The organism is Allobosea rubneri, from assembly GCF_032464875.1.
Taxonomy (GTDB): Bacteria; Pseudomonadota; Alphaproteobacteria; order Rhizobiales; family Beijerinckiaceae; genus Allobosea; species Allobosea rubneri.
In genome coordinates this window covers 1-54231 of sequence record NZ_JAWDID010000019.1, presented here as the reverse complement: position 1 = coordinate 54231, position 54231 = coordinate 1, and the positions used below count along the sequence as shown (strand labels likewise).

Below are 54231 nucleotides of genomic sequence, written 5' to 3'. Positions count from 1 at the left end.
ATGCCGTCGGGAAAGCGCATGCCGTAGATCTCGCGCCTGCCCTCCTTGTAGAGCGTCAGCACCGAGGTGCCGGTGGTGCCGGCGAGATAGCCGCGCACGATCACCTCGACCGGCAGGATATCCAGCCGCTTGCCGACCACGACATTGGGATCGGGGTATTCGAGCACATGGTTGGGGCAGATGTCGGCGGTGTTCTCGAACCAGAAGCGCGCGACCTGCGTCAGCACCTGGCCCTTCAGCGGGATCGTGGCGATGGCGCGGTCGAAGGCGCTGAGCCGGTCGGTCGAGATCAGGATGCGGCGCCCGTCCGGCAGGTCGTAGTTCTCGCGGACCTTGCCGCGATAGTAGTTCGGCAGTTCCGGGATGAACGCCTCGTCGAGCGCTTGATGGAGGGGCATGGTTCGCTTCGCCTGATCGAGGAATGGGCGGGTCTTCTGGTCCGCGCTGCCTTCGCTTCTAATCACATGGCCGCTCGGACACCACCATGCCCTTGCGTCCGGCGGAGCGTTGCATTGAGCCGCGCCTCAAGGAGAACCGGCAGGACGGACGATTGTCGGCATCCCGCAAATGTGCCATCTCGGCCCTTGTCTGGCATACAGATGCGAATCTGCGTGGCTAAGGCTCCATAGTTCCGTCGCCTTTGTGACATGTGCTCAGCGAATGCGCGCCGCCGGCTGCGGCGTCCGATGGCTAACAAGGGTTCAGACGCGTCCTCCGATGATCTTCGCTACGCTCCGACGTCTCCTCGCCCCGGCACTGGCGCTCGCCGCGCTGACCGGTGCAGCCGTCGCGCAATCGCCCGCCTGCAACAACTGGCGCGCGGAACTGGCGAGCCTGCAGGGGCAGCGGGGCGGCGATCCCCGCGCCGCGCAGGCAGCGCAGCGCGTCGCGGGGCAGATCGCCCGGCTCTCCGGACAATATCGTTCGATGGGCTGCGACCGGGGCGGCTTCCTGTTCTTCGGCGAGCAGGCGCCGCCGCAATGCGGCGGCATCCGGGCGCAGCTCAGCCAGCTCGAGGCCCAGTACGGCGCCTTGCAGCGGCAGGCGGGCGGCGGCATCGAGCAGCGCCGGGCCCAGCTCGCCGCCCTGATCGACAATAACTGCCGCGAGCAGCGCCGCGGCTTCTTCGAGACCATCTTCGGCATCGAGCCCCGCCGCGGCGAGATCGATTCGACCCTGCCCGAGCTCGACCCGGAGCCGCTCGAGCCCGGCGAGAGCCAGCCGCGCCAGGGCGGCCCCTACAGCGTCTGCGTGCGCACCTGCGACGGCTTCTTCTTCCCGCTCTCCAACAGCCCGGGCGGCCGCGAGAGCCAGGACGAGATGTGCCAGGCGCTCTGCCCGGGCACCGAGACTCTCGCCTTCGGCATGAGCAATGGCGGCGATGTCCAGAACGCGGTCTCGCGCAGCACCGGCACGCCCTATGCGTCGCTGCCGAACGCGCTGAAATATACCCGCAGCTTCGATGCCGCCTGCACCTGCCGGGCGCCGGGCCAGAGCTGGGCCCAGGCCCTGCAGAATGCCGAGAACCTGATCGAGCAGCGCAAGGGCGACATCATCGTCACCGAGCAGCGTTCGCTGGAGATGTCGCGTCCGAAGCCGGAGGCACCGGCCCGCGGCAAGAAGGGCGCCGCCAACGCGCCGGAGGCCAAGCCCGCCCCCGCAGCGCCGGCCCCCACCGTGCTCCAGGCCGCCCCCGGCGACGAGCCGACAGCCGACGCCAATGTGCCGACCGCGAGCACCGAATCCGCCGGCGTCGGGCCGCAGAGGATCGACAGCGAGAAGACGCTGCAGCAGGGCGACGGCGTGAAGCGCGAGAGCAAGAGCGTCACCGGCGAGCGCCGCACGGTGCGGATCGTCGCGCCAAATCTCGCCCCCAATCTCGGCGTCGGCGCGACCGCCCGGCCCTGATCAGGCCGTGAGCTTCGCCAGCAGCTCGCCATAGGCGTCGAAGATCAGGTCAGGCCCGCGCGCCCGGAGCGAGGCGGCGCTGTTGTAGCCGAAGGTCACCGCGCCGGCCGCAATGCCGGCGCGCCTTGCCGCCTCGATGTCGCGGATCTCGTCGCCGATGGCGATGGTCCGTTCCCTCGAAGCCCCTGCCCGGCCGATCACCGCCTTGAACTTGGCGCTCTTGCCCCAGAGCGAGGCGCCACAGCTGAAATGGCTGACATGGCCGGCAGCCTGCCCCAGCGTGCGGCGTATCGCGTCCTCGCCATTGGAGCTGACGATCGCGACCGTAACATCGCTTGCAACCAGGCGCGCCAGCATGCTCTCGGCGCCGGGAAAGAGCCTGACCGCATCGCCGGCCTCGGCGCTCAGCCTGCGCATATGCATCGCGATCGCCGGCAGCTTCCATAAGGGCACGCCCAGGCGCGCCATGATCTCGCGCGACTCAAGCGCGCGAAGCTCCTCGGCCTCGCCTTCCGCGACCTCGCGAAAGCCGAACTGGCGCGCCGTCTGGTTGAGCACCGAGCAGAACCACGGAAAGCTGTCGGCCAGCGTCCCGTCATAGTCGAAGATCGCAAGGGAGAAGGCGGGCATCGCGGTGATCGGTCTTGGAGCTCGTCAACTGGCCCCGGTCATTGGGGCTGGGTGCTTTGCCGCAAGGTCATGCAGGCGTCAATGCGACGGGCCGAAAGCCTCGTCCGCGACATGCTGCGAGGGCAGATCTGTCCTGCACAATCTTCATCGCGCGGGCGGAACGTCTGGCGAGCTTGCGCGTTTATGTTCCACGCCTGAGCGATCCGCTCGCTCGGACTGGACTGAGCGCGGAGCAAGGCCATGTCGGAACCGGCAATCACCGCTGATGGCGGCATGGATCTCGCGGACACCGGCAGGCGCCTCAAGGCGATCTTCATCGGCTCCGTCGGCAATCTCGTCGAATGGTACGATTTCTACGCCTACACCGCCTTCGCGCTGTACTTCGCGCCACATTTCTTCCCCTCCAGCGATCCCGTGGTGCAGCAGCTCAATGCCGCCACGCTCTTCGCCGCCGGCTTCATCGTGCGCCCGCTCGGTGGCTGGCTTTTCGGGCATCTGGCCGACCGCTATGGCCGCCGGCTCTCGCTGACGCTCTCGGTCGTGATGATGTGCTTCGGCTCGCTGATCATCGCGGTGACGCCGACCTATGCCAGCATCGGCTTCGCCGCGCCGGTGATGCTGGCGCTGGCGCGGGTGATCGAAGGCCTCAGCCTCGGCGGGGAGTACGGGGCGAGCGCCACCTATCTCACCGAGATCGCCCATCCCGACCACCGCGGCTTCTATTCGAGCTTCCAATACGTCACGCTGATCGGCGGCCAGCTCACCGCGATCCTGGTGCTGCTGCTCCTGCAGAACGTCTTCCTGACGCATGAGCAGCTGGTGGAATGGGGCTGGCGCATCCCCTTCGTGATCGGCGCCCTGCTCGCGATCACCGCGATGTTCATGCGCCGGCACATGCACGAGACCGAGGCCTTCGTCGAAGCCAAGAAGGCCGGGCCGAAGAAGGAAAGCTCGTTGCGCGGGCTCCTGCGCTACCCGCGCGAGGTCGCGATCGTGGTCGGCCTCACGGCCGGCGGCACCGCCGCCTTCTACACCTTCACCACCTATATGCAGACCTTCGTGAAGCAGACGGTCGGCCTCTCCGACATCACCACCACCTATGTGATCGCGGGATCGCTGATCTTCGCGCTGATCCTGCAGCCGATCTATGGCTGGATCTCCGACCGGATCGGCCGCAAGCCGCTGCTGATCTTCTTCGGCCTTGCCGGCGCGCTGCTGACCGTGCCGATCCTGACGACGCTCTCGCATACCAAATCGCCCTGGACCGCCTTCCTGCTGATCGCCGGGGCCTGGGTCTTCGTCGCCGGCTACACCTCGATCAATGCGGTGGTGAAGGCGGAACTGTTCCCGACCTCGATCAGGGCGACCGGCGTCGCCCTGCCCTATGCCGTGACCGTCTCGATCTTCGGCGGCACGGCCCCCGCGATCGCCTTGTTCTTCAAGCAGCAGGGCCATGAGCAATGGTTCTACTACTACCTCGCCGGTATGATCTTCATCTCGCTCCTGGTCTACGCCACGATGCGGGACACCAAGCATGAGTCGGCGATGCACCGTCATGATTGAGGGGACGCACGTATTGTCCTGCGCATGAATGGCCGGAGGGCCGCGACGTAGCAGCACTTATCGCCGATGCGGACGTGATGGCCGAACGACCGGCGAAGACCGAAGCGGCGTCAGCATTGGGCTGGCAAGCGGTCCTTAAGCACCTTCGCTCACGATCCGAGCCCATGGACAAGTTTTACGAGCCCGCCTCGGACTTTCTCCGCAGGGTCGCCAACGGCGAGATTCCGCTCGCCGGAAGCGAGTTCGGGCAAGAAAACCTACAGCTACTCGTTGCCTTTATGAACGATCAGGATACGTCGAATCGCGATTGGGCCACGCTCTTATTGCGGGGCAGGACATCGATACCGCTGAAGTTCGGGAAGCTCTTCTAGCGGCGACGCGGGACGAGAATGCGAGTGTTCGAGCTGAGGCACTCCTAGGCTTGGCAGAGCGTGATGCGGCTCTGGCTCTCCCACTTGTCGAGCGCGAGCTTGAAGGTGATGAAGTCGGCTATGGCACGTTTCAGGCAGCGCATGCGATTGCCAGCCCCGTGCTGCTGAACGGGCTGCGCAACTGGTCAGGACAGGGGCGAACCGATTGGATCAACGACGAGATTAAGGACGCCATTGCCGCTTGCGAAGCCGCTCTTGGCAAGAGCGAGTGATATGTCCGCAACGGGTCGGAACCGGACATCATCAGCGCCGCGAAGCGAACCATTCCATAGGATCGTCGCCCCGGATGTAGCTCAATCCAGCGTTCTCAAGCGTTTCAGCTAGATCGATAGGGCAGAGGCACAAATCCAAGTCCTTCCATTCTTTGCCATCGGGCCACGGCTGGAACGGGTTGCGGGCTTGCCAGATCAGCTTTTCTTCGCCCCCGAGCAGGACAGCCAAGTTACGGGGAGTATTATACTCGACCCCCTCAAAGATGACCGAATTGCACATGCCAAATTCCTTTGGTCAGCACTGATTCAATTTCGGCTGTTCATCAATCTCCGCAAGCAATCCCGCGCTCAGGCCGCCTCGCCCGCCAGCCGCTTCAGCGCCTTCTCGCGTCCGATCAGCGGCAGCAGGGCCGCGAGCTCGGGGCCGTGGTCGAGCCCGGTCAGCGCCTGGCGCAGCGGCATGAACAGCGCCTTGCCCTTGGCCCCTGTCGCTGCGGCGACCGCCTGCGTCCAGCTCTTCCAGGTCGTCTGATCGAAGGGTTCTTCCGGCAACAGCGCCCCGGCAGCTGCCGCGAAGGCGGGGTCGGCGATCCCTGGCGTGATCGGCCCTTCGACGACCCGCCACCACTGAGCGGCATCGCTCAACCGCGCGAGGTTGCCGCGCACCGCCAGCCAGAACGGCTCAGTCGCGGGAATGCCGAGCGCCGCCAGACGATCGGCGACTGCTGCGAACCCGAAATGATGCAGCGTCCTCGCCGAAAGCGCTTCGAGCTCATGCTCGTCGAACTTCGCCGGGGCGCGCGAGACATGGGCGAGCTCGACCAACCCGGCGAGTTCTTCGAGGCTGGCGACCGGGCGCACCGCATCGGAGGTGCCGGTCAGCACCGCCAGCGCCGCAACCGCGAGCGGCTCGACGCCGGCCTCGCGCAAGCCCCTGAGCGAGAGATGGCCAAGGCGTTTCGAAAGCCCCTCGCCGCTCGCCGTGGTCAAGAGATTGTGATGGCCGAAGGTCGGCAGCGCGCCGCCGAGCGCCTGGATGATCTGGATCTGCACCGCCGTGTTGGTGACGTGGTCCTCGCCGCGGATGACATGGGTGATGCCCATGTCGACATCGTCGACCACCGAAGGCAGCGTGTAGGGATAGGTGCCGTCCTCGCGAACCAGGACGGGGTCGGAGAGCGAGGCGCAGTCGACATGCGAGGGGCCGCGCACCAGATCGTTCCAGCCGATCTCCTCCCAATCGAGCAGGAAGCGCCAATGCGGCTTGCGGCCTTCGGCCTCCAGCGCCGCCCGCTCGGCCGCCGTCAGCTTCAGCGCGGCGCGGTCATAGATAGGGGGCAATCCGCGCGCGAGCTGGCGCTTGCGGCGGCGATCGAGCTCGTCGGCACTCTCATAGCAGGGGTAGAGCCGCCCGGCGGCACGCAGGCGCGCTGCCGCCTCGTCATAGAGGGCGAGCCGTTCCGACTGCTTGATGCTGGCATCGGGCCCGACGCCGAGCCAGGCGAGGTCCTCGGGAATCGCCGCCGCGAATTCGGGCTTCGAGCGCGCCTTGTCGGTATCGTCGTAGCGCAGCAGGAAACGCCCGCCATGCCGCATGGCGAAGAGCCAGTTGAACATGATCGAGCGGGCGTTGCCGATGTGGAGATAGCCGGTCGGCGACGGCGCGGTGCGGACGAAGGGTGCGGTCATGGCCGGCGCTTGTCGCGCGGGACGCGCGCAAGAGCAAGGGCATCGCCGTTTCGTGCTGTCGGAGCCGTCGACAGGCGCCCAGATTGACGCAAGGTTAGAAACGGAGGGTGACGGGCTGTCTGCGCGAGGAGGCGAGGATGAGCATCACGGCTTCGGTCGGGCTCGGCGGCAAGAACACGGTTCCCGATACGCGTCTGGTCCAGGCGATGATCAATCCGCATGCGGTGGCGCTCGGCATCGAGCTGCTCGAGGTCGACGGAGACTGTGGACCGCTGACCCGCGGCGGTATCAGGCGCTACCAGCAGGTCTTCCTCAAGATCGCGAACCCGGATTCGCGGGTCGATCCGGGCGGCAAGACCTTCCTGCACATGGCCAGCAATCCGGCTCCGGCAAGTGTCGTGGTCAGCGCCATGCGCCTGCCCGTGAAGCTCAAGCCGGGCGACTTCCTGCAGGTACCGGTGGTGATGGATCCGGCCGACGGCACGGTTCAAGACGCCTACACAGCCTTCGAATACGAGATCTTCGACAAGGGCGCCCGCATGATCGGGACGGATTATGCCTTCGGCGTGCCCAACGAGATCGAGGTATGGCCGAGTGCGCAGGTCAGGATCGGCGTGACGCTGACCGCGCCCCTGCTGGCTCACGAACAGTTCCACTACGATGTCGGCTATGTCGTCTGCCGGGCGCTGGCGCACCAGCTCACCATCGCCCGCGCGCCGACGATCGGCGGGCTGGTAACGCAGCTCAGCAGTCTCGTCGACCTGCACATCAAGCGCCGCGTCAAGCTGATCCAGCGCCGCTACGACATCGACACCCAGCACGGGCAGAACGCCAAGTACCAGCGCATCTGGCTCGACCGCATGACCGCCTGCATCGCCAACCCAGCAGCCAACCAGATCGGCGGATTCTGGCTGTAGCGGGCGCCTTCAGGCCGAGTGGATAAGCGCGCAGCGACACGCCGCCATTCCGGCTCCGCGGGGCGAGTTTTGTTGCATCGCAATGCGGCGGCGCGCTAGTTTGCGCCCATTCGATCGGACCCGGTGAAACTCCGGGTGGCTCTTCCGGCCGCCAATCCGCCGGACCACGCAAATGACTGACTGATCGGCTCGCCCTGCGGCGAGCATCGACGTCTCTTGCGGATTTTCCTCATGTCCAAACATTCCACCTATCGCAGGCAATGGTTTTCCAATGTCCGTGGCGACGTCCTGTCCGGCATCGTCGTCGCGCTCGCACTGATCCCCGAAGCGATCGGCTTTTCCGTCATCGCCGGCGTCGACCCCAAGGTCGGCCTCTATGCCTCCTTCGCCATCGCCTGCGTCTCTGCCTTCCTCGGCGGCCGGCCGGGCATGATCTCCGCTGCAACGGCCGCCACAGCCGTGCTGATGGTGACGCTCGTCAAGGAGCACGGGCTGCAATATCTGTTCGCCGCGACCGTGCTAATGGGCGTGCTGCAGCTCGCGGCTGGTGCATTGAAGCTCGGACGCCTGATGAACTTCGTCTCGCGCTCGGTGATCACGGGCTTCGTCAACGCCCTCGCGATCCTGATCTTCATGGCTCAGCTGCCCGAGCTGATCGGCGTGCCCTCGCTGACCTATGTAATGGTCGCTGCCGGTCTCGCGATCATCTATCTCTTCCCCTATCTGACCAAGGCGATCCCCTCGCCGCTGGTCGCGATCGGGGTGCTGACGCTGGTCGCGTGGTGGGGCGGACTCGATCTGCGCCGCGTCGGCGATCTCGGCGAACTGCCCTCGACGCTGCCGGTGCTGGCGCTGCCACAGGTGCCGCTGACCTTCGAGACGCTGCGGATCATCTTCCCCTATTCGCTCGCTCTTGCGGCCGTCGGCCTGCTGGAATCCCTCCTCACCGCCCAAATCGTCGACGACATGACGCAGACGCAGAGCAACAAGAACGTCGAATGCTACGGCCAGGGCGCGAGCAACATCGCTTCCGCCCTGATCGGTGGCATGGGCGGCTGCGCGATGATCGGCCAGTCGGTGATCAATGTGCGTTCGGGCGGGCGCGGCCGGCTCTCGACCTTCGTCGCCGGCGCCTTCCTGCTGTTCCTGATCCTCGTGCTCGACGATCTCGTCCGGATCATCCCGATGGCGGCGCTGGTCGCGGTGATGATCATGGTCTCGATCGGCACCTTCTCATGGCGCTCGATCCTCGACCTCGGGCGCAATCCGCTTCCGTCCTCCATCGTCATGCTCGCGACCGTCGCCACCACGGTGGCGACGCACGATCTCGCCAAGGGCGTGATCGTCGGCGTGCTGCTCTCGGGCGTGTTCTTCGCCGGCAAGGTCGCCCGGCTTGTCCAGGTCGAGAAACGCGGCGACGAGGCTGAGTCGACCTATCTGGTCCGCGGTCAGATCTTCTTCGCTTCGAGCGAGAGCTTCCTGCGCGGCTTCGCCTTCGACGACGCGCCCCGCCGCGTAACGATCGACGTCAGCCAGGCGCATTTCTGGGACATCACGGCGATCGGCGCGCTCGACAAGGCTGTGCTGCGGTTCCGCGGCGCCGGCGCCGAGGTCACCGTGATTGGCCTCAACGAAGCCAGCGCCACGCTGGTCGAGCGCTTCGGCGAGCACCACAAGAGCGATGGCGCTAAGCCTGCCCCGGCTCATTGAGGCGGCACAGCCTCGTTCGATCCTGCCAGTCTCCGGGGTAACGGCGCAGCGCTGCCGCTGCCCCGGAGGGATCAGAAATCGAAGCTCTCGCCGCCCGCCTTGCCGACGCCCTTGACCAGCGTCGGATCGGGCTTGTGCGCGCCGTTGCCGGGGTCGCGGAAGCCGTTGACGATCGGGTAGCGGCGGTCGCGTCCGAAATTCTTGCGGGTCACCTTGACGCCCGGGGCCGCCTGCCGCCGCTTGTACTCGGCGAGATAGAGCAGGCGTTCGACCTTCTTCACCGTCTCGAGATCGTGGCCGCGTGCGACGATGTCGGACAGCCGCATCTCATGCTCGATCAGGCATGCGAGGATGTCGTCGAGCACCTCATAGGGCGGCAGCGAATCCTGGTCCTTCTGGTTGTCGCGCAGTTCGGCCGAAGGCGGCTTGACGATGATGTTCTCCGGGATGACCTCGCCATCCGGCCCAAGCGCTCCGACCGGCTTCCAGCGGTTGCGCAGCGCGGATAGGCGAAAGACCTCGGTCTTGTAGAGATCCTTGATCGGGTTGTAGCCGCCGTTCATGTCGCCATAGAGCGTGGCGTAGCCGCAGGACATCTCGGACTTGTTGCCGGTCGTCACCACCATCGGCCCGAACTTGTTCGAGATCGACATCAGCAGCGTGCCGCGCACCCGGCTCTGCAGGTTCTCCTCGGTGATGCCGCGATTTGTGCCGGCGAAGAGTTCGGCCAGCGCACTCTCGAAACCCTCGACCGGCTCGGCGATCGGCACGATCTCATAACGCACGCCGAGCGCATCGGCGCAGGCCTTGGCGTCGTCGAGGCTCTCCTGCGAGGTGAAGCGATAGGGCATCATCACACAGCGCACGCGCTCCGCGCCGAGTGCATCGACCGCCATCGCCGCGCAGATCGCGGAATCGATACCGCCGGAGAGGCCAAGCACGACACCGGGGAAGCGGTTCTTCTCGACATAATCGCGCAAGCCGAGGACGCAGGCCGAATAGTCGGCCTCGTCGCCGCTCTCCACAGCGGCGACCTCGCCTTGCAGGCAGTGCCAGCCCTCAGCCCCCCGCTCCCAGTTCGTGACGACGAGCGCCTCGCGGAAGGCCGGCAACTGATGGGCGAAGCTGCGGTCGGCATTGAGAACGAAGGAGGCGCCTTCGAAGACGAGTTCGTCCTGGCCGCCGAGCTGATTGAGATAGACCATCGGCAGGCCGCTCTCGACGACGCGGGCGACAGCGACGTTGAGCCGCTCCTCGATGACGCCGCGGCGGAAGGGCGAGCCGTTCGGCACCAGCAGGATCTCACCGCCGGTTTCGGCGATGCACTCGACGACCTCGTCGCTCCAGATGTCCTCGCAGATCGGGATGCCCAGGCGGATATGGTTGCGAAAGACCACCGGCCCCGGCAACGGGCCGGGCTCGAACACCCGCTTCTCGTCGAAGACGCCGTAGTTCGGCAGGTCGACCTTGAAGCGGACCGACTGGATCAGGCCGCCGTCGAGCAGCGCATAGGCGTTGTAGAGCTTGCCGTCCTCGAGCCAGGGCAGGCCGAGGAGCAGGGCCGGGCCGCCATCGGCGGTCTCGCGCGCCAGCTCCTCGCAGGCCTTGCGGCAGGCGTCCTGGAAAGCCGGCTTCAGCACCAGATCCTCCGGCGGATAGGCCGACAGGAAGAGTTCCGAGAACATCACCAGATCGGCCCCGAGCGCCGCCGCGTCCCGCCTTGCGGCGCGGACCTTCTCGGCATTGCCGGCGACGTCGCCGACGGTCGGGTTGAGCTGGGCCAAGGCCAGGCGGAAGGAGGTCGCGGTCATGACCCGGATTTAGCCTGCGGACGATAGAGCGGCAACGGCAGCACGTGCGTGCGGGTCTGCGTTTGAGCGCTGCCTGCCCTCCCCTCCACCGGGGCTCGCCGGGCCGCAACTCAGCTCAATGTCGAACGGAAATCGGCCGAGTAGCGCAACTCGCGCATCGGACGGACCAACCGGGTGGTCTCGTCATAGATCGGATGCGCCTTGTAGGCCTGGAGTGCCGCCTCGTCGGCGAACTCGCCATAGACGACGATGTCGATGTCGTTGCCGTAAGGGTCGATCTTGCCGTTGGCGACGACCTCGAAGGCGAGGGAATGCGGGATCTCGCCGAGGCGGCGGAGCGCATGGAGGATCGTTTCGCGCTTCGCGGGGTCCTTTGCCGTGAAGAACACGATGTGACGTAGCATTGTCTCGTTCCCGAACTCACAAGGCCGGCCACGCCGGCTTTCCGGCGGTCTGGTTAGCGGCCAGCCTCCTGAGTCGTCGATGCGGCCTGAGAGCCCAGCTCGCGACGACGCGGCAATCCCGCAGCGTTAACCCGGTATTAGGGTTACCATTGGATGAATATCGCTCGGGCAATGCGAAATGGGCCATCTCGGCCGTGCCCGGGGGAGATCAAGATGCATATCCGTTCCGTTGCATCGGCGCTGGGTGTTGCGGCGCTCGGAATGTCGCTGACCGCCATGCAGGCCCATGCGGCGGACTATCCCGTGCTCCGCGGCTCTCAGATCTCGGACACGCCGCCGCCGCCGGATTTCCTTTCCGGAACGGCCAACTGGTCCGGCTTCTATGTCGGCGGCACTGCGGGCTATGTCAGCGGGCAGTTCGACGCCTTCAAGCAGTCGGACGCCCTGGCACATCAGGCTTTTGGAAACCTGCTCATCAAAGATGCTGCCGTGGACCTCCTGCGTTTCGGCAAGGCGAGCAACGACAAGGTGAACTTCGGCGGGTTCATTGGTTATAATTTTCAGTTCGGTGATACTGTCCTCGGCATCGAGGCCGAATACATCCGAACGAACATCCAGACGGACCAGCGCGGCAGCATCTCGCGCATCTACACGAACCTCTTCCCCACGACGATCCCTGCGGCGCCGAATGTCGAGCCGGTCAATACACAGACAGCCGTGACCGTAGACGGGCATTCGGCCACCAAGATCGACGACCTTGCAATCTTCAAGGCACGCGCGGGCTATGCCTTCGGCAACTTCATGCCCTTCGCGAACATCGGCCTTGCGGTCGGGCGCATCAGCACCAATGGCCGCATGCGCCAGAGCCACACGACCGGCGAGAACTTCGGATTCTTCAACACGGTAACCGGTCCCACGGGAACAGTGACGCGCACGACCTATGCCGGTCCCGGCCGGATCGCGCGCCCGGATGCTTCCGGCAGCTCGGAAGCGAGCGTCATTTCTTCCGGCTACGTGCCCGGCTTTGCCGTCGGCGGCGGCCTTGAAGCCCTGCTCGCCGAGAACCTGCTCCTGCGTGCGGAATTCACCCGCATCTACTTCGCGAGCTACAAGGGCGTGGATGCGATCGTCGACTCGGCGCGCGTCGGCGCCGGCCTGAAGTTCTGATCTTCAAGACACCTCTTGAAACAAGAAGGGCCGCAGCGACGCTGCGGCCCTGTTTCGTTGGCGAGGGCGTAGCGGAGACTACTCCGCCGCCTCGACCTCCGGCCGGGCCCGCCCTGCCCGCTCGCGCTTGACGAGCTCGGCGACCAGGAAGGCCATCTCCAGCGCCTGCTCGGCATTGAGACGCGGATCGCAGACCGTGTGGTAGCGGTCGTTGAGATCGGCGTCGGTCATGCCCCGCGCGCCGCCGGTGCATTCGGTGACGTTCTTGCCGGTCATCTCGAGATGGATGCCGCCGGCATGCGTGCCCTCGGCCTGATGGACAGCGAAGAAGTTCTTCACCTCGGTCAGGATCAGGTCGAAGGGCCGGGTCTTGTAGCCGCTCGCAGCCTTGACGGTGTTGCCGTGCATCGGATCGCACGACCAGACGACATTGCGGCCTTCCCGCTTGGTGGCGCGCACCAGGGCCGGCAGATGATCGAAGACCTTGTCGGCGCCGAAGCGGGCGATCAGCGTCAGGCGGCCCGGCTGGTTCTGCGGATCGAGCGCGTCGATCAGCTTGAGCAGCTCGTCCGGCTTCAGCGACGGGCCGCATTTCAGGCCGATCGGGTTACGGATACCGCGGAAGAACTCGACATGGGCGTGGTCGAGCTGGCGCGTGCGGTCGCCGATCCAGACCATATGGCCGGAGGTGTCGTACCACTCGCCGGTAGTCGAGTCCGTGCGCGTCATCGCCTGCTCGTAGCCGAGCAGCAGCGCCTCGTGGCTGGTGTAGAAATCCGTCGTGCGCATCTCGGGATGCGTCTCGGGATCGATGCCGATGGCGCGCATGAAGTCGAGCGCCTCGGTGATGCGCCCGGCGACCTCCTGGTAGCGGCCCGACTGCGGGCTATCCTTGACGAAGCCGAGCATCCAGCGATGCGCATTGTCGAGATTGGCGTAGCCGCCGGTCGCGAAGGCGCGGATCAGGTTGAGCGTCGCCGCCGACTGGCGATAGGCCTCGAGCTGACGGCGTGGGTCCGGGATCCGGGACTCGGCCGTGAACTCGTTGTCATTGATAATGTCGCCCTTGTAGCTCGGCAGCTCGACGCCCCCGATCGTCTCGGTCGGAGCCGAGCGCGGCTTGGCGAACTGGCCGGCAATGCGGCCGACCTTCACCACCGGCGAACCGCCGGCGAAGGTCAGGACCACCGCCATCTGCAGAAAGAGCCGGAAGAAGTCGCGGATGTTGTCGGCGGAATGTTCGCCGAAGCTCTCGGCGCAGTCGCCGCCCTGGAGGAGGAAGGCCTCACCGGCCGCGACCTTGCTCAACGCCCGTTTGAGCTTGCGCGCCTCGCCTGCAAAAACGAGCGGCGGAAAGCCGGCGAGCTGCTGCTCAACCGCCTTCAAGGCTGCCTGGTCCGGATAATCCGGCATCTGCTGGACGGGCTTTGCCCTCCAGCTCTCGGGCGTCCACCGCTCGGACATCATAGTGCTCCTGATTTCACAAATCGCGCCTGCGTTAACCTCTTCTGAAGCGCGAAGGGCGGCCTATACACCCGCAAGTGGCCGCTGACCACCGTTACGGCAAGCAACGCCCGGCGACATCTGCGCCGGGCGTGGGAAAGACCGAGATATGTCAGGCTCTTGGCGCCATCGGCTGAAATCGCGATTCAGGTGCCTGAAAGACTGATTCAACCCATTCAAGCATCGATCCAACCAGCTCCACGCCAGAACAGGACGACCGACCATGCCCAAGCGCAGCGTTTCCTCCGACCGCGTCTACAAGAGCCGGCTGCCCTTCGCCCAGGCGACGATCGCCGGCGACTTCATGTTCGTCTGCTGCGTCGGCGCGGACCTGCAGGGGAAATACGCGACCGGCGATGCCAGGCGGCAGACCCAGCAGTGCATCGACAACATCAAGGCCTTGCTCGAAGAGGCCGGGGCGAGCCTAAAGGACGTCGTCAAGTGCACGGTCTACGTCACCGACCGGGCCTATTGGGAGCCGATGAACGAGGTCTACTTTGCGAACTTCGCGGAGGAGCCACCGCACCGCGTCTCCTGCATCGTCAACGGCCTGGGTTCGCCCGACTGCCTCGTCGAGATCGACGCGACCGCCTATCTCGGCAAGGCGGTTTGAGCGGAAGGCCTGCGCGCGGCCGGCTCAGCCCTCGCGCGCTTCCTTGAGCACCCAGTCGCGGAACAGGCGGATCTTGCGGGAGTTGCGGCGCCTCGTCGGATAGGTCAGCCAGTAGTCCTGTCCATCGCGCAGCATCACGTCGAAGGGCTGGACCAGCACGCCCTGGTTCAGCTCTCGCCGGAAGAAGGCCGGCTGCGCCATCACCGCCCCGTTTCCGGCCAGCGCTGCGGTCACCTCGAACTGCTGCACGACGAGATCGATCCGCGCTTCGGAGACCGTATCAGCCGTCGGAGCCCCTGCCGCGGCAAACCAGCCGGTCCAGGCCTTCGGGCAACCGAAATGCGGCACCGCCACGAGATCTGCGGGCTGCGCGGCACGGCCTAGATGTCGGAACAGCCCCGGACCGCAGAGCGGGGTGTACTCATTGGTCATCAGCCAGTGCGCCTCCAGCCCCGGCCATTGCCCGCTACCGCGCCGGATGACGACGTCGCAATCGTCGACCTCCGGCTGGCGCTGGCTCACCTGAGGAACCAGCCGGATGGCGAGACTGGGATTGGCGCATTGGAATAGGCCGAGCCGCGGAGCCAGCCAGTTGGCCGCGAACGTCGGCAGCGCCTGTACCGAAAGCACTCCTTCGGCCGTCTCGGTGACGGCGGCGAAGGCGCCGCGCAGGCCATCGAACGCGTCGGTAACCGCATCTCCCAGCCTTTCGCCGATCTCGGTGAGGATGACGCCGCGCGGCCGGCGACGGAACAGGGGCGCACCGAGCCGCTCCTCCAGGAGCTTGATCTGATAGCTCACCGCGGCCTGCGTCATGCCGAGCTCGGCTGCGGCAAGGGTGAAACTGCCATGCCGCACCGCGGCCTCGAAGGCCCGCACGGCACTCAGCGGCGGCAAGCCGATCGCCAGATCAGACATCAGCTGTCCTTATGTGTCAGGCGTGAAATCCGGTTTGTCCGCGGCGCCCTCGATCGGCATTCCCTAGCGAAAGCACGACTTTGCCGGGAACGGAACGATGACGGCCGAGATTAGCAGAAAGAACGGATATGTCAGCCTTATGCCGGCCCTGCGGCTGCGCTGGGCCCGGCTCCTGGCGCGAGCACAGGGGCGCAAGGTCGCGCTCGACGAGCGTTTCGAGCCGGATGGGCTGAGCGCGCATATCAGCCGCGACATCGGCCTGAACGACGCAAGCCTGCTTTATGACAGCCGGCGCTCGGACCGCGAGCCGTAACGCCGCGCGTACCGCCGAGCGCTCGTCCCGCGGCAGGGAGCCGGCATCCCGAAGGATGAGGCTCCCGCTGGCTTCGAGCAGGCCCTTAGAGAGCGCTCTTGCGGGCCGTGCGCATGGTGACGAGCTCTTCAGCGGCACTCGGATGCAGGGCGATGGTGCGGTCGAAATCCGCCTTGGTCGCCCCCATGGTCACGGCGATGGCAACGGCCTGGATGATCTCGCCGGCATCATGACCGAGGATGTGGACGCCCAGCATCCTATCGGTCTTCGCATCGACTACGAGCTTCATGTAGATGCGCTCGTGACGGCCAGAGATCGTCGCCTTCATCGGCCGGAAGCCGGTTTCGAAGACGCGCAGCTCATAGCCGGCGGCGACAGCCTGCTGCTCGGTCAGCCCGACCGTGCCGATCTCCGGCGTGGTGAACACGGCCGAGGCGACGATGCTGTGGTCGGTCGTCCAGGGCTTGTTGCCGAAGGTCGAGTCGGCGAAGGCGTGGCCCTCGCGGATCGCGACCGGGGTCAGGTTGATCCGGTTGGTGACGTCGCCGACCGCATGGATCGACGGCACGCTCGAGGCCGAATTCTCGTCGACCATGACCTGGCCGACCGGTCCGAGCTTGACGCCGGCCGTTTCCAGCCCGAGCCCGGCCGTGTTGGGACGACGACCTGTGGCGACGAGGATGACGTCCGCATCGATCGGCTCGCCCTTGGCGCAATGGGCCCGGCGCGTGCCGTCGGGCAGCAGTTCGATCCGGTCGACCGTGCAGCCGAGGCGCAGCGCGATCCCGGCATGAGCGAGCGCCTCGCGCAGGCGCGTGCGAACATCTTCGTCGAAACCGCGCAGCACATTGTCGCCGCGATGCAGCACGGTGACGACAACGCCGAGCCGCGCGAACAGGCTGGCGAATTCGAGCGCAATATAGCCGCCGCCGACGACCAGCATGCGGCGCGGCAGCTCCGGCAGATGGAAGACCTCGTTCGAGGAAATGCCGTACTCGCCCCCCGGAATCGGCGGATCGAAGGCCGGATAGCCGCCGGTGGCGACGAGGATGTGGCGGGCACGGACCGGCTTGCCGCTGCGCTGCAGCCGCACGGTGTGCGCGTCCTCGATGACGGCGCGCTCCTCGTGGATCTGGACCAGCGCCGCCTCGAGCCCCTTGCGATAGAGCCCGGAGAGCCGGCCGACCTCGTTGGCGACGGCATCGCGCAGGGTCGGCCAGTCGAATTCCGGCTTGCCGAGCTTCCAGCCGAAGCCGGCAGCATCCTCGAACTCGTCAGCGAAGCGGCTGGCATAGACGAAAAGCTTCTTGGGCACGCAGCCGCGAATCACGCAGGTTCCGCCGATCCGATCCTCTTCCGCGATCGCGACGCTGGCGCCATGGCCGGCCGAAATGCGGGCCGCGCGGGTGCCGCCGGAGCCGGCGCCGATGACGAAAAGGTCGACGTCGAACTCGCTCATGACCTGTCCTCGAGATTTTGCGCGTCCCCAGGAGGGGCACAGAACAGTAGCGCCGCCACGGTCAGAATGGCGATCCACCAACCTTGCCAGGCGCCATGCGCAACCACGACGATCGCGAAGCAGCCGGCGAAGAAGGCCGTTGGCAACGCGGCCCGCGCCGGTGGCAGGGGCCTTAGCCGAGCAAGCAACAGCAGCCCGGCTGCGGCGAGCAGGGCCGCTCCGACCAGGCCGGTATCAACCCAGGTCTGCAGTGGCGCGCTGTGGGGGTGGCCAACCGGGAGCAGCGCCCGGCGCGGCTCGGAGATGCCCTGCGCCACCGGATTTCGGTCGAGCGTCGCGGCAGCGTTGAAACCGTAACCGAGAATCGGCCGCAGCATCGCCGCCTCGCCGAAAGTCTCCCAGATATCGATGCGGACCTCATGCGACGGATGGAGCTTGCTGCGCAGCGCGGTTGGCATCTGCGCCTCGAGCACTGGCCCGATCGCTGGAGCGAGCGCCATGGTCGCGAGAAAGGCGGCCCCGGTCGCCGCGAGGATCAGGCGCGGCGCAGCGGCGAAGGCGAGCCGCGCGACGAGCATCACGACGAGCCCGAGCTTGGCCGCTTCACTGTCCGACCCGAAGACCAGGATCGTCACGACGAGCCCGACCAGGCCGGCGAGCGCGCGATCGAACCCACCCCCTTCACGCCAGAGCCGGTAGATCACCGGCACCGCAAGGATCAGGGGCGTGAGTGCGGCGCGGTTGAAATAGAAGCTCTCCTGGCGCCGGTCGAGGGCGAGCCATTTGCGCACCGCGAACTCGGTGAGGAACTCGTAGAAGAGCAGGCAGCTTGCCAGGATCACCGTGATGGCGAGCACGCGCAGGAACTGCCGGGACGGCGCGAAGGCGCCGCTCGCGGCGATCACCAGCCCGGCAGCCGGCGGCAGCATGAACTCACCCCACATCCGCAGGCCGCCCAGGGGCTGGTGGCTCCAACTCGTGCTGACCAAAGCCCAGAGGGCGAACACCAACAGCAGAATGGCGAGCGGCGACGACAAGAGTTTCCGCGCGCGCGCGCGCATCTGCACACCGCCATCCGCTGCGAGGCCGGCGACCATGAAAGCGAGTGCGGCCAGGCACAGGAACAGCGGCGCGGAACGCGTCGCAGCCCACATTGCGAGGGGAATGGCGGCCAGCAGCCCGTGGCCGATAGCGGCGGCGGCGGCAGCCATGCGGCTGTCCATCGCAGGGGAAGAAGCAGGTGCGAACATCGGCCTGCTCTTACGCGATCGCCGGAGCCGGCAACAGGGGGAAGTCTGGCAGCAGCGAAAGACCTTGACTTAAGATTGATCAATCAGGCGCAATTGACCGGGCGGGCGGCGCAATGTCACAGGCAGGCGCCTACAACATATTGCGCGGAACGGCCGCGCGCGGGAGGTAGAACATGCTGACAACCATTCTCAAGCGCGGCGCCGTCACGGCGGTCGCGCTCGCAGGCCTGACGACGGCAGCCTTCGCCCAGCTCGAGCTGAAGATCATGGCTCCGGCCGCCCCCGGCGGCGGCTGGGACGGGACGGCCCGCTCCATGCAGCAGGCCCTGACCGCGTCGGGCATCGCCAAGAGCGTCCAGGTGACCAATGTCACCGGCGCGGGCGGCACGATCGGCCTCGCCCAGCTGATCGGCGCCAAGGGCGACGGCCACCAGCTGATGGTCAACGGCTTCGTGATGGTCGGCGCGATCCTGCTCAACAAGTCGCCGGTCAACCTCTCGCAGGCGACCCCGATCGCGCGCCTGACCGCCGAGGCGCTGGTCATCGTCGTTCCCGCCGACTCGCCGATCAAGACCGCCAAGGACCTCGCCGAGCGCGTCAAGGCCGATCCGGCGAAGGTAACCTGGGCCGGCGGCTCGGCCGGCGGCGCCGACCACATCCTCGCCGCGCTGTTCACCGACGCGGCCGGCGGCGACGCCAAGAAGATCAATTACATCCCGTTCTCGGGTGGCGGCGAGGCGCTGGCCGCCATGCTCGGCGGCCGGGTCACCGCCGGCATCTCCGGCTATGGCGAGTTCGAGGGCCAGATCAAGGCAGGCAAGCTGCGTGTCGTCGGCGTCAGCTCCAGCAAGCGCCTGGAGAACGCGCCGGACGCGCCGACCCTGAAGGAGGGCGGCGTCGATGTCGAGCTGCTCAACTGGCGTTCGGTCGTCGCGCCTCCGGGCCTGACGGACGCGCAGAAGACCACGCTTTCCGGCGCCATCGACAAGATGGTGAAGTCGAAGGAGTGGGCCGAGATTCTGAAGGCTCGCGGCTGGGACGACGCCTATCTCGCCAGCGCCGAGTTCGACGCCTTCCTGAAGGCCGAGACCGTGCGCGTCGAGAAGGTCATGCGCGATGTCGGCCTGGTGAAATAAGGCCATCTGATACAAGCGGGCGGCCCAGTGGCCGCCCGTACTCTTCCCTTTTCGCACACGCTCGACGGCAAAGCCCATGTCCCGAACCATCGACCGCCCTGCCCTCGTCGTCGGGCTCCTCCTCCTGGCCGCGGCGGCGATCGTTGCCTTCGACGCCTCGCGCCAGACGATCACCTCCAATTATGGCGTCGGCCCGACCGCGATGCCCTATGTCGTCTGCGCCGGGCTCGTCGTGCTCGGCCTCGCGCATCTCGTCGTCGCCTTCAAGGAAGGCCTGCCGAAGCCTGAGCCGGCCGATGTGCGGGCGTTGCTCTGGATCGGCGGCGGGCTCGTCGGTCTGATCGCCTGCATCGCGCTCGGCGGCGGCTTCATCATCGCGACCGCGATCCTGTTCGCCTGCACGGCGCGGGGCTTTGGCCGCGATGCGCTGCCGGCCGACATCGCCATCGGTTTCGTCATGGGCAGCGCGATCTACCTGCTCTTCCTCAAGCTCCTGACCTTGGCACTGCCGGCAGGCCCGCTCGAACGTCTCCTCGGCTGAAAGGCGCGCCATAATGGAAACCCTGCTCGCGCTCGCCAACGGCTTCTCCGTCGCCTTCGAGCCCTCCAAGCTGCTGTTCTGCCTGATCGGCGTCTTCCTCGGCACGGCCGTGGGCGTGCTGCCCGGCATCGGCCCGGCGCTGACGGTGGCCCTGCTGCTGCCGGTGACCTTCAAGCTCGATCCGGCCGGCTCGCTGATCATGTTCGCCGGCATCTACTATGGCGGCATGTATGGCGGCTCGACCACCGCGATCCTGCTCAATGCACCCGGCGAGAGCGCCTCGCTGGCGACAGCGCTGGAAGGCTCCAAAATGGCCAAGGCCGGGCGCGGCGGGCCGGCGCTGGCGACGGCGGCGATCGGCTCCTTCGTCGCCGGGCTAATCGCGACGATCGGCCTCGCCTTCCTGGCGCCTTGGCTGGTCGAGCTCGCGATCAAGTTCGGGCCCTGGGACTATTTCGCCCTGATGATCGTCGCCTTCGTCACCGTCTCGGCGACCTTCGGCGACTCGCCGCTGCGCGGCCTGACGAGTCTCTTCCTCGGCATGCTGCTCGGGCTGATCGGCATCGACAAGCTGACCGGACAGGCCCGCCTGACCTTCGGCGTGCCGGAACTGCTCAATGGCGTTGAAGTGACGACGCTGGCGGTCGGCCTGTTCGCGGTCGGCGAGGCCTTCTACGTCGCCTCCAAGCGCTGGCGTGAGCCCGAAGAGATCATTCCGATCAAGGGCTCGCTGTGGATGAACAAGCAGGACTGGAAGCGCTCCTGGGCGCCCTGGCTGCGCGGCACGGCCTATGGCTTCCCGATCGGCGCCCTGCCGGCGGGCGGCGCCGAGGTACCGACCTTCCTGAGCTACTCGACCGAGAAGAAGCTCTGCAAATACCCGGAGGAGTTCGGCAAGGGCGCGATCGAAGGCGTCGCCGGGCCGGAAGCCGCCAACAACGCCTCCGCCGCCGGCACCCTCGTGCCGCTGCTGACGCTCGGCCTGCCGACCTCGGCAACGGCGGCGATCATGCTCGCCGGCTTCCAGCAATATGGGCTCAACCCCGGCCCGCTGCTCTTCGCCGAGAAGCCGGACCTCGTCTGGGGCCTGATCGCCTCGCTCTTCATCGCCAACGTCATGCTGGTGATCCTGAACCTGCCGCTGATCGGGCTCTGGGTCCGGCTTCTGGCGGTGCCGCAGCCCTGGCTCTATGCCGGCATCCTGGTCTTCGCGACCATGGGCACGCTCGCCGTCAATCCTTCCCCGGTCGAACTCGGCATGCTCTTCCTCTTCGGCTATCTCGGCTATCTGATGCGCCGGTACGACTATCCGGTGGCGCCGATGGTGGTCGGGCTGATCCTAGGGCCGATGGCCGAGGCGCAGCTGCGCCGCGCTTTGCAGATCAGCCTCGGCGATCCGATGATCCTGCTCGAGAACCCCGGCTCCGCGACGCTGCTCGGCATCGCCTTCATCGCCCTGGTCGCGCCCTTCGTGATGAAGGGGCTGAACAAGTTCAAGGCTGCCGAGGACTGACGCCAGACGCGCAACCGGCACGTGCAAATGCCGGTTGCGCCTGAACAAATGCGGCGCGACTGTGTTGCGATCTTCACCGGCCCTGCGCGGGCCCGACCGAGGATCGACAATGAGCGACGTAACGCTTTCTCCCACCGCCGCCCCGCCTGCAACCGCCGAGCCCAGCCTGCACCGCGTGATGGGGCCGTGGCTGCTGCTGCTCTTCATCGTCGGCGACATTCTCGGCACCGGCATCTACGCGCTGACCGGGCAGGTCGCCAAACAGGTCGGCGGCGTGGTCTGGCTGCCCTTCCTGATCGCCTTCATCGTCGCGATGATCACGGCGTTCAGCTATCTCGAACTGGTCACCAAGTATCCGCGGGCCGCCGGCGCGGCGCTCTATGCGCATAAGGCTTTCGGCGTCCATTTCATCACCTTCATCGTCGCCTTCGCGGTGATGTGCTCGGGCATCACCTCGGCCTCGACCGCCTCGCGCGCCTTCGCGGCGAACATGTCGAGCGCCTTCGGGCTCGGCCTTTCCGGGGGCATCGGCATTACGCTGCTCGGGCTGGGCTTCATGGCGATCGTCGCGGCGGTGAACTTCCGCGGCGTCGGCGAGAGCGTGAAGGCCAATGTCGTGCTGACCTGCGTCGAGCTGACCGGCCTCCTGATCGTGATCTTCGTCGGCTTGTGGGCGATCGCCGCCGGACAGGGCGATGTCTCGCGGGTGATGCAGTTCAAGCCGGCCGGCGATGGCGGCATGTTCTGGCCGGTGATCGCCGCGACCACCCTCGCCTTCTTCGCGATGGTCGGCTTCGAGGACTCGGTCAACATGGCCGAGGAATGCAAGGAGCCGACGCGGATCTTCCCGAAGGTGCTGCTCGCCGGCCTCGTCATCACCGGCGTAATCTATGTGCTGGTCTCGATCTCGGCGATCACGCTGGTCTCGCCCGAGCAGCTTGGCGAGGGTGAGACGCCGCTGCTCAAGGTGGTCGCGGCCGGCGCGCCGAACTTCCCGATCTGGATCTTCGGCTTCATCACCATGTTCGCGGTCGCCAACAGCGCGCTGATCAACATGCTGATGGCGAGCCGGCTGGTCTACGGCATGAGCCGCGAGCATGTGCTGCCGCCGGTGCTCGGCAAGGTCCATCCGAGCCGGCGCAGCCCCTATGTCGCGATCGCCTTCACGACGCTGCTCGCCTTCGCGCTGATCACCTTCGTCGGCGAGGTCCCTGCGCTCGGCGGCACCACGGCGCTGCTGCTGCTCTGCGTCTTCACGGTCGTCAACATCGCCGTGCTGATCCTGCGCAAGGACCCGGTCGACCACGACCATTTCCGCACCCCGACCATCCTGCCGGTGGCGGGCGCCCTGTTCTGCGCCTTCTTCGCCGGGCCGTGGACCGGTCGCGACCCGGTCCAGTACAAGATCGCCGGCGTGCTGATCGGCATCGGCGTCGTGCTCTGGGTGGTCACGGTGATGGTCAATCGCGCCACGGGCGTGCGCCCGAGCGACCCGACCATGGAGGACATCGGCGGCCACGGGCCGGTGAACTGAAGGCGGCGGCAGAAAGAAAAAAGCCGCCGGCGCGCGAGCACCGGCGGCTTTCATGCGGCAGTGACGCCGCTCAGAGCTGGTGGCCGCGCTTGCGCATCTCGGCATAGAAGCGGTCATAGAGCAGGTTGCTGGTCGCAACGCTCCAGGGCTGCATCACCGTGAAGATCTCATCGATGACCTCAGGCCGGAAGGTGTTGTAGCGCTGGCCGACCGGCGAGTTGAAGAAGGCCGCGACTTCCTTCAGGTCAGGCTCGGTCATCTTACCGGCGAAAGCGCGCGCCGAGGTGTCGACGATCTCGTTGCGCTTGGCCTCGGCATCGTCCTTGAGGCTGGCAAGGATTTCGTCGATGTCCTTCTTCAGCTCGGGCCGCGTCGTGCCGACGCTCTGGCGCACACCGGCGACGAATTCGGTGTAGATCGAGTCGAAGGACTGGGCGAGGCCGGAGGAGACGACCACGTCGCGGGCTGCCTTCAGATGCTCGGGGCTCGGCGCCTGCTGCGCCAGCGCCGGCGCGGCAAGCAGCGCCAGCGAAAGGATCGCGCCGGCAAGGCTGTGACGGATCATGCAGGTTTCCCCTTTATCGAATCGCGGCGCCGGCCGCACCCGCCGCATGAGGCGGCAAATCGTGGCCGGACACACTGTTGGCCGCTCTTAGAACATGTCCAGCCAAAGTGGAAACCACTTTTGCTGCGTGCCTTCGTTGTCGGGACATTGCCGAGAAAGCTGGCGCCAACGTGGCGAGAATCCGGCTTCAGCCGCGCTTGGCCGCCACGTCCCCGTAGACCTGCACGCCAGCTGGCCCCGCGACGAAGGCGGCCGTCGCCAGGCCGATGAACAGGCCGCTCTCGACCACGCCGGGCACCTGATTCAGCAAGGCCGCAAGCCGCTCGGGATTCGCAATGCTGCCGAGATGCGCATCCAGGATGAAATGACCGCCATCGGTCAGCAGCATCGATCCATCCGGCCGCTTGCGCAGAACGAGATCGCCGCTCGCACCGGCAGCGGCGATCGCGGCTGCGGTCGCGCGCCTGGTCGCCTCGAGGCCGAAGGGCACGACCTCGATCGGCAGCGGGAAACGGCCGAGCGTCGCGACCTGCTTGCCGTCATCCGCGATGACGATCATCCGCTGCGAGGCCGCAGCGACGATCTTCTCGCGCAGCAGGGCGGCGCCCCCGCCCTTGATCAGCCGCAGGGCACCGTCGATCTCGTCGGCACCGTCGATGGTGAGGTCGAGCTCCGGCGTCTCGTCGAGCGTCGACATCGGGATGCCGAGGCCGAGCGCCTGCGCCTGCGTCGCCTCCGAAGTCGCGACGCAGAGTACGTCGAGCCCGGCGGCCACCTTCGCACCGAGGCCGTCGACGAAGAGCTTGGCGGTGGAACCCGTGCCGAGGCCAAGCCGCATGCCCGGCTGCACCAGCGCCAGCGCCGCTTCGGCAGCAGCCTTCTTGAGATCATCGCTCATGCGCCGAGCCCGCCGACGAGCATGTACTTCATCTCGACGAACTCATCGATGCCGTGCAGCGAGCCTTCACGGCCGAGGCCGGATTCCTTGACGCCGCCGAAGGGCGCGACCTCGGTGCCGAGCATGGCCGAGTTGATGCCGACCATGCCGTATTCCAGCTCTTCGGCAACGCGGAAGGCGCGGCCGAGATCCCTGGTGTAGAAATAGGCTGCGAGGCCGAAGGGCGTGTCGTTCGCGAGCGCGACGACCTCGTCCTCATTCTTGAAGCTGTAGACGGGCGCGACCGGACCGAAGGTCTCCTCGCGCGTCACCAGCATCTTGGTGGTCACACCCGACAGCACGGTCGGCTCGTAGAAGCTGCGGCCCAGCGCATGGCGCTTACCGCCGGTCACGACCTTGGCCCCGCCCGCCACCGCGTCGGCGACATGGCGCTCGACCTTCTCGACCGCGCGCGCATTGATCAGCGGCCCCTGCACCACGCCGACCTCGACGCCGTTGCCGACCTTCATCCTGGCGACTTCGCCGGCGAACTTCGCCACGAACTCGTCATGGATGCCCTCCTGCACGAAGAGCCGGTTGGTGCAGACGCAGGTCTGGCCCATGTTGCGGAACTTGGCCGCAATCGCGCCCTGAACGGCGGCGTCGACATCGGCATCGTCGAAGACGATGAAGGGCGCGTTGCCGCCGAGCTCGAGCCCGACCTTCTTCACGGTCGAGGCCGCCTGCTGCATCAGGAGCTTGCCGACCGGGGTCGAGCCGGTGAAGCCGATGAAGCGCACCGTCGGATGCGAGGTCATCACGCCACCGATCGCCGCGGCGTCACCGGTGACGACGTTGATCACGCCCTTGGGGAAGCCGGCGCGCTCGGCGAGCTCGACCAGAGCGAGCGCGGTGAGCGGGGTGTCCGGCGCCGGCTTGACCACGAAGGTGCAGCCCGCGGCAAGGCCGGGCGCGCATTTGCGGGTGATCATCGCCGCCGGGAAATTCCAGGGCGTGATCGCGGCGCAGACGCCGACCGGCTGCTTCTGCACGATGATGCGCGAATTCGGAAAAGGCGAGGGAATCGTCTCGCCATAGATGCGCTTGGCTTCCTCGGCGTAGAACTCGACGAAGGAGGCGGCATAGGCGACCTCGCCGCGCGCCTCGGCGAGCGGCTTGCCCTGCTCGGCCGTCATGATCTGCGCCAGGTCCTCCTGGTTCGCCATGATCAGCTCGAACCATTTGCGCAGGATCGTCGAGCGCTCCTTGGCGGACTTCTTGGCCCAGGGCTTGAAGGCGCGCGAAGCCGCCTCGACCGCCGCTGTCGTCTCGTTCGCGCCGAAGCGCGGCACCTTCGCCAGAAGCTCACCGGTCGCGGGATTGTCGACCGCATCGACGCCCTCGCCGATCCAGCTGCCGTCGACATAGCACTGCGAGCGAAGGAGCGCGGGGTCGTTGAGCTTTAGCATGGCAGGCCTCGGACATTGCGGAGGGGATGCCGGCCTCTAGCATGCGCGCACCGGGCTTGCCGACAGCAAAAAGGCCGCATCGCGCGCATGGGCCGCCCGGCGAAGACCGTCCAGCCGGCAAAAGCGCCTGCTATTTCGCCTGCGGCGTGCAGACCACCTTATCGTCGAAGACGTAGCAGATGCTCATTTCGCCGGTGCGGACATTGGCACGGAAGATGCCGCCTTCGCGCTCATGTCGCGACGGCACGAGAACGTAATCGCTCGGCGGCTGAGGCCCCGCCCCCTCGCCGGCCGGGAAGCAGGCGGTGACGCCGATGCCGCCCTCCTTCAGCTGGAACTGGCAGGCGCCAACCTCGCCGGTCGCCTTGTCGACGCGATAGACGCGGTTGAGATCGGTCTGCGGCGCCGGTGCGAATTCGAACGGCGCCGCATGTGCGGGAGCCGCCAGGAACGCCGCAACGAAGCCGGCGAGCGAGAGCGCCCGGCCAAGCCTGCGCTTCGGATTTTCCGAGATCTTCGACACCACTGCGACCCTTCAGACGATTCGTCCGCAGACTACCATGCCGGCCAGCCGGGATGAGCCCGCCAAATTGCCGGGCACGCCAATGTGAGCAGAAACGCGCGGCGCCGCCCGGCTCTTGCCAAGCTGGGGACGAAGGCCTTTAAGCCGAGCAACGCAGCCATAGAGATCGCCATGTCCCTGCCTCCCATCGTCGTTTTCGACCTCGACGGCACGCTCGCCGAAACCGCACCCGACATCATGCGCACGCTCAACGTCATCCTAGAGCGCGAGGGCCTGCCGGCCCTGCCGGTCGAGCGGGCACGCGAACTGGTCGGCGCCGGCGCGCGCGCCCTGATCGAGCGCGGTTTCAAGGTCAGCGGCCGCCCGCTCGGAGCCGAGAAGCTCGAACTGCTGTTCGAGGATTTCCTTTCGATCTACGCCGAGGCCGTCGCGCCCAACAGCTTCGTCCATGACGGCGTCATCGGCGCGCTCGACACGCTCGCCGCAGAGGGCTTCGTCTTCGGCGTCTGCACCAACAAGCCGATCCTGCACACGCGGCTGATCCTCGACCATTTCGCCATCACCGACCGCTTCGCAGCGATCGCCGGGCGCGACAGCTTTCCGTTCTTCAAGCCCGACCCGCGCCATCTGACGCAGACGATCGCCGAGGCCGGCGCCGATCCGCGGCGCGCGGTGATGGTCGGCGATTCGTACACCGATATCGCGACCGCCCGCGCCGCCGGGCTGCCGGTGATCTGCGTGCCCTTCGGCTACACCGACGTGCCGATCGAGAGCCTGTCGCCCGATCTGGTGATCCAGCACTTCAGCGAATTGCCGAAGGCGGTGCGCCAGCTGACCGGCGGTGAACCGGCACTCGCTGAGCGTTCTTGACGGCGCAGCCGCGCCCCACTAGGAACAGCGCGGTCCGGGCGGCTAGCTCAGCGGTAGAGCACTCCCTTCACACGGGAGGGGTCACAGGTTCGATCCCTGTGCCGCCCACCATTACCTTCCCAAGCCGATAGAATTTGCCGCGCATGGCGGCATCGCGCTGGTTCGGCCTCGGGCCAGCCCGACGTTGCCGCAGACGAGACACGCCTTTGGCTGGGAACAATCACTGACGGCGATTCGTTTCAGCATGGTGCCTTGGCGCCCGAGGCGGCGACGACGCCCGTGAGGCATTAGCGGAAGATTTACTGCAGGGCGCCCATGATCGCCTTCGGCGTTGGCGCTCGAGTGACCCATGATCTATTTCGGAATCATCTGCCTGGCTTCGCTGGCCATCTTCGTCGAGATGGCAGATCGCGCGCCCGAGCTCCCGTGGCACGACTGATCGACCCGTCGCGACCCAACCAGGTCTGCCAAATCCAATAGCGCCGGAAAGCAGCGACCGCCCGGTCGGGCAAGGCCACTTTTCGTAGCCAACCGCCCCCGCCGCAAGGCCGGGCAATGTTCCAGCAAGCCGACGCGCCGACCACTCCGCCGGGATCTCCCGTGGAGCTCGGATCATGCGATTCGGAAATCAACCCTCTGCGGCCTTCGCCGGCCGCGCCCTGCACGCCTATCTCGACTTCGTCCAGCGGACGACGCGCTTCAAGCCGGCGATCCCCGGCGCCAGGCCCTGGGAGCGCAGCCGCGAGCCCTTCATCGCCCTGACCTGGCACGGCCAGCAGATGCTGAGCCTCGCCGCGCTCGACGGCGCAGCACAAGTCGCGGTCCTGACCTCGCTGCACTTCGACGGAACCGTGGTGGCCTCGGTGGTGGAGCGAGCCGGCTTTCGCGTCATCCGCGGCTCGGGCACCCAGAGCCGCCCGAAGATCATGGCCAAGCGGGCCATTCCCGCCTTCTTCGAGATGCGCGAGGCGCTGCGCGACGGAACCAGCCTGCTGCTTACCGCCGATGTGCCGAAGGTCGCGCGCATCGCCGGCAAGGGGGCGGTCCAGCTCGCGCGCTCGACGGGCCGGCCGATCTATCTGTTCGCGGCGGTAACGAGCGCGCGCCTCGACCTAGACAATTGGGACAGGGCCAGCATCGCCCTGCCCTTTGGCCGCGGCTGCATCCTCTGGTCGGAGCCGCTCTTCGTTCGCAGATCGGCCGACGAGCGCGAAATGGGCCTGATCGCACTCGATATTTCGAGTCAGCTCGACGAATTGCACGCCACGGCGCACCGCCTTCTCGAGCGGCGCTGACCCGGCTTGCCCTTCCTACCCTGGTCGGTCCGGCGCTCTTCAGCGGCCGGGCGGCGCGCAGTCGGCCGGCGTGGCGCAGATCCTGCCGGGCGGACGCAGCTGTTGCGGCGCCTCGCTCGGCGCGATGACGATGCGGCTGAGGTCGCCGGAGAAGCGCAGGCCGAGCCCGGAGGAGATCAGCACGATCCGGGCCCGCGGCGATGCCAGGATCGTCGCATTGGCACCGGCGAGGAAATGGGCGCTGCCGCCGATGCTGGCATAGGTGCCGAAGACATCCTCGCGCCGGTCGAGACCATAGACCAGCATGATCACCCGGCCGTAATCGGCGCCGAGGCCGATGCCGACGGAGAGCGCCGACCAGCTCACGGGAACCGGGACGCCATCCGAGAAACGCAATTCGCCGCTGCCATGCCGCCCGCCGATCACGAAGGAGCCGCTGAGCTCGCCGCCGACGATATAGGCGTTGGGTTCGCCGAAGAGCGCGAGCGAGCGCTCGATCGGGATGCTGACCGTCTTGGAGGTGGTGTCGAACACCGTCTCGACCAGCCGAAAGATGTCCTGCCGCGAAGTCGTCGGCAATTGGCCAGCCCGGACATCCCGATCCGTCACTACAAGCTGCGCCAGCACGAGGCCCGGAGCGAGAGCCAGCAGCGCAACCAGCAGGCAACGCAGCGCAGGCCAATTCCGGCGGACACGTAGCGCAGGCATCAGGCCGGCAGCTCCAGGAGAGAGTTGAACGGCAATGGCGATACGGTCCATGCAGAAAGCGGAAGGGACGAGTGCCCGGCTCCGCAACCCATAGCCCGATCGAGGTTCCGTGACGACCCGCAACGCCGCCTCGATCTTGCTTCGGCCCCGGCCGACAGCACTGCCGGCCATGGCCGGCTTCGATCTTCTCCAGCATAGTGGCGCCGATTAGTCATGACATCGCTGTCACGCGCCCTCACCATCCGCCTGTCGCTTCTTGGCATCGTCCTGCTCACCGCCTTCGTCGGCGCCGTTTGTGCCTTCGCCCTGATCACCGAGGATCCGGCGGCCCTGCGCAACGACGTCACCTCCCAGATCATCCAGCAAGGCGTGAGCCAGCCAGCCGGCAAAGCCTTGCAGGTCGAAAAGACCGCGGGCCTGCTCCAGATCGAGCGCAATAGCCCCGGCCTCTGGTACCTGGTCTCCGACGGACGTTCGGTCGTCGAGTATGCGCCAGAATTGCGGCCGGGGCTGCCGATCGACATCCGGCTCGACGGCCCGACCATTGCCGCTCAGATGCGGGTCGGCGGCGACAACGCCCTCGCCTTCGATGTGATCGAGAAGGATGGCAACCGCATCATCGTCGCGACCGGCGGCGGCCGCCCGGGCTGGGACCTGATCCTCGGCTACTTTCTGTGGGCGATGGCCTGGCCTACTCTGGCGATCTCGGTGATTTTCGGCCTGCTGATCGCAGGCGCCATCGCGATGTCGGTGTCCTACATCAGTGAGCGACTACACAGCGCGGCGGAAGCCGCGGCCCGAATCGACCCGAAGGCGCCGCGCGGCCTGCTGCCGACCGAGGAGACGCCGGCCGAGCTGATGCCGCTGACGACCGCGCTGAACGCCGCGCTCGACCAGATCGCCGGCAATATGGAGACGCAGCGACGCTTCATGAACAATGTCGCGCATGAGCTGCGCACCCCGCTGACCGTGATGCGCGGCCGGGTCGACGCGCTGCCGAACGACCAGATGCGGCTGGCTCTCACCACCGATATCAGCCGGCTGACCACCATCGTCTCGTCGATGCTGCAGCTCGCCCGCCTGCACAGCAGCGAGCTCCCCTTCGAACCGCTTCAGCTAAACGCGATCGCCCGTGCGGTGCTGGCCGACCTGGCGCCGCTGATTCTCGACAATGGCGCCGATGTCGCGCTGGAAGAGGAAGGCGAGCGGCGGGCGCTGATCGAGGCCAATGAACCGACGGTGCGCGCGGCCATCGCCAATCTCGTCGACAACGCGCTGCGCCATGCCAAGGCGAAGTCGACGATCATGGTCAAGGTGATCGACGGTGCGGTGATCGAGGTCGCCGATGACGGGATCGGCATCGCGGCTTCCGACCGCCCGCAGATGACCGAGCCGTTCAACCGGATGTCGCCGAACTCGACCGGCGCCGGACTCGGCCTGACCATCGTGCGCGACATCATGGCCGCCCATGGCGGCACGCTGACCATTCTCGGCAGGCCGGGCGGCGGCACCGTGATGCGCCTCGTCTTCCCGCCGCAGGAGACGCGTGCCTGAGGCCGCTGATACGTTCCGCGTCCGGCAAAAGCGCCATCCCGGCCGCTACGACGTTGAGCGGCGCTACGGGACCTGTCCCAAGTGAAGGCTGGCTCGGATCGAGATCCGAACTCAGCCGGCGGCGTCGGAGACCCGCAACATGTAGCCGATGCCGCGCAGCGAGGTGATCTCGACCCGGGCGCCGGCATCCCTGAGCTTGCGCCGCAGCCGCGAGATCTGTGCCTCCAGCGTGTTGGATTCGATCAGATCGTCGAAGCCGTAGACCGCCTCGATCAGGACGTCGCGGGTGACGACCCGGCCGACGCGCTGAACCAGCGCCTCGAGGATCAAGGTCTCGCGTCGACGCAGATCGAGCATCTCCGAATCGACGGACGCACAGCGGCCCTCGAGATCGAGCGAGAGATTACCCGCCGTGATCACCAGCGAGCGTTTGGGGTGGCGGCGGCGCATGATGACCCGCAGCCGCGCCAGCAATTCCTCCGGCTCGAAGGGCTTGATGAGATAGTCGTCGGCGCCGCCGTTCAGCCCCTCGATGACGTCAGCCTTGGCGTCGCGGGCTGTCAGGACCAGGAAGGCCGGCCGCGTCTCGGCCGTGCTGAGCGCCTTGACGATCGACAGGCCGTCGCCATCGGGCAGGCGCCGGTCGACGATGGCGATGTCGAAGGGCGTCGAGCGCAGGGCGGCGAGCGCCGCATCGACCGTCGTCGTGCGATCGGCGATGAGGCCGGCATTGGTGAGGAGGGAAGAGAGGAAGGCCATCAGCTGTGGCTCATCCTCGACGATCAGGGCGCGCATGAGAGAGAATCGGATCAGGGGTGCACGGATGAAACGTGATGCCGGAATAGGGGCGATGTATCCAGACGCATCACGCTCCATCCATGCCTGGGAACGGCCGCAGGCGCCGGCGCCGAACTGGTCACATCGACCTGATCGGTGAGCCGGCCGCTCGCTTCTGGACAGTGCCTCTTCGCAGATCGGCTTGCGCTGCAAGCCGGCAGAAAGGTCTTCCAGGGCCGCAAGATGATCCGGGCCGTCTCCGGCCCGGAAACTCAAGCACTCAGAACCGGTAGTTCAGACCGGTCTTGATGAGATGCTCGTTGACACCGACGCGGGTGCGGCCGGCACCCAGCTGGAAGTTCTGCTTGCCGAGCGAGACGTAGTTGTACTCGATCTTGGCGGAGAGATTGTCGGTGATGCCGTATTCGGCGCCGGCGCCGACGACATAGCCGAGCTTGCTCTTGTCCTTCGAGATCGGGCCGTTGCTGGCCTTCAGGCTGCCATAGGCGGCGCCGGCGAGGCCGTAGACCAGCACGCGGTCGAAGGCGACGCCGGCGCGAGCCTTCAAGGTACTGACGTAGCGCATGTCAGCACTGGTGCCGACGGTGCGCTTGGAGCCCTGGCCGATGCCGTTGATCGAGATGTCGGCCTCGAGACCGGTGACGAGACGGCCTGACTGCACGGTGTAGCCGATCTGGCCGCCGAACAGGGCCTCGTTGCGGCTCTTGCGGGCGACGCCCTGGAAGCGGTCGAAAGCGGCGCCGGCGTGGGCACCGACATAGACACCGTTCCAGTTATAGGTCCGCGGCTGGGAATAGGCCGGCTGCCATTGCTGGACGGGCACGCGACGATCGGCCGCCATAGCGGGAACTGCGAGCAGGGCCAGCAGGCCGACCATCGGGATGAGACGTTTCATCGAAGACTCCTTGCAGCGGCTCGCTCGCCGCCGACGCATCTGCCTTGCGACCCTCATGTCCGGGCATCGGACCGGGTCGACGCGGTGCAGATTGCGGGCGAAGATTACGGCAAGGTTGCCCGTCCTACGGGCCCCCGCGGCAAGGCAGGCTTCTCCGAGATCTGGGTTGGAGGGGGGACGAGAGCGCGCGAGCGGCGGGCGCTCAGTTCCGGGCGCTGCGCACGGGAAGCGCCCCCGAATCTCCGGCGCCGGCCGCGCGCTCGGCTAGCGGCGCGGTCGCCAGGAACTGCTCGATCGCAAGCTGGGTGATGTCGCCGGAATGGCCGGAACGGTGCAGGCCGAGGATCAGGCGTGCGAGCCATTCGCGGTGCGGGTTCTCGAAGGGGCCGTCGATCGGCGCGACGTGCTGCCACGCCTCGTGAAAGACGCTACCCAGAGCGGCGAGCTCTTCGGGCCCGGCATTGAATTGGCACGCAGACATGGCGAGCTTCCCGGCTTATCCCGGAGCGGAACAGAGCCCGCCCGGCCTTGCAATCGGAAATTGCCCCTCGCCGCAGTTCTATGGGAACGATCGGTTAACGACAATCCGAAAAGCCATCACAGGCTGCGCACGATTTCGCGCGGATGAAGCGCCGCGAAAGCGCGGGCCGAATCACGAAACGCCATCCAGGCGGACCGCAGTTCGGTGTCGGCGCGGTGCGCTGCGGGAAGAAGAGGACGGGTGCGCTCGTCGACCGCCGCATCCGGGTCTATGCGTGCCGAGCGACAGAGTGCGCGCGCAATCCTGATGATGCGCTGTTCCTCATTGTCGTCGGGAATCATGGTCGACCGGCCTCTTTTCACCGCCAAGCGGGCGGCGGGACGAGAACGCGCGACGACCGGTGCGGTTCCATGATCTGACGCCTCGCTTTCGCCGGAAAAGCGCCCAGATCGCCCCAAGCGGAACTCGAACGGCTGGGCTCTGTTGCAGTGCCGCAACGGACCTACCCAAAGGAGAGAGGGTCGCGCCGATGTGAATGTCGATCGATTGCGCCAGGCAGGCGTTGCTGTCAGAAACTTGGGGAATTGTTGACTTTTTTGCGTCAGCTTTTCCTTCCGCGCCACCGCTCACTTCCTGTTTGAGGCTACAATGACCCGTTTCTTCAATCTGGCACTGATCGCCGGCGTGTGCCTTTCGGCCAGCGCGACCGTCGCCGTCGCCGAGATCGACCCGCTGACCCGCCAGCCGCTGATCCAGTATGTCGATCCGGCTAAGGCGCAGGCGACCGCCATCCCGCGTGAGATCGTTTCCTATTCCACCAATCAGCGCCCCGGCACCATCGTCATCAACACTGCCGAGCGCCGCCTCTATTACGTCCTGCCCGACGGCAAGGCCGTCCGCTACGGCGTCGGCGTCGGCCGCCCCGGCTTCGACTGGGCCGGCGTGCAGACTGTCTCGCGCAAGACCGAGTGGCCGACCTGGACGCCGCCAGCGCAGATGCTGAAGCGCCGCCCCGACCTGCCGCGCTTCATGCCGGGCGGCCCGGAGAACCCGATGGGCGCCCGCGCGCTCTATCTCGGCTCGACGCTTTACCGCATCCATGGCTCGAACGAGCCGGAGACGATCGGCCAGGCTGTGTCCTCGGGCTGCATCCGCATGCTGAACGACGACGTGATCGATCTCTACGAGCGCGCCAAGGTCGGCACCCGGGTCGTCGTCGCCCGCTGAGCGGCAACCCCTCTCATCTTACGGAAAGGCCGGCCTCGCGCCGGCCTTTCTTCGTTGCGGCGGTCGGAGCTGGCCCGTTCCCGCGGCGCTACTGACCAAGCGCCTCAAGCGGGCGCTTCTGCTTCCAGCACAGGCACCACGTCGGAGCTGTGCCGACGCGCGAAGACTCGCGGCGAACAGCCGACCCGCTTGCGAAAGGCCGTGCTGAAGGCGCTGGCCGAGTCGTAGCCGACGGTTTCCGCCAGCCGGTCGAGCGATTTCACGCCCCGGCTGAGGGCGTCGCGGGCGAGCGCCATGCGCCAGCGCATGAGATAGTCGATCGGCGCGCAGCCAACGGCCTCCGTGAACCGGGCCGCGAAGGTCGAGCGCGACATGCCGGCGAGGCTTGCGAGCCCGGCGACCGTCCAGCCCGCCGCGACGTCAGCGTGAATGGCGCGCAGGACCCTGGCGAGAGCCGGCTCGCCCAATCCTGCCAGAAGGCCGGCTGGCAGCTCACCCTGCTCTGGGACCCGTGCCCGGAGGCACTCGACCAGCATGACCTCAAGCAGGCGGCTCAGGATCATGTCGCGACCGGGCCGATCGGCCTCGCACTCCTCCCTGATCAGCCCGGCAATACCGGCCATCCTTCCGGTCAGCCCTTCGGCCGCACGGATATGGATCATCTCCGGGAGGAGCGCGAGCAGCAGCCCGGCATTGGCCGGCTCGATCTGGAAGGCGCCGCCGAGCATCGCGAAATCGGGCTCGCCCTCGCGCTCGCCATGTCTGACGGCCTCGTGCGACGGCGCTGCCGGGCGGCAGGCCATCCCGGGCTCGCTGGACAGCGAGAAGGCGGGCGTCGCCGGCAGGAGCAGGAAATCGCCCTCACCGAGTCGCAGCGGCGCGCCATCGCCGAGCGCGAGCCAGCAATGCCCGGCGAGCACGAGCGCGAAGCCCGGCTGCCCATAGGCTGCATAGCGCACGCCCCAGGCGCCGCGGCCGGTAATCGGCTTCGACACCGCAGTGTGCGGACGCAGCAGGGCGACGATCTCGCTGAGCGGATCCATTCTGGACGATCCATAACTCTTTCCGGCGATCTGATTATAGATCGTCGCGAGGCACTGTCTATTGAATGGGGTGCAGAAAATGGAGATCTGAATGACCGAGACAGTCCTCATCACCGGCACTTCGTCAGGCTATGGCAAGGCGACGGCCGAACATTTCCTCAGCCGCGGCTGGAATGTGCTGGCGACGATGCGACGCCCCGATCCCGGCCTGTTCGGCGCGCGCACCGAGCGGCTGAAAGTGCTTCCGCTCGACGTGACGGACCAGCGCAGCATCGATGCTGCAATCGCCGAGGGAGTCGCCGCCTTCGGCGCCATCGACGTGCTGGTCAACAATGCCGGGATCGGCATGGCCTCGATCGTCGAAGCGACGCCGGATGCGACGATCCGCGAGGTGTTCGAGACCAACACCTTCGGTGTCTTCGCGACCTGCCGGGCCATCATCCCGCAGATGCGCCGGCAGGGTGGCGGGCGGATCGTCAACGTCACCTCGAGCACCACCATCGGGGTGATGCCGCTGGTCGCGGTCTATGCCGCCAGCAAATGCGCCGTCGAAGGCTTCACGGAATCGCTCGCCTATGAGCTCGAGGGTTTTGGCATCAAGGCGAGGCTGGTCGAGCCCGGCTATGCTCCGACCACCAGCTTCACCGCCAATGGCGCCGAGCGCATGCAGGGCCTGATGCCGAAGGATTACGGCGCCTTCATCCAGTCTTGCTTCGGCAAGATGGCGAATTATCCGACCGCCTACTGCGCCGAAGCGGAGGTCGCGGAGGCCGTGTTCCGGGCAGCGACGGAGGATGGGCCGCAGTTGCGCTATCCGGCAGGCCCGGACAGCAAGCTGTTGGCGCAGCTGCGCTGGTCGACCTCGGAGGAGCATTATCTCGGCAGGATGCGGGAGATGTTCGGCCCCGCCCCCTCCCCCTGATGGAGCCTGCGGCTCAGCCCCGCCGCAGCCGCTCCCGCGAGAGGCCCTTCGCCGCGAGCTCGTCGAGATAGGCCTGGAGCTTGGCTTCGCCATCGCGGCCGAGCTCGCGCAGATAGTCCCAGCCATAGATGCCGGTGTCGTGCATGTCGTCGAAGGTCAGGCGCACGGCATAGTGACCGACCGGCTCGACCTTGAGGATTTCGACCTCGCGCTTGCCGGGCACGGTCTGCTTCTGGGTCGGGCCATGGCCCTGGACCTCGGCCGAGGGGCTCTCGACGCGCAGCAACTCGGCGGAGAGGCCGAAGCTCTCCCCGTCATCGAAGGAGACATGCAGGGTCCGCCGGTCCTTGGACAGGCGTATTTCGGTCGGCCAGGCTGACATCTTCGTCTTTCACCAAGGTGATGTGGCGTTTGCAGCTATTGACGCCGGCCGTACCGGTGCCAATCTCTTTCCTTGTTATAATGATGCGGCTGCCACCACGCACGTGCGAGCAGCGCTTGGTGGAAACGCTGGCGAGACGAAACCAGAGTGCTGATCAATTCCCATATGCCGCTGACGCGTGCGCCGCTGGTCGATCCGTTCGGGCGCGACATCTCCTATCTGCGCATCTCGGTGACGGATCGCTGCGATTTCCGCTGCGTCTATTGCATGTCGGAGGACATGGCCTTCCTGCCGAAGCGCGACCTCCTGACGCTGGAAGAGATCGACCGGGTCGCCACCGCCTTCGTCTCGCGCGGCACGCGGAAACTGCGCATCACCGGCGGCGAGCCGCTGGTCCGGCGCGAGATCATGAACCTGTTCCGCTCGCTCTCGCGCCACCTGACCTCCGGCGCGCTCGACGAGCTGACGCTGACCACCAACGGCTCGCAGCTTTCCCGCTATGCGCAGGAGCTTGCGGATTGCGGGGTGCGGCGGGTCAACGTCTCGCTCGATACGCTGGATCCAGAGAAATTCCGCAAGATCACGCGCTGGGGCGACCTTTCGAAGGTCTTGGCCGGCATCGAGGCAGCACGGACGGCGGGTCTGCGCGTCAAGATCAACGCGGTTGCGCTGAAGGGCGTCAACGAGGACGAGATCGAGGGGCTGATGCAATGGGCCCACGGGCTCGGCATGGACCTGACCCTGATCGAGGTGATGCCCCTCGGCGAGATCGAGCCGGCGCGGCTCGACCAGTTTCTGCCGCTCTCGGTGGTGCGCGCCCGGCTGATGGACCGCTACACGCTTGTCGACGATCCCTACCGGACCGGCGGGCCGGCCCGCTACGTCAAGGTCGCGGAAACCGGCGGGCTGGTCGGCTTCATCACGCCGATGACCCATAATTTCTGCGAGAGCTGCAACCGCGTCCGCCTGACCTGCACCGGCACGCTCTACATGTGCCTGGGACAGGAGGATGCCGCGGATCTGCGCGCACCGATCCGCGCCTCCGCCGACGACGCCCTGCTCTACCGGGCGATGGAAGAGGCGATTTCGCGCAAGCCCAAGGGTCACGACTTCGTCATCGACCGCCGCCGCCCGCGCGCCGCGGTGGGCCGGCATATGAGCGTGACCGGCGGCTGAGGACGCAACCAGCCGCTGCGGCACTCAGCGACCCCGCAATGCGCGCACGATGTTCACAGCCCGCCGGAGAGCGGTCACGGCAGCGCCCACGGCTATCAGCCAGAGCGCGATGACCAGCACCTGGTTCTGACCGCGCCAGAGCGGCTCGAGCAGCGACAGCAGCGCTGCAGCCGTGATCGTCGCCATGCGGTGCTGCTTGGCCATCGGACCGGAAAAATCGGCCGGCAGCCCGCAATTGCGGCCGAGCTCGCGGGTATAGGCGGTCAGCACGGCAAAAGCGGCCGCCGCCCAGCCCAGGGCCGGGGCTCCGATCCCATAGCCGACGCCGGTAAGGATCAGGATATCGGCGATCCGGTCGGGAAACTCGTTCCAGAACGGGCCGTCGGCCTCCTGCTTGCCGCCTTCGATCGCGACCATGCCGTCGAAGAGATTGCAGAGTAGCCTGAGCTGGCAGAAGAGGGCCGCGACGAGCAGGAGCGCAGCGCGCGGTCCGGAAACCGCGCTGCCCGCGAGCCAGAAGGCCGCGCCGGCGACGGCCGCCATCGCCATGCTCGCCATCGAGATCTGGTTCGGCGTGATGCCGCTGGCGCTCAGCCGGCGCGCAATCCCCCGGGCCCAGCTGGTTTCGCGGCTCGCGAGTGGGCGTCGATCGTCACTCTGCGCCATGGTTCATCGCCCTCCTGCTCCGCCACAGCGAGAAATTGTAGAGCGCCGCATAGCTGGTCGCGACGGTGAGGGGCACGGCGATCGTCCTCGCGATCTCGGGCGTGCCGCCGATCGTGTGGATGACGGTCAAGACGCTCGCGGAGACCACACCCGCGATCACCGGCGGCGCCAGTAGCGCGGCCAGGCCAGTGAAGCGGCTGGCGAGATGCTCGATGCCCCGCTTCAGCAGCAAGGTGATGAGAGCGGACAGTGTGCCTTGGATCAGCCCGGCGAGAAGCGGCGCCGGCATCGGATGGGCGCGATTGGCGAAAACCGCCCAGCTGCCCATGGCGAGGAAAGCGAAGCCTACATGGACGATGCTGCTTCGCATCAGGCGTGCGAGCGGCGGGCTCATGTCGCCGACCAGCCATAGCGGACGAGATGGAAGAAGATCGGGGCGGAGAACACCACCGAATCGAGTCGGTCGAGGAAGCCGCCATGGCCGGCGATCAGGTGGCCCCAGTCCTTGATGCCGCGATCGCGCTTGATCGCCGACATGACGAGGCCGCCGAAGAAGCCCATCAGCACGATGACCAGCGCCAGGAACGCCGCCTGCAGCGGCGTGAACGGCGTCATCCAGGACAGGGCGGCGCCGACCGCCGTCGCGCTGAGCGCGCCGCCGACGAAGCCCTCAACCGTCTTCGATGGCGACAGCCTCGGCGCGATCTTGGTGCGACCGAGCAGCTTGCCCCAGACGTACTGCAGCACGTCGCTGATTTGCACGACGATGACGAGGAAGGCGATCAGCAGGACGTTGCGGCCCTGAAAACCGGGGATGTCGAGGCTGAGCAGCGCGGGCACATGCGAGATGCAGAAGACGCAGATCATCAGCGCCCACTGCACCTCGGCGATGCGCACGAGGAAATGCTCGGTGTCGCCGCGCAGCGAGGCGATGATCGGCATCAGCAGGAAGGCGTAGACCGGGATGAAGATCGAGTAGAGCCCGTACCAGTCGATCCAGATCAGATAATACTGCACCGGCAGCACGACGAAGAAGCCGGCGGCGAGTGCCCAATGATCGGCGCGGCGGGTGTCGGTCAGCGTGATGAATTCGCGCAAGGCCGCGAAGGAGCAGAAGCCGAAGAGCAGCGTCACGCCGGTCTTGCCGCCGATCAGCGCCAAGCCCATCAGCACGATCATGATCCACCAGGCGCGGATGCGGTCGTTCAGGTTCTCGACCACGGCATTCGAACCATCGGGCGACAGCCGGCGCTGCAGCACGTAGCCGATCGCGGATGCCACGATCAGGACGCCGAGCAGGCCGGCCAGTACGGCGAGAAGATCGGGATGCGGCATCGTCATGGCGCGCTCGCCTTCGGTGACAGAGCGAGCAGCGCCGCTTCAGCCCGCGTCAGGAAATCCTGCTTCGTTTCGGCCTCGGCAAGAGCAAGCGCCGCGCCGAAGCTGACGGTGCAGACCAATGGGACCGGCACGAACTCACCCTTCGGCATGACGCGGTTGAGATTGTCGATCCAGACCGGAACGAGGGCGACGTTCGGGCGCGCTTGCGCGAGATGGAACAGCCCACTCTTGAACGGCAGCAGAGGCGCGTCCGTCGTGTTGCGCGTCCCTTCCGGGAACACGATGAGGGACGAACCGGCGTCGAGCGCGTCGGTCATCTGGCCGATCGGATCAGTCGTTCGGGTGGCTTGGTTCCGATCGATCAGGACGGCGTTGAAGACATCGCGGCCGATGAAGCGCCGCAGGCCGCTCTTCAGCCAGTAATCGCTTCCTGCGACCGGCCGGGTCGCGAAGCGCAGGCGGCGCGGCAGCACGGTCCAGATCAGGACGAAATCGCCATGGCTGGCATGGTTGGCGAAATAGATCCGCTGCTCGTCGGTCGGTGCGACGCCGTCCCATCGTCCGCGCACCGCCGTGATGAAGCGGGCAAAGAACAGAATGAACGCCCCCGCCAAACTTATTCCTGCTTCGCGCATTCCCCGTACCCGATTGCCGCCCTGCCGGTGACGTAGCGTTGATCTCGAACCCTACCGCCATTGCAGCGGTCTGAGGCAAATTCGAAAGCCTGCAACCCTGCGCCTCATCTGCACCGCTCTCGATGTGCCTCGGCCGCGGAACACGCCGCGATCTGAGCTCCCCGATCGGCGCCTTGCGCCGACGCCGCCTCTGCTATGCCAAGCGAGGAAAGAAGCGATCTCGCGCAGGCCCAGGGAGCGGGGTCTCGCGATCGACTAGCTCCGCCCACCTATGGCCGCATCCGCCGGCATAAGAGCATGGCCGGGCTGAGGAGCTGGCCGGTCCCGAGCCACCTCGGGTCGCGATACTCTTACAGTATTCGCCAGTATCGAAGTCATCGAAGTTGTTCTAATGTGCGGTATCGGGGCCGCTGCGTCCCGATATGCCTGACTGCCAAGAACGAGCCTGAATCGGCGCCCCACAGCGTCGGATAGCAGCAAAACGCACACTGACCGCGGCGCCAGCCGAGCGGCCCGGAGACATGACGGTCAATGGCGCGTAACCTTGCGCCATCGATAGGAAGTCCAGCCGTGACAGATGTCGACAGGCCCAAAGCCGGGTTTTGCCGACACCGACCCCGCATGCCTGCACGAAGACAGTCGATGGAGGTGGATATGAAGCTCCCGATCGCATTATCAGCATTGGCAATCGCATTCATCGGCATGGGCACAGAAGACGCCAGCGCGGTCGTCTACTGCACTTATGTCGGCTATCCCGTCGGCTGCGTCGCCCGGCCCGGCGTGGCCCTCGCCCCACGGCCGGTGGCGCGCGCCGTCGCGACGCCCGGCGTCGGCGCCCCGGGCGTCGGCGTGAGGCCGGGAACCCCGATGAATCGCGGCGGACCGGTCAATCGGGCCGGCAGGCGCTGAAGGCATCTGCTCCGCGGCAGCTGCGGAGCAGCGCCTCCTCTTTGCATTTTTAAAAACCGGCCACGACCATTCCGGCTGAGCGGCGCCGAAGGGGCACGCGCTCGCGCAAAGATCCGATCGAGGGGCAGATCGATGGACAGGAAGGCGCCAGAAACCGGCAAGGCGCTCCCGGCCTCGACCATCATCGACACGGCGATCCGGGTCGGGCTCGTGGCCATCCTGGCCTATGCCGGCGCCCGCATCATCCTTCCCTTCGTCTTTCTCCTGATCTGGTCGGTGATCCTGTCCGTGATGCTGTATCCGCTGCATCGCCGGCTGGCACTGCGGCTCGGCAACCGTGGATCGGCCCTGCTGATCGGCCTGCTCGGCGTCACGCTGTTGCTGGGGCCGACGGCGCTCATGGTGACGTCGCTGGCGACCTGGCTCTACGCGCTGATCTCGAACCTGCAGGGCCAGAACCTGACGTTTCCGCCGCCGCCGCTCTGGCTCGACAGCGTGCCCGCGATCGGCGCGAAACTGGCGGAGAACTGGACGCTCATCGCCTCCAACCTGCCGGCTGCCCTGGCAAAATACGGCCACCTGCTGACCGGCCCGCTTGCCTGGCTGGGCTCGTTCGCAGGCCGGCTGGTAATCGGGGAACTGTCGTTCATCGTTTCATTCGCGATCGCCGCCGTCCTTCTCGCCTATGGTGTGGATGCCGCCGCCCTGGTCCGGCGGATCCTGCTGCGCATCACGGGAAGCCAGGAACGGACGGAGCGATTGGCGAGCCTGACAGCGGCGACGATCCGCGGCGTCGGTCTCGGCGTGGTCGGCGTCGCCCTGATCCAGTCGCTGCTGCTGGGGCTCGGTTTCTTCGCCATCGGGCTTCAGGCGGCCGGCCCCCTGACGCTCGTCGCACTGCTGCTCGGCATCATCCAGATTCCGCTGATCCTGCTGACATTGCCGGTCGTCGCCTATGTCTTCTTTACCGAAGCGACGCAGACCGCGGTGATCTTCCTGATCTGGAATGCCCTCGCCGGGCTCAGCGACAATGTTCTCAGGCCGCTGATGCTCGGCCGGGGACTGGAAGTCCCGATGCCGATCATCCTGTTCGGGGTCATCGGCGGCATGATCGCCGAGGGGCTGCTCGGCCTGTTCGTCGGCCCCGTCCTGCTCGCCGTCAGCTATGTGCTGCTGCTCGAATGGCTCGAACAGCGCCCGACCTGACGCATCCGGAGCGCCCCTTCAAGCCATCGGATCCGCGGCATGCTCCAGCCGCCTTCGCCGCAAAGGCTCTATGACCGCAGCTCGGTCCGCAATTCCCGAACACCGCGACCAAGCCGGCGCCGCAGCAGGGTCCGCAAGGTCGCGGAATCGGCATAGCCGACCTCGCCCGCAATCTTCTCGAGATCCTGCCCGATAGAGACGAGATGCTGGGCCCGCTCGACCCGCATGTCCTGGAAGAAGGCGAGCGGCGATTTTCCGAGCACGGCTTCCGTACGACGCTGCAAGGTCCGGGTGCTGACCGCCAATGCGCTCGCCGCCTCCTGAAGCGAGAAGCCGGAGGCGAGATTGTCGCGAGCCCAGCGCTCGAAGCGTTCGATCAGCGGGTCCGCATGGGCGAGATGATCCGGAATGATATAGCGGGCCTGGGAGGACCGCCGGTCGATCAGCATGAAGCGCGCGACGAGCGCAGCCATCTGGGGGCTCGCCTGGCGCACGAGCCATAGCGCCAGATCGAGATGGCCCATCATGGCCCCAGCCGTGATCACACGCTCGGATGCGATGACCATCCGTGAATCGTCCAGCCTCACATCCGGATAGCGCCTGCGGAACAAGGGCGCGAGCGACCAGGTCGTCGTCGCCTCCCGGCCATCGAGCAGGCCGGCCTCCGCCAGCAGGAACGTGCCGATGCAGGCACCTGCCATCCCCACTCCGTCCGCGTGCCAGGTGTGCAGCTGGGCGAGGCCCTCGACGACGTCCGGCCGCCCCAAGGCATCGACCAGCCGGTCCGGCTGCTTGGCGTTCAAGGCCGGCACGATCACCCAATCCGGCCTGCGCACCGAAGCCGCCGCCTCGACGGTCGCGGCGAGGCCGATCGCGGTTCGGATCTGGGGCCGTACCCCGACTAGCTTCACATCGAACAATGGGCGCTCGATCCCCTGGGCGACCGCCAGCTCGTTGGCGGTCGAGAAGGTGTCGAGCAAGACGGTCAGACCAGTATCGAAAACCCCGTCGAATGCGAGAACCGTCAGACGCATGGCGTAAATGATCCCAATATTGTCATTTACGACGATAGTGAGCGCCTGGGCGCAGGTCTATTTTTTCGATCGCAGCCCATGCCGATCGCCCGGCGGTTTCCGTCGGCCGAAGCCCAGGACGAGAACAGAGACGCCGTCATGACGCTCACGCCAGAACTCTACTCCCTGACGCTGGTCGCCGCTGCGACCATTCTGATGTGGCTGCCCTACACGCTTGCGCGAATCCTGACCCGCGGCCTCATGCCGACTCTGGCCAATCCGGTCCCATCCTTTCCGCCTGATCCGGCCTGGGCCGAACGTGCCCGGCGCGCGCATGCCAATGCCATCGAGAACCTCGCGGTTTTCGCGCCGCTCGTGATCGTCGCCGCCCTGACCGGGATCAGCACACCGGCGACGGTCTTCGCGGCCAAGCTCTACCTCGGGGCGCGACTGGTCCATTACGTCGTCTACGCCGCCGGGGTTCCGATCGTCCGGACGCTCGCCTTCGCGACCGGCGTCGCAGCGACGCTCGTGTTCGTCGCGGCTATCCTCGGCCAGTCGGGCTGACGAGCCGCCCCCACCCCGCCATCCCCTGCAATCTCGCGAGACGCCTCGATGAACAACGCCCCCGCGACCATTCTCGACACGATCGGCAACACCCCGCTGCTCGCCTTGCGCAAGGTCGTGCCAGCCAATGGCGCGCGCATCCTACTCAAGCTGGAAAGCCGGAACCCGACCGGCAGCGTGAAGGACCGAATGGCGCTGGCCATGATCGAGGCGCCGGAAGCCGACGGCCGCCTGAAGCCGGGCGGCGCGGTCGTCGAATACACGGGCGGCAGCACGGGCGTCTCGCTGGCGCTGATCTGCGCGGTCAAGAAGCATCCGCTTCACCTCGTGACGTCGGACGCCTTCTCCAGGGAGAAGCTCGACCACATGCGTCTTCTCGGCGCGAAGCTGACGATCGTGCCGAGCGAGAACGGCAAACAGACCGAGAAACTGACGAAAAACATGATCGCCGAGGCTCATCGCATCGCGCAGAATCTGGGTGCCTATATCACCGCCCAGATGGAGAACACCGACCAGCTCGCGGCCTATGCGAAGCTCGCCGACGAGATCTGGGAGCAGACCGGTGGGCGCATCGACGGCTTCGTCCAGAGCGTCGGAACGGCGGCGGCGCTCCGCGGCATCTCCGAAAAGCTGCGCCAGCATGACGGACGCATCCGTTTCGTCGCCGTCGAGCCGGCCGAGTCGGCCGTGCTTTCGGGCGGGCCGTCCGGCGCGCACAAGATCGACGGGATCGGCGCCGGCTACGTCGTGCCGCTCTGGCATGACGGCATCGCCGACGACATCGAGCGCGTCTCGACGGAGGAAGCCAGGGCGACGGCGTTTCGACTGGCGGCCGAGGAAGCCCTGTTCTGCGGCACCTCGACAGGCGCCAATGTCGCTGCCGCCCTGCGGCTGGCTGAACGTCTCGGGCGGAACGCCACGATCGTCACGATCATGTGCGACACCGGCATGAAGTATCTGAAGACGTTCTCACAAGCTCTGGAGCCCTGATGTGCTCGCCCCGGCGCAAGCTCGAACCGGGGAACCCTTCTCCGCGCCGAATCCTGCGGCACCCGTACGTGCGGCAAGGCTCGGCAGCCGATCTCCCCGGTCTCACTGGCCGCCCTCCCGAGCAATAGACGGCCCCGAGTATCGGCAGGAACCCGATCTCACGCCCCTGGACTTTAACGCTTCAACCTCTTGCCCGCTGCTGCTTGTGCACTAGTATACATGCCAAGGTCACAGCAAAATCGACCGGGACAGAGGGAGTGAGACATGGCCAATCCGACACGGCGCGGCGTGATCGCCGGTGCTTCCAGCCTTGCGGCACTGCATGCGAGCGGCGCCTTCGCACAGGGCGCGATGCCTTCGAGCCCGGTGATGCTCAACATCATCGACGTCGCCGGCAATCTTCAGCTGACGCAGAGTTCGATCGAGAAATTCGCCAAGGACAATCCGAAGCTGATCTCGCGCCTGAATTTTTCGCGCGCGCCCTCGCCCGAATTGCCGGCCAAGCTCAAGGCTCAGCAGGATGCCAACCGCGTCGACATCGACATGGTGCTGACAGGGCCGGGCGCGATGTCCGACGGCATCCAGCAGGGGCTGTGGGTCGACGTCTGGAAATCGCACACGGCGGCTCTGCCGAAGGCGGAGGACACCTATCACGAGCAGGCGCTGATGATGCAGCGCAATTTCGGCCAGAACGAAGGTGTCGCCGTCGTCTATTCGCCCTCCGGGCCGCTGTTCGAATACATGCCCGACAAGCTCAAGACGGTGCCGAAGACGGCGGAGGAGTTCCTCGCCTATGTGAAGGCCAATCCCAACCGCTTCACCTATGCTCGCCCGCTGAACTCCGGCCCGGGCTGGACCTTCCTGCAGGGCATGCCGTACATCCTCGGCGACAGCGATCCGAGCGACCCGATGAACGGCTGGGCCAAGACCTGGGCCTATCTCAAGGAACTCGGCACGGCGATCGACTACTATCCGACCGGCACCGCCGCGACGATGAAGGAGCTCGGCGACGGCACGCGCGACTGCATCGTCTCGACGCTGGGCTGGGACATCAACCCACGCGCGCTCGGCATCGTGCCGAAGGAGGCCAAGGTCTTCACCATCGCCAACACGCACTGGATTCCGGACACCCAGTTCATGTGCATCCCGAAGGGCGTGGCGGCGGCCAAGATCCCGGTGATCCTCGCCCTGATGTCGCATCTGCTGAAGCCGGAATCGCAGGCTGCGACCTATGACAAGGGCTATTTCTACCCCGGCCCGGCGATCAAGGGCGTTACCCTCGCCATGGCGCCGCAGGAGAGCCAGGACGTGCTGAAGGAGTTCGGCCGGCCCGAATATGACAGCCTGATCGCGAGCCTGCCGACGCGCCCGCCGCTGACGCCCGAACGCCTGGTCGCCGCCTTCCGGCGCTGGGACCAGGAGATCGGCGTCGGCCACGCGCCGAAGTGAGAGGCGGCGAATGCGTTTCGCCGCCATCGGCGTCGACCATCGCCACATCTACCATATGGTCGGCGGCCTGCTGGAGGCCGGCGCGCATTGCGCCGGCTTCGACCCTGCGACCAGCGACCCGCGGGTGCTCGCGGGCTTTCGCGAACGCTTCCCGCAGCTCGCGGAGGCGGCCGCCGAGCGCCTGCTGGACGATCCCACGATCGAGCTGATCGTCTGCGCCGGCATCCCCTCGGAGCGGGCAGCCCTCGCCGTCCGGGCGATGCGGGCCGGCAAGGACGTGATGGTCGACAAGCCCGGCGTCACCTCCTTCGAGCAACTCGCCGAGGTCGAGCAAACAGTCGCCGAGACTGGCCGGATTTTCTCGGTCTGCTTCTCCGAGCGCTTCATCGTCCCCTCGACCATCGTCGCCGGCAAGCTGATCGCGGACGGCGCGATCGGGCGGGTCGTCCAGACGGTCGGCCTCGGACCGCACCGGCTCAACCGGACGATCAGGCCCAGCTGGTTCTTCGACAGGCAGTATTTCGGCGGCATCCTGACCGACATCGCCTCGCATCAGATCGACCAGTTCCTGCATTTCACCGGCTCGCAGGATGCCGAGATCGTCGCCTCCGGCGTCGGCCATTTCGGTGCGGCCGACCTGCCTGATTTCGAGGATTTCGGCGAGATCCTGCTGCGCAGCGACAGGGCTTCCGGCTTCATCCGTGTCGACTGGTTCACCGCCGACGGGCTGCCGACATGGGGCGACGGGCGGCTGACCATCCTCGGCACCGAGGGCACGATCGAGCTGCGCAAATATGTCGACATCGCCGGCAGGCCGGGCACCGACCACCTCTTCCTGGTCGACAAGACCGGCACCCGCCATATCGACGCATCCGGCGAGCCATTGACCTATTTCCGCGACCTCATCGCGGATGTCGAAGCCCGCAGCGAAAAGGCGGCGACGCAAAGGCACGTCTTCACCGTCTGCCGCCTCGCCCTGCATGCGCAGGACCGGGCCGTACGCCTGCCGATCAGGGGAGCCGAGGCAAAGTGACACGCAAGATCGGCATCGCCGTCATCGGCCTTGGGCCGGCCGCCCTGCCCCATTCGCGCAGCCTCATCGATCTCGCCGAGCGGGTCGACGTCCGGCATGTCGTCAGCCGCTCGCAGCAGCGTCTCGACGCCTACCGCCAGCAGTTCCCATTTCCGGGAACGACCGACATCGAGGCGGTGCTCGCCGACCCCACCGTCGAGGCGGTCATCGTCCTGACGCCGCCCTCCAGCCATCTCGAAGTCTCGGCACGCTGCCTCGCCGCAGGCAAGCATGTGCAGGTCGAGAAGCCGCTCGAACTGACGGCGGCGCGGGGCGCCGATCTTGTGGCGGCGGCAAGGCGAGCCGGCAAGGTCTTCGGCGTCGTGCTGCAGCACCGCTTCCGTCCTGCGAGCCTGCGCCTGAAGGCTGCGCTGGACGATGGCGAACTCGGCGAGGTCGAGGCAGCGCTGCTGCAGGTGCCGTGGTGGCGGCCGCAATCCTATTACGACGAGCCCGGCCGCGGCACGCTCGCCCGCGACGGCGGCGGTGTGCTGCTGACGCAGGCGATCCATTCGCTCGACCTGTTCCGCTCGCTGGTCGGGGTCTCGCGTGTCGTGGCGGCCCAGGTCCGCACGACCGGGCTGCACCGGATGGAGACGGAAGACTATGTCGGAGCGCTGCTCGAAACCGCCAATGGTGCCCCGGCGACGCTGGTCACCACCACCGCCGCCTACCCGGGCCATCCCGAACGGATAGAGATCATCGGCCGCAAGGGCCATGCGGCACTGGTCGGTGGGCGGCTCGAGCTCGCCTTTCTCGACGGACGCAGCGAAACCGTGGAGGCCGAAGGCAGCACCGGCTCGGGCGCCAACATCATGGACTTCCCCCACGATGCGCACAGGGCGGTGATCGCGAACTTCCTCGATGCGATCGAGAGCGGCGGCGACCCGGTCGTCACCGGCGAGGAGGCCCTCGCCTCGCAAAGGCTGATCGACGGCATCCTCGCCGCCAGCCGGCGCTGACGCTCCGGCCCGGAGCGCGGGCCCTTACATCCGATAGGCCATCCGCACGCCGCCCCAGTGGCGGCCATGGATGCTGAGCGGGGCATCGACCTCGCGCATCAGCTGCGTGCCGGCTGCGCCCATGTCGCGATGATAGGATTGCACCAGGAACGGCCGGGTCGAGCGCGCCGCCATGATGCCGGCCCGGTCGTCGAAGATGCGGCGATCGCGGCTGTAGGCCGGGTCCCAGTCGGCCTCCCCCGGACGCTGCGGCTGCGAATACTGCGGGTGGTGCACCGGGATGTAGCCGTTGCGATCGATCGCCACGGCGAAGACCAGACGCGCATCGCTCCGCAAGGTCTCCGCCAGGATCGGCGGCAGGATCGCTTGCAGGACCGGCAGGGCACGGTTGCTGAACTGCCGCGGCTCGGTGTCCGGCAGCGCGACATAGTCGGTGTCGAACAATTCCTCCTCGCGCAGGCGGCGCTGGCTCAGCGCATCCTCGAACAGCAGGGCGACCTGCTGCGAGAACAGCTGGGCTCGCTCGATCAGCGGGCGATAGGCCTCCTCGACCTCGGCCAGGCGCTGGTGGAGCGCCGTCTGTCCCTGGCTGTCCTCGTGATCGAAGGCGATGTGGAGGCCGAGATCGCTCCTCGCCTTGATCCGGCAGGCCAGCGGCGGCATGCCTTCGACGACGAGCTCGCCGCGCGCGCCCACGGGCAGGCGCAGATCATCCGCCCCGGCAAGAAGCGTTCCGCCGAAGCCGAGGTCGATGGTCTGCAGCGCGTGGCTCTCGCCCGCGACCGAAAGCGTCGCGGCAAGTTCGGCCGGAAAGCGGTCGTGCCGCCGGCGATCGGCGAACAGGGTCTGGCGCAAGGTCGGGACGAAGCGCTCGAGAAGCCCGTCGGCCTGGCGCGCGCCCTCCGAGAGCGCCCGGCGTGCCCCTGCGCTTTCGTCGGCCGCCGCGAGCGCGACCCGGTCGATGTCGCTGACGCGATGCTGGACGGTCTCGATGAAGCGCGCCGTGACCTCGGCCGAGCGCGACAGCTCGGCGGCTGCGGCAGCCTGCTCATGCGAGGCCTCGCCGATCGTCGCCATCACCGGGTTGACGTCGCCGACCAGCCGGAAGGCGTCGCTGACGAAGGACGCCGAGCCATGCGTCGCCTGGTTCAACCGGTCGACCCGGCCGCGGATGTCCTCGACAGCATTGCGGACCTCGAGCGAAAGCGACTTCACCTCCTGCGCCACGACGCCGAAGCCGCGGCCGGCCTCGCCGGCGCGCGCGGCCTCGATGGTGGCATTGAGGGCGAGCAGATTGGTCTGGCGGGCGATCTCGGCGATGGCATCGACGATCGAGCGGATCTCGGCGGTCGCCTGCGTCAGATCGCTCATCATCCTTGTTGCCTCGGCGGCGCGCGTGGCGGCGGCGTCGAGCATGTCCCTGGCGCCCATCATCGAGGCGCCCACGCGTTCCGCCGCCTCGGAGACCTGTACGGTCGCACTGGCGAGCGCCGAGGAATTGGCACTGGCGGTGAAGGTCACCTCGCGCAATTCGGCCATGCCGCCATGAATCTCACGCGAGCGCGCCTCGGACCGGGCGGAGAACTCCTCGGCGCGGCCGAGCCCGTCATTAAGCCGGCGCATGGCGGCGACGACGTCGTTCTCGAGTTCGTTGACGGCCTCGCCGAGAGGGGCGTCGGCTGGCGGCGCTGGCTTCGCGGGCTCAGGAGGCGGAGCGACCGGCTCCGCAACCGGCTCGGCGGGGCCGACACGGCCCAACAGACGCCGGAATGAGCGAGCAAGCATAGGCCGATCCCGGAAAAGCACGTATTCGCAAGCTATGCCGCGCGCACGGTTAACAAACCTTCTGCGCGGCACCGCCCCGCCTCCCGCCGCGCGCATGCAGCCGACCTGCCCGCGGGCATGGACCGTCGCGGACCCGTGGGACTAGATTGCCGCATTCGCCCGGCCGGACATCGAGGACAAGAACAGCAATGACTGCGCCTCATTACGACGTGATCGTCGCCGGCGTCGGCGCCATGGGATCGGCCGCCTGCTGGCATCTGGCCAAGCGCGGCCTGCGCGTGCTCGGGCTCGAGCGGTTCGATCTCGGCCACGCCATGGGCTCCTCGCACGGGCTGACCCGGATCATCCGCCTCGCCTATTTCGAGGGCTCGCATTACGTCCCGATCGTGCGCCGGGCGCACCAGCTCTGGCAGGAGACCGGAGACGCTGCCGGGCTGAAGCTGCTGCACGTCACCGGCTCGCTTGACCTCGCCCCTGAAGGCGCCGGCCCGGTCGAATCCTCGCTGCAATCCTGCCTGGACCACGGACTGGCGCATGAAGTCCTCGGCCATGCAGAGATCAGCCGGCGTTTTCCGGCTTTCCAGCTGCCGCCAGGCCATCTCGGACTCTGGCAACCCGACGGCGGCTTCGTCGCCTCGGAGAAGGCGATCTACGCCCATGTCGGCCTCGCCCAGTCGAAGGGTGCCGAGATCCGTACCGGCGAGCCAATGCTGGACTGGCGCCCGACCGCCGATGGCGGCGTCATCGTGCGGACCGAGCGCGGCAACTATTCGGCCGGGAGGCTGGTGATCACTTCCGGCGGCTGGATCGCCGACGCGGTGCCGGCGCTGGCCTCGCAGGTCAAGACGGTGCGCCAGGCGATCGGCTGGTTCACGACGCGCCGGCCCGAGCTGTTCCGCGAAGGCGCCTTCCCGGTCTTCATCCTGACGGTCGAGGAAGGCAATTTCTACGGCTTCCCGCTCTACGAGCATCCCGGCTTCAAGCTCGGTGGACCGCATTTCGGGCGCGAGCCGATGGATCCGCGCGATCCCGACCGCACGCCGAGCCCGACGCAGGTTAGGCTGATCCGCGAGTGCCTCGCGCGCTACATCCCCGACGCGGCCGGCGATCCGCTGACTGTGAAGGGCTGCGTCTACACGGTCTCGCCCGATGAGGGCTTCGTGATCGACACCGTGCCGGGCGTGCCACAGGCGGTGTTCGCCTCGGCCTGCTCGGGCCACGGCTTCAAGTTCGCCAGCGCCATCGGCGAAATCCTCGCCGATCTCAGCACCGACACCAAGACGCCTTTCGACCTCTCTCCCTTCGCTCTCGCCCGCTTCGACGCCTGAGCAGACCGCGCCCGACTGGAGCCCGCCTTGGCTACCGCCGCCCAGAATCGCAGCGGCCTCCTCGCCATGGTGGCGGAGATGGCACTGCACCCCCCGGAAGGCGGCAAGCCGCTATGAGCCCGAAGCGCCCGGCCCTGCTGATCCTGGTCGCGATCTCGACGCTACAGCCGATCGCGCTCAACATGGTCGCGCCGGCGACGCCGGCGCTGGCCCGCGGCTTCTCCGCCAGCTACGCCACGATCCAGCTGACGCTGACGCTCTTCCTCGTCGCGGTGGCGCTGACGCAGCTCATCGTCGGGCCGCTCTCCGACCGCTTCGGCAGGCGCCCCTGCGTGCTCGCCGGCATCGTCGCCTTCATCCTCGGATCGGCGCTCGGCGCGATCGCCGAAACCACCGGAGCATTGCTGTTCTCGCGCGTGCTGGAAGGTGCCGGCGCCGGCACGACCTTCGCCCTCGCCCGCGCCATCATCCGCGACACATCGAGCCGCGACGAGGCGGCCGGCCAGATCGCCTCGGTGACCATGGTCATGGTCGTCGCCCCGATGCTCGCCCCTTATGTCGGCGGCCATATCGAGACCTGGTTCGGCTGGCGGATGATCTTCTGGACGATGACCGCCGTCGGCGTGGCAGTGCTGGTGCTGACGGCGATGCGCCTGCCTGAAACCGCACCCAGCGTCGGCATCCGCACCTCCCTGCTCGGGATTTTTCGTGCGTTCCCCGAACTAGCCGGCAATAGAGCCTTCATCGTCGATGTCATCGCACTGACGATGACATCGGCCTCCTTCTTCGCCTTCATCGCGGCGGCGCCGTTCATCGTCGTCGAGACCATGGGGCGGGGCTCGGACGTCTATGGCGCGTACTTCATCCTCAACGCCCTCGGCTACATGCTCGGCAACTTCGCGATGTCCCGGCTCGCCATCCGGGTCGGCACGGCGCGGATGGTCCGGATCGGCCTCGCGATCTCCTTCGTCGCGATCAGCGCCGCCTTCGCGATCTCGCTGTCGCCGTACTGGACGCCGCTGACGCTGTTCCTGCCGCTCGCGCTCAATGCGATCGGCAACGGTCTGACGATCCCGGGAGCCACCGCCTCCGCCCTCTCAGCCAAGCCCGAACTCGCCGGCTCGGCCGCCGGGCTGATGGGCGCCGTCCAGCTCGGATCCGGCGCGCTCGCGACGATCGCGATCAGCGCTTTGGTCACCATCTGGCCGCAGACGCTGATGGCGATGATGTGGCTGATGCTTGCCGTGGCGCTGCTCGCGCTGCGCTTCGGGCGCTGATCCACAGCGCGGCTCAGACATAATCTTGCGCGTCATGTAGCATTGGTATAACCGCCCTTCATGCGGCGCATGATGCCGCCATAATCGATAGACGTCAGGGAGCCCCGCAGTGGAAGGACCACTCGCTTTCAGCCGCGTGATCGACAAGATCAATCGCGAGATCGGAAAGAAGGTCGCCTGGCTGATCCTGCTGGCCGTCATCGTCGCCACCGTCAACGCCATCGTCCGCAAGGTCTTCAGCGTTTCGTCGAACGCCTGGCTCGAACTGCAATGGGTGCTGTTCGGCACGGTCTTCCTGCTCTGCGCCGCCTGGACGCTGCAGGTGAAGGAACATATCCGCATCGACATCGTGAACAGCATGCTGCCCAAGCGCGTGCAGCAGTGGATCGACCTGATCGGCCACACCCTGTTCCTGATGCCGTTCTGCCTGCTGATGATCTACCATTCCTGGCCGTTCTTCACCCGCTCCTATGCGGTGAACGAGCAGTCGCTCTCGGCCGGCGGCCTGCCGCAATGGCCGGCGAAGGGCCTCGTCATCATCGGCTTCATCCTGCTCGCCTTCCAGGGCATCTCGGAGATCATCAAGCAGATCGCGATCATGCGCGGAAAGCTCGACGACGACAGCTCGCGCGGCCACGCCGCCGCTGCTGAGGCCGAGGCCCAACGCCTGCTCGACCAGGCGAAGGCCGAAGGCCTCGCCCCGTGAGCCCAGACGCAGATTCCCGGACAGCTTCCATGACCCTCGCCCGCTCCGCCCGCGCCTGCGCGCTGCTGCTCGCGCTGACCGTCGCCGCCTTCTTCAGCCTGCACACCGGCGACGCCCAGGCCGCCGGCTTCGGCGACTTCCTGCGCGAGAACATGGCGCCGGTGATGTTCGCCGCGCTCGTTGTCTTCCTGCTGCTCGGCTATCCCGTCGCCTTCGCGCTCGCCGCCAACGGCCTGCTCTTCGCCCTGGTCGGCATCGAGCTCGGCATGTTCCAGGAGAACTTCCTGCAGGCCCTGCCGGAGCGCATCTACGGCACGA

The 54231-nt window shown here is 66.9% G+C and carries 56 protein-coding genes, 1 tRNA gene, 1 pseudogene and 1 other annotated feature (1 of these 59 only partly in view); of the genes and pseudogenes, 31 read left to right on the top strand and 27 right to left on the bottom strand.

The features are described from left to right. Positions 1–398, bottom strand: partial view of a phosphoribosylaminoimidazolesuccinocarboxamide synthase gene (locus RKE40_RS14300; RefSeq protein WP_316018903.1) — the 5' portion only. It extends 553 nt beyond the left edge of the window; 398 of the gene's 951 nt are visible here — the first part of the coding sequence; its start codon is at positions 396–398; its stop codon lies off the left edge, out of view. Between the two features lie 319 nt (positions 399–717). On the opposite strand from RKE40_RS14300, the gene RKE40_RS14295 reads away from it, so the two are divergent. Next, on the top strand, positions 718–1908 hold the full coding sequence (locus RKE40_RS14295; protein WP_316018902.1) for a DUF2865 domain-containing protein: 1191 nt from the start codon (positions 718–720) through the stop codon (positions 1906–1908). Here the strand turns inward: RKE40_RS14295 and RKE40_RS14290 are convergent, their stop codons facing one another. Beyond that, positions 1909–2538: an HAD hydrolase-like protein gene (locus tag RKE40_RS14290; protein ID WP_316018901.1), complete on the bottom strand. Its 630-nt coding sequence runs from the start codon at positions 2536–2538 to the stop codon at positions 1909–1911. Positions 2539–2778: 240 nt separating this feature from the next. Here RKE40_RS14290 and RKE40_RS14285 point away from each other — a divergent pair, with 240 nt between their 5' ends. The 3 genes from RKE40_RS14285 to RKE40_RS14275 all read left to right on the top strand — a co-directional run bounded on the left by RKE40_RS14285 (position 2779) and on the right by RKE40_RS14275 (position 4744). Continuing rightward, positions 2779–4101 carry an MFS transporter gene (locus RKE40_RS14285; RefSeq protein ID WP_316018900.1) on the top strand — a complete coding sequence of 441 codons (1323 nt, stop codon included), beginning with the start codon at positions 2779–2781 and terminating at the stop codon, positions 4099–4101. A gap of 164 nt (positions 4102–4265) precedes the next feature. Further along, complete coding sequence (locus RKE40_RS14280; protein WP_316018899.1) at positions 4266–4472, top strand: hypothetical protein; 207 nt, start codon at positions 4266–4268, stop codon at positions 4470–4472. Between the two features lie 50 nt (positions 4473–4522). Continuing rightward, positions 4523–4744, top strand: coding sequence for a hypothetical protein (locus tag RKE40_RS14275; protein WP_316018898.1), 222 nt, complete (start codon positions 4523–4525; stop codon positions 4742–4744). Positions 4745–4775: 31 nt separating this feature from the next. Here the strand turns inward: RKE40_RS14275 and RKE40_RS14270 are convergent, their stop codons facing one another. Further along, positions 4776–5024: a hypothetical protein gene (locus tag RKE40_RS14270; RefSeq protein ID WP_316018897.1), complete on the bottom strand. Its 249-nt coding sequence runs from the start codon at positions 5022–5024 to the stop codon at positions 4776–4778. Between the two features lie 68 nt (positions 5025–5092). Further along, the gene (gene gltX / locus RKE40_RS14265) at positions 5093–6433 is read right to left on the bottom strand and encodes a glutamate--tRNA ligase (protein WP_316018896.1); all 1341 of its coding nucleotides are present in this window, start codon (positions 6431–6433) and stop codon (positions 5093–5095) included. Positions 6434–6570: 137 nt separating this feature from the next. Here gltX and RKE40_RS14260 point away from each other — a divergent pair, with 137 nt between their 5' ends. Together RKE40_RS14260 and RKE40_RS14255 are read left to right on the top strand one after the other, a co-directional pair. Next, complete coding sequence (locus tag RKE40_RS14260; protein ID WP_316018895.1) at positions 6571–7350, top strand: hypothetical protein; 780 nt, start codon at positions 6571–6573, stop codon at positions 7348–7350. A 113-nt stretch (positions 7351–7463) separates the two neighbouring features. Next, positions 7464–7519 (top strand) — a sequence feature (sul1 is cis-regulatory element that is thought to sense ions involved in sulfur or methionine metabolism; They are found in Alphaproteobacteria). Positions 7520–7581: 62 nt separating this feature from the next. Next, positions 7582–9060 (top strand): SulP family inorganic anion transporter, encoded by a 1479-nt coding sequence (locus RKE40_RS14255; protein ID WP_316018894.1) that lies wholly within the window; start codon positions 7582–7584, stop codon positions 9058–9060. 71 nt (positions 9061–9131) lie between these two features. Here RKE40_RS14255 and RKE40_RS14250 read toward each other — a convergent pair whose 3' ends face one another. Then, on the bottom strand, positions 9132–10871 hold the full coding sequence (locus tag RKE40_RS14250) for an NAD+ synthase (protein WP_316018893.1): 1740 nt from the start codon (positions 10869–10871) through the stop codon (positions 9132–9134). A gap of 110 nt (positions 10872–10981) precedes the next feature. Further along, a complete protein-coding gene (locus RKE40_RS14245) occupies positions 10982–11275 on the bottom strand; it encodes a Dabb family protein (RefSeq protein ID WP_316018892.1) in 294 nt (97 codons plus the stop codon). Positions 11276–11488: 213 nt separating this feature from the next. On the opposite strand from RKE40_RS14245, the gene RKE40_RS14240 reads away from it, so the two are divergent. Then, a complete protein-coding gene (locus tag RKE40_RS14240) occupies positions 11489–12442 on the top strand; it encodes an outer membrane protein (protein ID WP_316018891.1) in 954 nt (317 codons plus the stop codon). A gap of 78 nt (positions 12443–12520) precedes the next feature. On the opposite strand, the gene RKE40_RS14235 is transcribed toward RKE40_RS14240, so the two are convergent. Beyond that, positions 12521–13906 (bottom strand): class II 3-deoxy-7-phosphoheptulonate synthase, encoded by a 1386-nt coding sequence (locus RKE40_RS14235; RefSeq protein ID WP_316018890.1) that lies wholly within the window; start codon positions 13904–13906, stop codon positions 12521–12523. A 262-nt stretch (positions 13907–14168) separates the two neighbouring features. On the opposite strand from RKE40_RS14235, the gene RKE40_RS14230 reads away from it, so the two are divergent. Further along, complete coding sequence (locus RKE40_RS14230) at positions 14169–14558, top strand: RidA family protein (RefSeq protein WP_316018889.1); 390 nt, start codon at positions 14169–14171, stop codon at positions 14556–14558. A gap of 24 nt (positions 14559–14582) precedes the next feature. Here the strand turns inward: RKE40_RS14230 and RKE40_RS14225 are convergent, their stop codons facing one another. After that, positions 14583–15476, bottom strand: a complete 894-nt coding sequence (locus tag RKE40_RS14225; RefSeq protein ID WP_316018888.1) for a LysR substrate-binding domain-containing protein — start codon at positions 15474–15476, stop codon at positions 14583–14585. Positions 15477–15573: 97 nt separating this feature from the next. On the opposite strand from RKE40_RS14225, the gene RKE40_RS14220 reads away from it, so the two are divergent. Continuing rightward, a complete protein-coding gene (locus tag RKE40_RS14220) occupies positions 15574–15789 on the top strand; it encodes a hypothetical protein (protein ID WP_316018887.1) in 216 nt (71 codons plus the stop codon). A gap of 85 nt (positions 15790–15874) precedes the next feature. Here RKE40_RS14220 and gor read toward each other — a convergent pair whose 3' ends face one another. Both gor and RKE40_RS14210 read right to left on the bottom strand, forming a co-directional pair. Next, the gene (gene gor, locus RKE40_RS14215; protein ID WP_316018886.1) at positions 15875–17248 is read right to left on the bottom strand and encodes a glutathione-disulfide reductase; all 1374 of its coding nucleotides are present in this window, start codon (positions 17246–17248) and stop codon (positions 15875–15877) included. Continuing rightward, a complete protein-coding gene (locus tag RKE40_RS14210) occupies positions 17245–18459 on the bottom strand; it encodes an O-antigen ligase family protein (RefSeq protein ID WP_316018885.1) in 1215 nt (404 codons plus the stop codon). The genes gor and RKE40_RS14210 overlap by 4 nt, the downstream gene beginning before the upstream one ends. A 212-nt stretch (positions 18460–18671) precedes the next feature. Between RKE40_RS14210 and RKE40_RS14205 the strand changes: the two genes are divergently transcribed. The 4 genes from RKE40_RS14205 to RKE40_RS14190 all read left to right on the top strand — a co-directional run bounded on the left by RKE40_RS14205 (position 18672) and on the right by RKE40_RS14190 (position 23222). Next, a complete protein-coding gene (locus RKE40_RS14205) occupies positions 18672–19634 on the top strand; it encodes a Bug family tripartite tricarboxylate transporter substrate binding protein (protein WP_390893368.1) in 963 nt (320 codons plus the stop codon). A 76-nt stretch (positions 19635–19710) separates the two neighbouring features. Then, the gene (locus RKE40_RS14200) at positions 19711–20175 is read left to right on the top strand and encodes a tripartite tricarboxylate transporter TctB family protein (RefSeq protein ID WP_316018884.1); all 465 of its coding nucleotides are present in this window, start codon (positions 19711–19713) and stop codon (positions 20173–20175) included. A gap of 13 nt (positions 20176–20188) precedes the next feature. After that, positions 20189–21688, top strand: a complete 1500-nt coding sequence (locus tag RKE40_RS14195) for a tripartite tricarboxylate transporter permease (protein ID WP_316018883.1) — start codon at positions 20189–20191, stop codon at positions 21686–21688. 109 nt (positions 21689–21797) lie between these two features. Further along, positions 21798–23222 carry an APC family permease gene (locus RKE40_RS14190; protein WP_316018882.1) on the top strand — a complete coding sequence of 475 codons (1425 nt, stop codon included), beginning with the start codon at positions 21798–21800 and terminating at the stop codon, positions 23220–23222. Between the two features lie 70 nt (positions 23223–23292). On the opposite strand, the gene RKE40_RS14185 is transcribed toward RKE40_RS14190, so the two are convergent. The 4 genes from RKE40_RS14185 to RKE40_RS14170 form a co-directional block, all read right to left on the bottom strand. Then, complete coding sequence (locus tag RKE40_RS14185; protein WP_316018881.1) at positions 23293–23787, bottom strand: DUF2059 domain-containing protein; 495 nt, start codon at positions 23785–23787, stop codon at positions 23293–23295. Between the two features lie 187 nt (positions 23788–23974). Further along, a complete protein-coding gene (rpiA, locus tag RKE40_RS14180; protein ID WP_316018880.1) occupies positions 23975–24685 on the bottom strand; it encodes a ribose-5-phosphate isomerase RpiA in 711 nt (236 codons plus the stop codon). Beyond that, entirely contained in the window at positions 24682–26133 is a 1452-nt protein-coding gene (locus RKE40_RS14175; protein WP_316018879.1) for an NAD-dependent succinate-semialdehyde dehydrogenase, read from the bottom strand. The genes rpiA and RKE40_RS14175 overlap by 4 nt, the downstream gene beginning before the upstream one ends. A gap of 130 nt (positions 26134–26263) precedes the next feature. Then, the gene (locus RKE40_RS14170; protein WP_316018940.1) at positions 26264–26581 is read right to left on the bottom strand and encodes a hypothetical protein; all 318 of its coding nucleotides are present in this window, start codon (positions 26579–26581) and stop codon (positions 26264–26266) included. 246 nt (positions 26582–26827) lie between these two features. Between RKE40_RS14170 and RKE40_RS14165 the strand changes: the two genes are divergently transcribed. The 3 genes from RKE40_RS14165 (at position 26828) to RKE40_RS14155 (ending at position 28821) form a co-directional block, all read left to right on the top strand. Next, a complete protein-coding gene (locus RKE40_RS14165; RefSeq protein WP_316018878.1) occupies positions 26828–27526 on the top strand; it encodes an HAD family hydrolase in 699 nt (232 codons plus the stop codon). Positions 27527–27562: 36 nt separating this feature from the next. Further along, positions 27563–27637, top strand: a tRNA-Val gene (locus RKE40_RS14160). A gap of 503 nt (positions 27638–28140) precedes the next feature. Next, complete coding sequence (locus RKE40_RS14155) at positions 28141–28821, top strand: lysophospholipid acyltransferase family protein (RefSeq protein ID WP_316018877.1); 681 nt, start codon at positions 28141–28143, stop codon at positions 28819–28821. A gap of 39 nt (positions 28822–28860) precedes the next feature. Here the strand turns inward: RKE40_RS14155 and RKE40_RS14150 are convergent, their stop codons facing one another. Further along, the gene (locus tag RKE40_RS14150; protein ID WP_316018876.1) at positions 28861–29529 is read right to left on the bottom strand and encodes an EipA family protein; all 669 of its coding nucleotides are present in this window, start codon (positions 29527–29529) and stop codon (positions 28861–28863) included. A 213-nt stretch (positions 29530–29742) separates the two neighbouring features. Here RKE40_RS14150 and RKE40_RS14145 point away from each other — a divergent pair, with 213 nt between their 5' ends. Next, positions 29743–31083 carry a sensor histidine kinase gene (locus RKE40_RS14145; protein ID WP_316018875.1) on the top strand — a complete coding sequence of 447 codons (1341 nt, stop codon included), beginning with the start codon at positions 29743–29745 and terminating at the stop codon, positions 31081–31083. 111 nt (positions 31084–31194) lie between these two features. On the opposite strand, the gene RKE40_RS14140 is transcribed toward RKE40_RS14145, so the two are convergent. From RKE40_RS14140 to RKE40_RS14125, 4 genes are all read right to left on the bottom strand, one after another. Beyond that, a complete protein-coding gene (locus RKE40_RS14140; RefSeq protein ID WP_316018874.1) occupies positions 31195–31878 on the bottom strand; it encodes a response regulator transcription factor in 684 nt (227 codons plus the stop codon). A gap of 262 nt (positions 31879–32140) precedes the next feature. Next, entirely contained in the window at positions 32141–32776 is a 636-nt protein-coding gene (locus RKE40_RS14135) for an outer membrane protein (protein WP_316018873.1), read from the bottom strand. 202 nt (positions 32777–32978) lie between these two features. Beyond that, positions 32979–33257, bottom strand: coding sequence for a hypothetical protein (locus RKE40_RS14130; RefSeq protein WP_316018872.1), 279 nt, complete (start codon positions 33255–33257; stop codon positions 32979–32981). Positions 33258–33373: 116 nt separating this feature from the next. Further along, positions 33374–33598 (bottom strand): hypothetical protein, encoded by a 225-nt coding sequence (locus tag RKE40_RS14125; RefSeq protein ID WP_316018871.1) that lies wholly within the window; start codon positions 33596–33598, stop codon positions 33374–33376. A 307-nt stretch (positions 33599–33905) separates the two neighbouring features. On the opposite strand from RKE40_RS14125, the gene RKE40_RS14120 reads away from it, so the two are divergent. Further along, positions 33906–34484, top strand: coding sequence for a L,D-transpeptidase (locus tag RKE40_RS14120; protein WP_316018870.1), 579 nt, complete (start codon positions 33906–33908; stop codon positions 34482–34484). 104 nt (positions 34485–34588) lie between these two features. On the opposite strand, the gene RKE40_RS14115 is transcribed toward RKE40_RS14120, so the two are convergent. Then, positions 34589–35527: an AraC family transcriptional regulator gene (locus tag RKE40_RS14115; protein ID WP_316018869.1), complete on the bottom strand. Its 939-nt coding sequence runs from the start codon at positions 35525–35527 to the stop codon at positions 34589–34591. 91 nt (positions 35528–35618) lie between these two features. Between RKE40_RS14115 and RKE40_RS14110 the strand changes: the two genes are divergently transcribed. After that, on the top strand, positions 35619–36449 hold the full coding sequence (locus RKE40_RS14110) for an SDR family oxidoreductase (RefSeq protein ID WP_316018868.1): 831 nt from the start codon (positions 35619–35621) through the stop codon (positions 36447–36449). 13 nt (positions 36450–36462) lie between these two features. Here RKE40_RS14110 and RKE40_RS14105 read toward each other — a convergent pair whose 3' ends face one another. Beyond that, positions 36463–36831 (bottom strand): gamma-butyrobetaine hydroxylase family protein, encoded by a 369-nt coding sequence (locus RKE40_RS14105; RefSeq protein WP_316018867.1) that lies wholly within the window; start codon positions 36829–36831, stop codon positions 36463–36465. 165 nt (positions 36832–36996) lie between these two features. On the opposite strand from RKE40_RS14105, the gene moaA reads away from it, so the two are divergent. Then, positions 36997–38007, top strand: a complete 1011-nt coding sequence (gene moaA / locus RKE40_RS14100; protein WP_316018939.1) for a GTP 3',8-cyclase MoaA — start codon at positions 36997–36999, stop codon at positions 38005–38007. Between the two features lie 24 nt (positions 38008–38031). On the opposite strand, the gene RKE40_RS14095 is transcribed toward moaA, so the two are convergent. The 4 genes from RKE40_RS14095 to RKE40_RS14080 are packed head-to-tail and all read right to left on the bottom strand — an operon-like array spanning position 38032 to position 40649. After that, positions 38032–38673: a CDP-alcohol phosphatidyltransferase family protein gene (locus RKE40_RS14095; RefSeq protein WP_316018866.1), complete on the bottom strand. Its 642-nt coding sequence runs from the start codon at positions 38671–38673 to the stop codon at positions 38032–38034. Then, positions 38660–39067, bottom strand: coding sequence for a hypothetical protein (locus RKE40_RS14090; RefSeq protein ID WP_316018865.1), 408 nt, complete (start codon positions 39065–39067; stop codon positions 38660–38662). Before RKE40_RS14090 ends, RKE40_RS14095 begins: the two co-directional genes overlap by 14 nt. Continuing rightward, positions 39064–40014 carry a phosphatidate cytidylyltransferase gene (locus RKE40_RS14085; protein WP_316018864.1) on the bottom strand — a complete coding sequence of 317 codons (951 nt, stop codon included), beginning with the start codon at positions 40012–40014 and terminating at the stop codon, positions 39064–39066. Before RKE40_RS14085 ends, RKE40_RS14090 begins: the two co-directional genes overlap by 4 nt. Then, a complete protein-coding gene (locus RKE40_RS14080) occupies positions 40011–40649 on the bottom strand; it encodes a lysophospholipid acyltransferase family protein (protein ID WP_390893367.1) in 639 nt (212 codons plus the stop codon). The genes RKE40_RS14085 and RKE40_RS14080 overlap by 4 nt, the downstream gene beginning before the upstream one ends. 654 nt (positions 40650–41303) lie before the next feature. Between RKE40_RS14080 and RKE40_RS14075 the strand changes: the two genes are divergently transcribed. After that, on the top strand, positions 41304–41558 hold the full coding sequence (locus tag RKE40_RS14075; protein ID WP_316018863.1) for a hypothetical protein: 255 nt from the start codon (positions 41304–41306) through the stop codon (positions 41556–41558). A gap of 132 nt (positions 41559–41690) precedes the next feature. Beyond that, the gene (locus RKE40_RS14070) at positions 41691–42764 is read left to right on the top strand and encodes an AI-2E family transporter (protein WP_316018862.1); all 1074 of its coding nucleotides are present in this window, start codon (positions 41691–41693) and stop codon (positions 42762–42764) included. 68 nt (positions 42765–42832) lie between these two features. Here the strand turns inward: RKE40_RS14070 and RKE40_RS14065 are convergent, their stop codons facing one another. Continuing rightward, positions 42833–43798 carry a GlxA family transcriptional regulator gene (locus tag RKE40_RS14065; protein WP_316018861.1) on the bottom strand — a complete coding sequence of 322 codons (966 nt, stop codon included), beginning with the start codon at positions 43796–43798 and terminating at the stop codon, positions 42833–42835. A 138-nt stretch (positions 43799–43936) separates the two neighbouring features. On the opposite strand from RKE40_RS14065, the gene RKE40_RS14060 reads away from it, so the two are divergent. The 5 genes from RKE40_RS14060 (at position 43937) to RKE40_RS14040 (ending at position 48817) form a co-directional block, all read left to right on the top strand. Then, positions 43937–44344 carry an MAPEG family protein gene (locus RKE40_RS14060; protein ID WP_316018860.1) on the top strand — a complete coding sequence of 136 codons (408 nt, stop codon included), beginning with the start codon at positions 43937–43939 and terminating at the stop codon, positions 44342–44344. Between the two features lie 48 nt (positions 44345–44392). Continuing rightward, positions 44393–45334 (top strand): PLP-dependent cysteine synthase family protein, encoded by a 942-nt coding sequence (locus RKE40_RS14055; protein ID WP_316018859.1) that lies wholly within the window; start codon positions 44393–44395, stop codon positions 45332–45334. Between the two features lie 264 nt (positions 45335–45598). Continuing rightward, complete coding sequence (locus RKE40_RS14050; RefSeq protein ID WP_316018858.1) at positions 45599–46783, top strand: ABC transporter substrate-binding protein; 1185 nt, start codon at positions 45599–45601, stop codon at positions 46781–46783. Between the two features lie 10 nt (positions 46784–46793). Then, the gene (locus RKE40_RS14045) at positions 46794–47816 is read left to right on the top strand and encodes a Gfo/Idh/MocA family protein (RefSeq protein WP_316018857.1); all 1023 of its coding nucleotides are present in this window, start codon (positions 46794–46796) and stop codon (positions 47814–47816) included. Continuing rightward, complete coding sequence (locus RKE40_RS14040) at positions 47813–48817, top strand: Gfo/Idh/MocA family protein (RefSeq protein ID WP_316018856.1); 1005 nt, start codon at positions 47813–47815, stop codon at positions 48815–48817. Before RKE40_RS14045 ends, RKE40_RS14040 begins: the two co-directional genes overlap by 4 nt. Positions 48818–48841: 24 nt before the next feature. Here the strand turns inward: RKE40_RS14040 and RKE40_RS14035 are convergent, their stop codons facing one another. After that, complete coding sequence (locus RKE40_RS14035; RefSeq protein ID WP_316018855.1) at positions 48842–50602, bottom strand: methyl-accepting chemotaxis protein; 1761 nt, start codon at positions 50600–50602, stop codon at positions 48842–48844. A gap of 188 nt (positions 50603–50790) precedes the next feature. Between RKE40_RS14035 and solA the strand changes: the two genes are divergently transcribed. From solA to RKE40_RS14015, 4 genes and pseudogenes are all read left to right on the top strand, one after another. Continuing rightward, positions 50791–51930 (top strand): N-methyl-L-tryptophan oxidase, encoded by a 1140-nt coding sequence (gene solA, locus RKE40_RS14030; RefSeq protein WP_316018854.1) that lies wholly within the window; start codon positions 50791–50793, stop codon positions 51928–51930. 113 nt (positions 51931–52043) lie between these two features. Then, positions 52044–53207 carry a multidrug effflux MFS transporter gene (locus RKE40_RS14025; RefSeq protein ID WP_316018853.1) on the top strand — a complete coding sequence of 388 codons (1164 nt, stop codon included), beginning with the start codon at positions 52044–52046 and terminating at the stop codon, positions 53205–53207. Positions 53208–53316: 109 nt separating this feature from the next. Further along, on the top strand, positions 53317–53913 hold the full coding sequence (locus tag RKE40_RS14020; RefSeq protein WP_316018852.1) for a TRAP transporter small permease subunit: 597 nt from the start codon (positions 53317–53319) through the stop codon (positions 53911–53913). 29 nt (positions 53914–53942) lie between these two features. Continuing rightward, positions 53943–54231: pseudogene (locus tag RKE40_RS14015) on the top strand (C4-dicarboxylate ABC transporter); the annotation flags it as partial.

Excerpts from the sequence above, each read along its gene's own strand:
- RKE40_RS14185 (WP_316018881.1), bottom strand. The coding sequence starts at position 23,787 with ATGATCCGTCACAGCCTTGCCGGCGCGATCCTTTCGCTGGCGCTGCTT.
- RKE40_RS14240 (WP_316018891.1), top strand. The coding sequence starts at position 11,489 with ATGCATATCCGTTCCGTTGCATCGGCGCTGGGTGTTGCGGCGCTCGGA.
- RKE40_RS14295 (WP_316018902.1), top strand. The coding sequence starts at position 718 with ATGATCTTCGCTACGCTCCGACGTCTCCTCGCCCCGGCACTGGCGCTC.
- RKE40_RS14130 (WP_316018872.1), bottom strand. The coding sequence starts at position 33,257 with ATGTCTGCGTGCCAATTCAATGCCGGGCCCGAAGAGCTCGCCGCTCTG.
- RKE40_RS14290 (WP_316018901.1), bottom strand. The coding sequence starts at position 2,538 with ATGCCCGCCTTCTCCCTTGCGATCTTCGACTATGACGGGACGCTGGCC.
- RKE40_RS14260 (WP_316018895.1), top strand. The coding sequence starts at position 6,571 with ATGAGCATCACGGCTTCGGTCGGGCTCGGCGGCAAGAACACGGTTCCC.
- RKE40_RS14190 (WP_316018882.1), top strand. The coding sequence starts at position 21,798 with ATGAGCGACGTAACGCTTTCTCCCACCGCCGCCCCGCCTGCAACCGCC.
- RKE40_RS14065 (WP_316018861.1), bottom strand. The coding sequence starts at position 43,798 with ATGCGTCTGACGGTTCTCGCATTCGACGGGGTTTTCGATACTGGTCTG.
- RKE40_RS14285 (WP_316018900.1), top strand. The coding sequence starts at position 2,779 with ATGTCGGAACCGGCAATCACCGCTGATGGCGGCATGGATCTCGCGGAC.
- RKE40_RS14085 (WP_316018864.1), bottom strand. The coding sequence starts at position 40,014 with ATGACGATGCCGCATCCCGATCTTCTCGCCGTACTGGCCGGCCTGCTC.
- RKE40_RS14155 (WP_316018877.1), top strand. The coding sequence starts at position 28,141 with ATGCGATTCGGAAATCAACCCTCTGCGGCCTTCGCCGGCCGCGCCCTG.
- RKE40_RS14280 (WP_316018899.1), top strand. The coding sequence starts at position 4,266 with ATGGACAAGTTTTACGAGCCCGCCTCGGACTTTCTCCGCAGGGTCGCC.
- RKE40_RS14205 (WP_390893368.1), top strand. The coding sequence starts at position 18,672 with ATGCTGACAACCATTCTCAAGCGCGGCGCCGTCACGGCGGTCGCGCTC.
- RKE40_RS14145 (WP_316018875.1), top strand. The coding sequence starts at position 29,743 with ATGACATCGCTGTCACGCGCCCTCACCATCCGCCTGTCGCTTCTTGGC.
- RKE40_RS14200 (WP_316018884.1), top strand. The coding sequence starts at position 19,711 with ATGTCCCGAACCATCGACCGCCCTGCCCTCGTCGTCGGGCTCCTCCTC.
- RKE40_RS14110 (WP_316018868.1), top strand. The coding sequence starts at position 35,619 with ATGACCGAGACAGTCCTCATCACCGGCACTTCGTCAGGCTATGGCAAG.
- RKE40_RS14230 (WP_316018889.1), top strand. The coding sequence starts at position 14,169 with ATGCCCAAGCGCAGCGTTTCCTCCGACCGCGTCTACAAGAGCCGGCTG.
- RKE40_RS14115 (WP_316018869.1), bottom strand. The coding sequence starts at position 35,527 with ATGGATCCGCTCAGCGAGATCGTCGCCCTGCTGCGTCCGCACACTGCG.
- solA (WP_316018854.1), top strand. The coding sequence starts at position 50,791 with ATGACTGCGCCTCATTACGACGTGATCGTCGCCGGCGTCGGCGCCATG.
- RKE40_RS14095 (WP_316018866.1), bottom strand. The coding sequence starts at position 38,673 with ATGGCGCAGAGTGACGATCGACGCCCACTCGCGAGCCGCGAAACCAGC.
- RKE40_RS14245 (WP_316018892.1), bottom strand. The coding sequence starts at position 11,275 with ATGCTACGTCACATCGTGTTCTTCACGGCAAAGGACCCCGCGAAGCGC.
- RKE40_RS14220 (WP_316018887.1), top strand. The coding sequence starts at position 15,574 with ATGACGGCCGAGATTAGCAGAAAGAACGGATATGTCAGCCTTATGCCG.
- moaA (WP_316018939.1), top strand. The coding sequence starts at position 36,997 with ATGCCGCTGACGCGTGCGCCGCTGGTCGATCCGTTCGGGCGCGACATC.
- RKE40_RS14195 (WP_316018883.1), top strand. The coding sequence starts at position 20,189 with ATGGAAACCCTGCTCGCGCTCGCCAACGGCTTCTCCGTCGCCTTCGAG.
- RKE40_RS14105 (WP_316018867.1), bottom strand. The coding sequence starts at position 36,831 with ATGTCAGCCTGGCCGACCGAAATACGCCTGTCCAAGGACCGGCGGACC.
- RKE40_RS14025 (WP_316018853.1), top strand. The coding sequence starts at position 52,044 with ATGAGCCCGAAGCGCCCGGCCCTGCTGATCCTGGTCGCGATCTCGACG.
- gor (WP_316018886.1), bottom strand. The coding sequence starts at position 17,248 with ATGAGCGAGTTCGACGTCGACCTTTTCGTCATCGGCGCCGGCTCCGGC.
- RKE40_RS14125 (WP_316018871.1), bottom strand. The coding sequence starts at position 33,598 with ATGATTCCCGACGACAATGAGGAACAGCGCATCATCAGGATTGCGCGC.
- RKE40_RS14255 (WP_316018894.1), top strand. The coding sequence starts at position 7,582 with ATGTCCAAACATTCCACCTATCGCAGGCAATGGTTTTCCAATGTCCGT.
- RKE40_RS14050 (WP_316018858.1), top strand. The coding sequence starts at position 45,599 with ATGGCCAATCCGACACGGCGCGGCGTGATCGCCGGTGCTTCCAGCCTT.
- RKE40_RS14070 (WP_316018862.1), top strand. The coding sequence starts at position 41,691 with ATGGACAGGAAGGCGCCAGAAACCGGCAAGGCGCTCCCGGCCTCGACC.
- RKE40_RS14270 (WP_316018897.1), bottom strand. The coding sequence starts at position 5,024 with ATGTGCAATTCGGTCATCTTTGAGGGGGTCGAGTATAATACTCCCCGT.
- RKE40_RS14165 (WP_316018878.1), top strand. The coding sequence starts at position 26,828 with ATGTCCCTGCCTCCCATCGTCGTTTTCGACCTCGACGGCACGCTCGCC.
- RKE40_RS14120 (WP_316018870.1), top strand. The coding sequence starts at position 33,906 with ATGACCCGTTTCTTCAATCTGGCACTGATCGCCGGCGTGTGCCTTTCG.
- gltX (WP_316018896.1), bottom strand. The coding sequence starts at position 6,433 with ATGACCGCACCCTTCGTCCGCACCGCGCCGTCGCCGACCGGCTATCTC.
- RKE40_RS14210 (WP_316018885.1), bottom strand. The coding sequence starts at position 18,459 with ATGGCTGCCGCCGCCGCCGCTATCGGCCACGGGCTGCTGGCCGCCATT.
- RKE40_RS14060 (WP_316018860.1), top strand. The coding sequence starts at position 43,937 with ATGACGCTCACGCCAGAACTCTACTCCCTGACGCTGGTCGCCGCTGCG.
- RKE40_RS14080 (WP_390893367.1), bottom strand. The coding sequence starts at position 40,649 with ATGCGCGAAGCAGGAATAAGTTTGGCGGGGGCGTTCATTCTGTTCTTT.
- rpiA (WP_316018880.1), bottom strand. The coding sequence starts at position 24,685 with ATGAGCGATGATCTCAAGAAGGCTGCTGCCGAAGCGGCGCTGGCGCTG.
- RKE40_RS14250 (WP_316018893.1), bottom strand. The coding sequence starts at position 10,871 with ATGACCGCGACCTCCTTCCGCCTGGCCTTGGCCCAGCTCAACCCGACC.
- RKE40_RS14055 (WP_316018859.1), top strand. The coding sequence starts at position 44,393 with ATGAACAACGCCCCCGCGACCATTCTCGACACGATCGGCAACACCCCG.
- RKE40_RS14135 (WP_316018873.1), bottom strand. The coding sequence starts at position 32,776 with ATGAAACGTCTCATCCCGATGGTCGGCCTGCTGGCCCTGCTCGCAGTT.
- RKE40_RS14150 (WP_316018876.1), bottom strand. The coding sequence starts at position 29,529 with ATGCCTGCGCTACGTGTCCGCCGGAATTGGCCTGCGCTGCGTTGCCTG.
- RKE40_RS14090 (WP_316018865.1), bottom strand. The coding sequence starts at position 39,067 with ATGAGCCCGCCGCTCGCACGCCTGATGCGAAGCAGCATCGTCCATGTA.
- RKE40_RS14045 (WP_316018857.1), top strand. The coding sequence starts at position 46,794 with ATGCGTTTCGCCGCCATCGGCGTCGACCATCGCCACATCTACCATATG.
- RKE40_RS14225 (WP_316018888.1), bottom strand. The coding sequence starts at position 15,476 with ATGTCTGATCTGGCGATCGGCTTGCCGCCGCTGAGTGCCGTGCGGGCC.
- RKE40_RS14175 (WP_316018879.1), bottom strand. The coding sequence starts at position 26,133 with ATGCTAAAGCTCAACGACCCCGCGCTCCTTCGCTCGCAGTGCTATGTC.
- RKE40_RS14035 (WP_316018855.1), bottom strand. The coding sequence starts at position 50,602 with ATGCTTGCTCGCTCATTCCGGCGTCTGTTGGGCCGTGTCGGCCCCGCC.
- RKE40_RS14140 (WP_316018874.1), bottom strand. The coding sequence starts at position 31,878 with ATGCGCGCCCTGATCGTCGAGGATGAGCCACAGCTGATGGCCTTCCTC.
- RKE40_RS14235 (WP_316018890.1), bottom strand. The coding sequence starts at position 13,906 with ATGTCCGAGCGGTGGACGCCCGAGAGCTGGAGGGCAAAGCCCGTCCAG.
- RKE40_RS14075 (WP_316018863.1), top strand. The coding sequence starts at position 41,304 with ATGAAGCTCCCGATCGCATTATCAGCATTGGCAATCGCATTCATCGGC.